Source organism: Agromyces agglutinans (genome assembly GCF_009647605.1).
GTDB classification, from domain to species: domain Bacteria; phylum Actinomycetota; class Actinomycetes; order Actinomycetales; family Microbacteriaceae; genus Agromyces; species Agromyces agglutinans.
On record NZ_WJIF01000001.1, the window covers coordinates 107,655 to 163,137 of the forward strand.

Annotated in this window: 58 protein-coding genes and 1 pseudogene (1 of these 59 running past the window's edge); 32 read left to right on the plus strand and 27 right to left on the minus strand. The window is 69.9% G+C overall.

The window, feature by feature from the left end; genetic code table 11:
* From GE115_RS18665 to GE115_RS00520, 3 genes are all read right to left on the minus strand, one after another.
* Window positions 1-484 (minus strand): biotin/lipoyl-containing protein (locus tag GE115_RS18665; protein WP_312854730.1); only part of this gene is annotated, 484 nt, incomplete at its 3' end.
* A gap of 66 nt (window positions 485-550) precedes the next feature.
* Window positions 551-1,924 (minus strand): dihydrolipoyl dehydrogenase, encoded by a 1,374-nt coding sequence (lpdA, locus tag GE115_RS00515; protein ID WP_153682887.1) that lies wholly within the window; start codon window positions 1,922-1,924, stop codon window positions 551-553.
* 99 nt (window positions 1,925-2,023) lie between these two features.
* Window positions 2,024-3,496: a leucyl aminopeptidase gene (locus GE115_RS00520; protein WP_153682888.1), complete on the minus strand. Its 1,473-nt coding sequence runs from the start codon at window positions 3,494-3,496 to the stop codon at window positions 2,024-2,026.
* Between the two features lie 87 nt (window positions 3,497-3,583).
* Between GE115_RS00520 and GE115_RS00525 the strand changes: the two genes are divergently transcribed.
* From GE115_RS00525 to GE115_RS00540, 4 genes are all read left to right on the plus strand, one after another.
* Entirely contained in the window at window positions 3,584-4,510 is a 927-nt protein-coding gene (locus GE115_RS00525; protein WP_153682889.1) for a proteasome assembly chaperone family protein, read from the plus strand.
* Between the two features lie 272 nt (window positions 4,511-4,782).
* Window positions 4,783-6,129 carry an RNA polymerase sigma factor gene (locus tag GE115_RS00530; protein WP_153682890.1) on the plus strand — a complete coding sequence of 449 codons (1,347 nt, stop codon included), beginning with the start codon at window positions 4,783-4,785 and terminating at the stop codon, window positions 6,127-6,129.
* Window positions 6,130-6,136: 7 nt separating this feature from the next.
* Entirely contained in the window at window positions 6,137-7,393 is a 1,257-nt protein-coding gene (locus GE115_RS00535) for a Mur ligase family protein (protein WP_153682891.1), read from the plus strand.
* Entirely contained in the window at window positions 7,390-8,124 is a 735-nt protein-coding gene (locus GE115_RS00540; protein ID WP_153682892.1) for a type 1 glutamine amidotransferase, read from the plus strand. Before GE115_RS00535 ends, GE115_RS00540 begins: the two co-directional genes overlap by 4 nt.
* A 156-nt stretch (window positions 8,125-8,280) precedes the next feature.
* Here GE115_RS00540 and GE115_RS00545 read toward each other — a convergent pair whose 3' ends face one another.
* A complete protein-coding gene (locus GE115_RS00545; protein WP_153682893.1) occupies window positions 8,281-8,514 on the minus strand; it encodes a DUF7455 domain-containing protein in 234 nt (77 codons plus the stop codon).
* Between the two features lie 144 nt (window positions 8,515-8,658).
* Here GE115_RS00545 and GE115_RS00550 point away from each other — a divergent pair, with 144 nt between their 5' ends.
* Entirely contained in the window at window positions 8,659-10,743 is a 2,085-nt protein-coding gene (locus GE115_RS00550) for a DNA gyrase/topoisomerase IV subunit B (RefSeq protein ID WP_312854731.1), read from the plus strand.
* Window positions 10,744-10,796: 53 nt separating this feature from the next.
* Here the strand turns inward: GE115_RS00550 and GE115_RS00555 are convergent, their stop codons facing one another.
* Window positions 10,797-13,271, minus strand: coding sequence for a DNA gyrase/topoisomerase IV subunit A (locus GE115_RS00555; RefSeq protein WP_153682895.1), 2,475 nt, complete (start codon window positions 13,269-13,271; stop codon window positions 10,797-10,799).
* 81 nt (window positions 13,272-13,352) lie between these two features.
* Here GE115_RS00555 and GE115_RS00560 point away from each other — a divergent pair, with 81 nt between their 5' ends.
* Complete coding sequence (locus tag GE115_RS00560) at window positions 13,353-14,501, plus strand: alkaline phosphatase family protein (protein ID WP_153682896.1); 1,149 nt, start codon at window positions 13,353-13,355, stop codon at window positions 14,499-14,501.
* 51 nt (window positions 14,502-14,552) lie between these two features.
* Here GE115_RS00560 and GE115_RS00565 read toward each other — a convergent pair whose 3' ends face one another.
* Window positions 14,553-15,155: a DUF3043 domain-containing protein gene (locus GE115_RS00565; protein ID WP_312854732.1), complete on the minus strand. Its 603-nt coding sequence runs from the start codon at window positions 15,153-15,155 to the stop codon at window positions 14,553-14,555.
* A gap of 37 nt (window positions 15,156-15,192) precedes the next feature.
* On the opposite strand from GE115_RS00565, the gene GE115_RS00570 reads away from it, so the two are divergent.
* The 5 genes from GE115_RS00570 (at window position 15,193) to ctaF (ending at window position 20,339) form a co-directional block, all read left to right on the plus strand.
* On the plus strand, window positions 15,193-16,647 hold the full coding sequence (locus tag GE115_RS00570; RefSeq protein WP_153682898.1) for a dipeptidase: 1,455 nt from the start codon (window positions 15,193-15,195) through the stop codon (window positions 16,645-16,647).
* A gap of 90 nt (window positions 16,648-16,737) precedes the next feature.
* A complete protein-coding gene (erpA, locus tag GE115_RS00575; protein WP_153682899.1) occupies window positions 16,738-17,088 on the plus strand; it encodes an iron-sulfur cluster insertion protein ErpA in 351 nt (116 codons plus the stop codon).
* Between the two features lie 198 nt (window positions 17,089-17,286).
* On the plus strand, window positions 17,287-18,189 hold the full coding sequence (gene ctaC / locus GE115_RS00580) for an aa3-type cytochrome oxidase subunit II (RefSeq protein ID WP_312854733.1): 903 nt from the start codon (window positions 17,287-17,289) through the stop codon (window positions 18,187-18,189).
* Entirely contained in the window at window positions 18,186-19,922 is a 1,737-nt protein-coding gene (ctaD, locus tag GE115_RS00585; protein WP_153682900.1) for an aa3-type cytochrome oxidase subunit I, read from the plus strand. The genes ctaC and ctaD overlap by 4 nt, the downstream gene beginning before the upstream one ends.
* Window positions 19,923-20,339, plus strand: coding sequence for an aa3-type cytochrome oxidase subunit IV (gene ctaF / locus GE115_RS00590; protein WP_153682901.1), 417 nt, complete (start codon window positions 19,923-19,925; stop codon window positions 20,337-20,339). It abuts the gene before it with no gap.
* Between the two features lie 128 nt (window positions 20,340-20,467).
* Here ctaF and GE115_RS00595 read toward each other — a convergent pair whose 3' ends face one another.
* The 6 genes and pseudogenes from GE115_RS00595 to ctaE form a co-directional block, all read right to left on the minus strand.
* On the minus strand, window positions 20,468-21,217 hold the full coding sequence (locus tag GE115_RS00595) for a methyltransferase domain-containing protein (protein ID WP_312854734.1): 750 nt from the start codon (window positions 21,215-21,217) through the stop codon (window positions 20,468-20,470).
* Between the two features lie 30 nt (window positions 21,218-21,247).
* Window positions 21,248-21,376, minus strand: a pseudogene (locus GE115_RS19335) (putative RNA methyltransferase); the annotation flags it as partial.
* Between the two features lie 32 nt (window positions 21,377-21,408).
* On the minus strand, window positions 21,409-23,016 hold the full coding sequence (gene qcrB / locus GE115_RS00600) for a cytochrome bc1 complex cytochrome b subunit (protein WP_172979625.1): 1,608 nt from the start codon (window positions 23,014-23,016) through the stop codon (window positions 21,409-21,411).
* On the minus strand, window positions 23,013-24,083 hold the full coding sequence (gene qcrA, locus GE115_RS00605; RefSeq protein ID WP_153682903.1) for a cytochrome bc1 complex Rieske iron-sulfur subunit: 1,071 nt from the start codon (window positions 24,081-24,083) through the stop codon (window positions 23,013-23,015). Before qcrA ends, qcrB begins: the two co-directional genes overlap by 4 nt.
* Before the next feature lie 33 nt (window positions 24,084-24,116).
* On the minus strand, window positions 24,117-24,908 hold the full coding sequence (gene qcrC, locus GE115_RS00610) for a cytochrome bc1 complex diheme cytochrome c subunit (protein WP_153682904.1): 792 nt from the start codon (window positions 24,906-24,908) through the stop codon (window positions 24,117-24,119).
* Window positions 24,909-24,957: 49 nt separating this feature from the next.
* A complete protein-coding gene (gene ctaE / locus GE115_RS00615) occupies window positions 24,958-25,593 on the minus strand; it encodes an aa3-type cytochrome oxidase subunit III (RefSeq protein WP_312854735.1) in 636 nt (211 codons plus the stop codon).
* Between the two features lie 141 nt (window positions 25,594-25,734).
* Here ctaE and trpD point away from each other — a divergent pair, with 141 nt between their 5' ends.
* Window positions 25,735-26,787, plus strand: coding sequence for an anthranilate phosphoribosyltransferase (gene trpD / locus GE115_RS00620; protein ID WP_153682905.1), 1,053 nt, complete (start codon window positions 25,735-25,737; stop codon window positions 26,785-26,787).
* 65 nt (window positions 26,788-26,852) lie between these two features.
* Here trpD and glpK read toward each other — a convergent pair whose 3' ends face one another.
* Both glpK and GE115_RS00630 read right to left on the minus strand, forming a co-directional pair.
* A complete protein-coding gene (glpK, locus tag GE115_RS00625) occupies window positions 26,853-28,367 on the minus strand; it encodes a glycerol kinase GlpK (RefSeq protein WP_153682906.1) in 1,515 nt (504 codons plus the stop codon).
* Window positions 28,368-28,441: 74 nt separating this feature from the next.
* A complete protein-coding gene (locus GE115_RS00630) occupies window positions 28,442-29,200 on the minus strand; it encodes an MIP/aquaporin family protein (protein WP_312854736.1) in 759 nt (252 codons plus the stop codon).
* Between the two features lie 204 nt (window positions 29,201-29,404).
* Between GE115_RS00630 and dhaK the strand changes: the two genes are divergently transcribed.
* Genes dhaK through dhaM form a run of 3 tightly spaced genes read left to right on the plus strand, consistent with a single transcriptional unit; the run spans window position 29,405 to window position 31,774 of the window.
* Window positions 29,405-30,406 (plus strand): dihydroxyacetone kinase subunit DhaK, encoded by a 1,002-nt coding sequence (dhaK, locus tag GE115_RS00635; RefSeq protein WP_312854850.1) that lies wholly within the window; start codon window positions 29,405-29,407, stop codon window positions 30,404-30,406.
* Entirely contained in the window at window positions 30,406-31,053 is a 648-nt protein-coding gene (gene dhaL, locus GE115_RS18440; RefSeq protein ID WP_153682909.1) for a dihydroxyacetone kinase subunit DhaL, read from the plus strand. Before dhaK ends, dhaL begins: the two co-directional genes overlap by 1 nt.
* A 1-nt stretch (window position 31,054) precedes the next feature.
* Entirely contained in the window at window positions 31,055-31,774 is a 720-nt protein-coding gene (gene dhaM / locus GE115_RS00645; RefSeq protein ID WP_312854737.1) for a dihydroxyacetone kinase phosphoryl donor subunit DhaM, read from the plus strand.
* 48 nt (window positions 31,775-31,822) lie between these two features.
* On the opposite strand, the gene GE115_RS00650 is transcribed toward dhaM, so the two are convergent.
* Entirely contained in the window at window positions 31,823-32,596 is a 774-nt protein-coding gene (locus GE115_RS00650; protein WP_153682910.1) for an SDR family NAD(P)-dependent oxidoreductase, read from the minus strand.
* An 82-nt stretch (window positions 32,597-32,678) separates the two neighbouring features.
* Here GE115_RS00650 and GE115_RS00655 point away from each other — a divergent pair, with 82 nt between their 5' ends.
* Window positions 32,679-33,059 (plus strand): hypothetical protein, encoded by a 381-nt coding sequence (locus tag GE115_RS00655; RefSeq protein WP_153682911.1) that lies wholly within the window; start codon window positions 32,679-32,681, stop codon window positions 33,057-33,059.
* A 133-nt stretch (window positions 33,060-33,192) separates the two neighbouring features.
* Entirely contained in the window at window positions 33,193-35,367 is a 2,175-nt protein-coding gene (helR, locus tag GE115_RS00660; protein ID WP_312854738.1) for an RNA polymerase recycling motor ATPase HelR, read from the plus strand.
* A gap of 36 nt (window positions 35,368-35,403) precedes the next feature.
* Here helR and GE115_RS00665 read toward each other — a convergent pair whose 3' ends face one another.
* A complete protein-coding gene (locus GE115_RS00665) occupies window positions 35,404-35,886 on the minus strand; it encodes a winged helix-turn-helix transcriptional regulator (RefSeq protein WP_153682913.1) in 483 nt (160 codons plus the stop codon).
* Between the two features lie 62 nt (window positions 35,887-35,948).
* On the opposite strand from GE115_RS00665, the gene GE115_RS00670 reads away from it, so the two are divergent.
* Entirely contained in the window at window positions 35,949-37,397 is a 1,449-nt protein-coding gene (locus GE115_RS00670; protein ID WP_216648728.1) for an MFS transporter, read from the plus strand.
* A 66-nt stretch (window positions 37,398-37,463) separates the two neighbouring features.
* Here the strand turns inward: GE115_RS00670 and GE115_RS00675 are convergent, their stop codons facing one another.
* Both GE115_RS00675 and GE115_RS00680 read right to left on the minus strand, forming a co-directional pair.
* Window positions 37,464-38,336, minus strand: a complete 873-nt coding sequence (locus GE115_RS00675) for an AraC family transcriptional regulator (protein WP_153682914.1) — start codon at window positions 38,334-38,336, stop codon at window positions 37,464-37,466.
* Window positions 38,333-39,034, minus strand: a complete 702-nt coding sequence (locus GE115_RS00680) for a TetR/AcrR family transcriptional regulator (RefSeq protein WP_153682915.1) — start codon at window positions 39,032-39,034, stop codon at window positions 38,333-38,335. Before GE115_RS00680 ends, GE115_RS00675 begins: the two co-directional genes overlap by 4 nt.
* A gap of 103 nt (window positions 39,035-39,137) precedes the next feature.
* Here GE115_RS00680 and GE115_RS00685 point away from each other — a divergent pair, with 103 nt between their 5' ends.
* The gene (locus tag GE115_RS00685; RefSeq protein ID WP_153682916.1) at window positions 39,138-39,680 is read left to right on the plus strand and encodes a dihydrofolate reductase family protein; all 543 of its coding nucleotides are present in this window, start codon (window positions 39,138-39,140) and stop codon (window positions 39,678-39,680) included.
* A gap of 21 nt (window positions 39,681-39,701) precedes the next feature.
* Here the strand turns inward: GE115_RS00685 and GE115_RS00690 are convergent, their stop codons facing one another.
* Window positions 39,702-40,655, minus strand: a complete 954-nt coding sequence (locus GE115_RS00690) for an SDR family NAD(P)-dependent oxidoreductase (RefSeq protein ID WP_153682917.1) — start codon at window positions 40,653-40,655, stop codon at window positions 39,702-39,704.
* Window positions 40,656-40,706: 51 nt separating this feature from the next.
* Here GE115_RS00690 and GE115_RS00695 point away from each other — a divergent pair, with 51 nt between their 5' ends.
* Complete coding sequence (locus GE115_RS00695) at window positions 40,707-41,054, plus strand: MerR family transcriptional regulator (RefSeq protein ID WP_153682918.1); 348 nt, start codon at window positions 40,707-40,709, stop codon at window positions 41,052-41,054.
* 48 nt (window positions 41,055-41,102) lie between these two features.
* Here the strand turns inward: GE115_RS00695 and GE115_RS00700 are convergent, their stop codons facing one another.
* Complete coding sequence (locus GE115_RS00700) at window positions 41,103-41,282, minus strand: hypothetical protein (RefSeq protein WP_153682919.1); 180 nt, start codon at window positions 41,280-41,282, stop codon at window positions 41,103-41,105.
* Between the two features lie 230 nt (window positions 41,283-41,512).
* Between GE115_RS00700 and GE115_RS00705 the strand changes: the two genes are divergently transcribed.
* The 6 genes from GE115_RS00705 to GE115_RS00730 all read left to right on the plus strand — a co-directional run bounded on the left by GE115_RS00705 (window position 41,513) and on the right by GE115_RS00730 (window position 45,415).
* Window positions 41,513-42,124, plus strand: coding sequence for a dihydrofolate reductase family protein (locus tag GE115_RS00705; protein ID WP_153682920.1), 612 nt, complete (start codon window positions 41,513-41,515; stop codon window positions 42,122-42,124).
* A gap of 59 nt (window positions 42,125-42,183) precedes the next feature.
* The gene (locus tag GE115_RS00710; RefSeq protein ID WP_153682921.1) at window positions 42,184-42,546 is read left to right on the plus strand and encodes a nuclear transport factor 2 family protein; all 363 of its coding nucleotides are present in this window, start codon (window positions 42,184-42,186) and stop codon (window positions 42,544-42,546) included.
* Between the two features lie 439 nt (window positions 42,547-42,985).
* Window positions 42,986-43,546, plus strand: a complete 561-nt coding sequence (locus GE115_RS00715; protein ID WP_153682922.1) for an ArsR/SmtB family transcription factor — start codon at window positions 42,986-42,988, stop codon at window positions 43,544-43,546.
* A complete protein-coding gene (locus tag GE115_RS00720; RefSeq protein WP_153682923.1) occupies window positions 43,543-44,358 on the plus strand; it encodes an SRPBCC family protein in 816 nt (271 codons plus the stop codon). Before GE115_RS00715 ends, GE115_RS00720 begins: the two co-directional genes overlap by 4 nt.
* On the plus strand, window positions 44,355-45,056 hold the full coding sequence (locus GE115_RS00725; protein ID WP_153682924.1) for a DUF998 domain-containing protein: 702 nt from the start codon (window positions 44,355-44,357) through the stop codon (window positions 45,054-45,056). The genes GE115_RS00720 and GE115_RS00725 overlap by 4 nt, the downstream gene beginning before the upstream one ends.
* Window positions 45,053-45,415 (plus strand): iron chaperone, encoded by a 363-nt coding sequence (locus tag GE115_RS00730; RefSeq protein ID WP_153682925.1) that lies wholly within the window; start codon window positions 45,053-45,055, stop codon window positions 45,413-45,415. The genes GE115_RS00725 and GE115_RS00730 overlap by 4 nt, the downstream gene beginning before the upstream one ends.
* A gap of 15 nt (window positions 45,416-45,430) precedes the next feature.
* On the opposite strand, the gene GE115_RS00735 is transcribed toward GE115_RS00730, so the two are convergent.
* The 4 genes from GE115_RS00735 to GE115_RS00750 all read right to left on the minus strand — a co-directional run bounded on the left by GE115_RS00735 (window position 45,431) and on the right by GE115_RS00750 (window position 49,533).
* Window positions 45,431-46,195: a DUF1990 family protein gene (locus GE115_RS00735; RefSeq protein WP_312854739.1), complete on the minus strand. Its 765-nt coding sequence runs from the start codon at window positions 46,193-46,195 to the stop codon at window positions 45,431-45,433.
* An 86-nt stretch (window positions 46,196-46,281) separates the two neighbouring features.
* Window positions 46,282-48,630 (minus strand): ATP-binding cassette domain-containing protein, encoded by a 2,349-nt coding sequence (locus GE115_RS00740; protein WP_153682927.1) that lies wholly within the window; start codon window positions 48,628-48,630, stop codon window positions 46,282-46,284.
* Window positions 48,631-48,671: 41 nt separating this feature from the next.
* Window positions 48,672-49,079, minus strand: a complete 408-nt coding sequence (locus GE115_RS00745; protein ID WP_153682928.1) for a VOC family protein — start codon at window positions 49,077-49,079, stop codon at window positions 48,672-48,674.
* A 10-nt stretch (window positions 49,080-49,089) separates the two neighbouring features.
* Window positions 49,090-49,533: a helix-turn-helix transcriptional regulator gene (locus tag GE115_RS00750; protein WP_312854740.1), complete on the minus strand. Its 444-nt coding sequence runs from the start codon at window positions 49,531-49,533 to the stop codon at window positions 49,090-49,092.
* A gap of 108 nt (window positions 49,534-49,641) precedes the next feature.
* On the opposite strand from GE115_RS00750, the gene GE115_RS00755 reads away from it, so the two are divergent.
* On the plus strand, window positions 49,642-50,070 hold the full coding sequence (locus tag GE115_RS00755) for a pyridoxamine 5'-phosphate oxidase family protein (protein ID WP_153682930.1): 429 nt from the start codon (window positions 49,642-49,644) through the stop codon (window positions 50,068-50,070).
* A gap of 4 nt (window positions 50,071-50,074) precedes the next feature.
* Here GE115_RS00755 and GE115_RS00760 read toward each other — a convergent pair whose 3' ends face one another.
* Window positions 50,075-50,635, minus strand: coding sequence for a hypothetical protein (locus GE115_RS00760; protein ID WP_153682931.1), 561 nt, complete (start codon window positions 50,633-50,635; stop codon window positions 50,075-50,077).
* A 38-nt stretch (window positions 50,636-50,673) separates the two neighbouring features.
* A complete protein-coding gene (locus GE115_RS00765) occupies window positions 50,674-51,171 on the minus strand; it encodes an FBP domain-containing protein (protein WP_153682932.1) in 498 nt (165 codons plus the stop codon).
* Window positions 51,172-51,381: 210 nt separating this feature from the next.
* Between GE115_RS00765 and GE115_RS00770 the strand changes: the two genes are divergently transcribed.
* Complete coding sequence (locus GE115_RS00770) at window positions 51,382-51,987, plus strand: HdeD family acid-resistance protein (protein WP_153682933.1); 606 nt, start codon at window positions 51,382-51,384, stop codon at window positions 51,985-51,987.
* A 127-nt stretch (window positions 51,988-52,114) separates the two neighbouring features.
* On the opposite strand, the gene GE115_RS00775 is transcribed toward GE115_RS00770, so the two are convergent.
* Complete coding sequence (locus GE115_RS00775; protein ID WP_312854741.1) at window positions 52,115-52,888, minus strand: SDR family oxidoreductase; 774 nt, start codon at window positions 52,886-52,888, stop codon at window positions 52,115-52,117.
* A 127-nt stretch (window positions 52,889-53,015) separates the two neighbouring features.
* Here GE115_RS00775 and GE115_RS00780 point away from each other — a divergent pair, with 127 nt between their 5' ends.
* The 4 genes from GE115_RS00780 to GE115_RS00795 form a co-directional block, all read left to right on the plus strand.
* Window positions 53,016-53,489, plus strand: a complete 474-nt coding sequence (locus GE115_RS00780) for an NfeD family protein (protein WP_172979609.1) — start codon at window positions 53,016-53,018, stop codon at window positions 53,487-53,489.
* Window positions 53,489-54,448, plus strand: a complete 960-nt coding sequence (locus GE115_RS00785; protein WP_153682936.1) for an SPFH domain-containing protein — start codon at window positions 53,489-53,491, stop codon at window positions 54,446-54,448. Before GE115_RS00780 ends, GE115_RS00785 begins: the two co-directional genes overlap by 1 nt.
* 43 nt (window positions 54,449-54,491) lie before the next feature.
* Window positions 54,492-55,211, plus strand: a complete 720-nt coding sequence (locus GE115_RS00790; protein ID WP_312854742.1) for a glycerophosphodiester phosphodiesterase family protein — start codon at window positions 54,492-54,494, stop codon at window positions 55,209-55,211.
* 84 nt (window positions 55,212-55,295) lie between these two features.
* Window positions 55,296-55,483, plus strand: the 5' portion of a protein-coding gene (locus GE115_RS00795) for an RNA polymerase-binding protein RbpA (RefSeq protein ID WP_153682937.1). The gene runs 181 nt beyond the window's last position; only the first 188 of its 369 coding nucleotides appear in the window; the start codon lies at window positions 55,296-55,298; the stop codon falls past the right edge of the window.

A 55,483-nucleotide genomic window follows, 5' to 3' on the forward strand; every position in this document is an offset into this window, starting at 1 on the left:
CCGGGGCCGCCTGCGGAGCGGCAGGCGCGGGTGCCTCGGCGGCCGGAGCCGGCGCGGCCGGCGCAGCCGCCGGAACCTCGGGCGCGGCGGGAGCAGGCGCCGCGGGGGCAGCCTCAGCCGCCGGAGCCTCGGGCGCGGGAGCCTCAGCCGCGGGAGCGGCTTCCGCGGGGGCCTCAGCCGCGGGAGCGGCTTCCGCGGGGGCCGCCTCGGCCGCCGGAGCGGGCTCGGCGGGAGCCGCGGCGCCCGAGCCGTCGCCGATCGTGACGAGGGCCGTGCCGACCTCGACGGTCTCGTCCTCCTGGACGAGGATCGCCTCGATGACCCCCGCGACGGGCGACGGGATCTCGGTGTCGACCTTGTCGGTCGAGACCTCGAGCAGCGGCTCGTCGACCTCGACACGGTCGCCGACGTTCTTCAACCATCGGGTGACCGTGCCCTCAGTGACACTCTCACCGAGTGCCGGGAGGCTGACGGATTCGCTCATGCGCTTTGCTCCTTCACAGCGTGGGACGCCTTCTAGCTTATTGCAGTCGTATTCGGGGGGACCGGCTCAGAGCGCGTGCAGCGGCTTGCCGGCGAGCTTGAGGAATGCCTCGCCGAGCGCTTCGTTCTGGGTCGGGTGCGCGTGGATGAACGGCGCGACGTCTTCGGGGTAGGCCTCCCAGTTCACGGCGAGCTGCGCTTCGCCGACCAGCTCGCCCACGCGGGCGCCGATCATGTGCACGCCGACGATGGGGCCGTCGTTCACGCGGACGACCTTGATGGAGCCGCTCGTCTCGAGGATGTGGCTCTTGCCGTTGCCGGCGAGGTTGTAGTCGTACGACGAGACCTGGTCGGCTCCGAACTTCTCGGCTGCCCGGGCCTCGGTGTAACCGACCGAGGCGATCTCGGGGTCGCAGTAGGTGACCTTGGGGATGTTGACGTCCTCGACGAGGATCGGGTTCAGCCCGGCGATCTCCTCGGCGACGAAGATGCCCTGCTGGAAGCCGCGGTGGGCGAGCTGGAGGCCGGGGACGATGTCGCCGACCGCGTAGAGGCCGGGAACGCCGGTGCGCAGGCGCTCGTCGGTGATGACGAATCCGCGGTCGATCGTGACGCCCGCCTCCTCGTAGCCGAGGTTCGCGGTGACGGGGCCGCGGCCGACGGCCACGAGCAGGAGCTCCGCCTCGACGGTCTCGCCGTTCTCGAGGGTCACGACGACGCCGTCGTCGTGCTGGGTCACGCCCTGGAAGCGGACGCCGAGCTTGAACTCGATGCCGCGCTTGCGGAACGCCCGCTCGAGCTGCTTCGAGATCGACTCCTCCTCGTTGGGCACGAGGTGGGGCAGGGCTTCGATGATGGTGACGTCGGCGCCGAAGGACTTCCACACGCTCGCGAACTCGACGCCGATCACACCGCCGCCGAGCACGGCGACCTTCTTCGGCACGAAGTCGAGCTGGAGCGCCTGCTCGCTGCTGATGACGCGCCCGGTGATCTCGAGGCCGGGCAGCGAGCGGGTGTACGAACCCGTCGCGAGCACGACGTTCTTGCCCGTGTAGCGGTCGTCGCCGACCTGCACGGTCGTCGGCCCGGCCAGGCGGCCCTCGCCCTCGACGACGGTGATGCCGCGAGCCTTGATCAGGCCCTGCAGGCCCTTCCACTTGCTCGCGACGATGCCCTCGCGGTACGCGGTGACCCGGCTCATGTCGATGCCCTCGAACGTCGCACGCACGCCGAAGGTCTCGGAGTCGCGGGCGTTGTCGGCGATCTCGGCCGCGTGGAGCAGCGCCTTGGTCGGGATGCAGCCGCGGTGCAGGCACGTGCCGCCGAGCTTGTCCTTCTCGATGAGGGCGACGGTCAGGCCCAGTTCGACGGCCCGGATCGCGGCTGCGTAGCCGCCGCTGCCGCCTCCGAGGACGACGAGGTCAAAGTTCTGCTCGGACAACCGGAAATCTCCCTTGCGCATCGGTTCTGCGGCATGGACCGCGTCGAACTCGTCGTTCGGCGCAGGCTGCTCGGCGAGGATCTCGCCTCAACGACCTTACTACCCGGCGGCCAGTCGCTCGGCCAGCCGGATGAGCGTCCGCACGGTCGCGCCGGTGGCGCCGGAGCCGGTGAAACCCCACCCCGGGCCGGTGTTGTTCGACGGGCCGGCGAAGTCGAGGTGCGCCCACGGGATCTGGGTGTCGGACCCGTCGCGCCGGCCCACGAACTCGCGCAGGAAGACGCCGGCCAGCGCCATACCAGGGATCACCGTCCCGAGCTTCGCGTTCGCGAGGTCCGCGACATCCGACTTGAGCGTCGACCGCAGGTAGTCGGGCAGCGGCATCGGCCACATCGCCTCGTCCACGTCGTCGGCCGCGAGGCGCACGCGCTCGACGAGGTCGGGGTCGCCCATGAGGCCGGTGACGCGGTGACCGAGGGCGACCACCTGCGCTCCGGTGAGCGTCGCCACGTCGACGATGGCGTCGGGCTGCTCCTCGCCCGCCGCGACGAGGCCGTCGGCGAGCACGAGGCGGCCCTCGGCGTCGGTGTTGATGACCTCGACGGTCGTGCCGCCCTTGATGCGGATCACGTCGGTGGGGCGCAGAGCCGTCGACGACGGCATGTTCTCGGCGAGGCAGAGCCAGCCGACGATCCGGATCGGCAGGCCGAGTTCGGCGGCCGCGATCGTTGCCCGCAGCACGGCCGCCGCGCCTGCCATGTCGGTCTTCATGCCGATCATCGACGCGGCGGGCTTCAGGGAGAGGCCACCCGAGTCGAACGTGATGCCCTTGCCCACGAGCGCGAGCGTGAAGGCAGCGTCGGCCGGGGCATGCTCGATCCGCACCAGTCGCGGCGCATGCTGGGAGCCGCGCCCGACGTCGAGGATGCCGCCGAACCCGCCCTCCTCGAGCGCCTCGACGTCCCAGACGCGGACGCCGAGGCCGGCCGATTCGCCCGTCGTCCGGGCGAGGTCGGCGAACGCCTCGGGCGTGAGGTCGCCCGGCGTGGTGTTCACGAGATCCTTCGTCGCCGCGACGGCGGCGACGACGACGCGCACGCGCTCGAGGCCGACCGCATCGGCGTCGAGCCGCGAGTGCGCCTCGACCCGGGCGGGCGGAGCCTTCGGCTCCGAGCGGTACGCCGTGAAGCGGTAGGCGCCGAGGCCGGCGCCCTCGAGCGCGGCGGCGACGACGTCGGCGGATGCCCCGTCCAGGGCGAGCCCGACGCGATCGACCTCGCCCGCCTGCCGAAGGGCGGCACCGGCGGCCAGCCTCGCGGCCGGGGCATCCACTCGCTCGCCGACGCCGACCACGAGGATGACGCGAGGCCCGCCGTCGCGACCGGGCAGTCGCGTGAGCTCCTCGGCGGCGCCGCTCGCACCGAGCGCGCCGAGGGCGTCGCCGACCCAGTCGATCCCGGCGTCGTCGAGGAGCGTCGGGCCTTCGCCGCCCTGCATGGCGAACAGCACGAGGGCGTCGGCATCGGACTCGGCGGCGGGGGAGGGCAGGAGGGCCAGGATCGGGGCGGACATGCCCTCGATCGTACGTGTTCGCTCTCGGCACAGCCGGTGGGCGGGCGCTGCGGCCGGGCGCCTGCGCCGCGTCAGTACGCTGGAGACATGCGCGATCCCCGCTCCCTCTACGAGCTCAACCCCGACGTGACGGTGCCCCGAGGGCTGCCGCTCGTCGCGGGCCTCACGGGGTTCGCCGACGCCGGAGCGGCGGTCGCGCAGGTGACCGAGTACCTCCGGTCGACGCTCGAGCGCACCGAGGTCGCACACTTCGACGCCGACGAACTCCTCGACTACCGCGCCCGCCGGCCGATCATCCTCTTCGACGGCGATCACCTCGCCGACTACCGGCCGGCGCGGCTCTCGCTCGACCTCGCGAAAGACGAACTGGGCCGCTCCTTCCTCCTGCTCACCGGGTACGAGCCCGACTTCCAATGGGAGCGCTTCGGAGCGGCCGTGCTCGGCCTGATCGAGGATCTCGGCGTCGCGTCGACGACATGGGTCAACGCCATCCCGATGCCCGTGCCGCACACGCGGCCGATCTCGCTCACGGTCAGCGGCAACCGCTCCGAGCTGATCGAGGCCATGTCAGTCTGGCGGCCCACGACGGAGGCGCCCGCGAACGCCCTGCACTTGGTCGAGTACCGGTTGCACGAGGCGGGCGACCCGATCGCGGGGTTCGTGCTGCTGATCCCGCACTATCTCTCCGACACCGAGTACCCCGCCGCCGCGGTCGCCGCGCTCGAGGCGATCTCCGCGGCGACCGGCCTCATCTTCCCGACCGACGTCCTGCGCGAACAGGGCCGCGACTTCGCGGCGCGCATCGACGAGCAGGTCGCCGAGAACGGCGACCTTGCCAAGCTCGTGCACACCCTCGAGGAGCGCCACGACTCCTACATGGAGGGCACCGTCCTGCGGTCGCCGCTGACCGACGAAGACGGCGAGGTGCCGTCCGCCGACGAGATCGCCGCGGAGCTCGAGAAGTTCCTCGCGTTCCGACGCGGCCGCGACGACGAGCCGCCGCTGGGCGGCTGAGCACGGGAATGTCCCGGTCAGGCGCGACGTTCCGGTAGGAGAAGCGTCGAGCGCGGGGTGGTCGGCCGCGCCGAAGCGGCGCGATGGCGCAGGGGGGCCCTGCGCGCGGTATAATTGTAGGCAGGACCCGTTCTCGTCCGAACCGCGCGACCCGATCGCGATGCACGGCGGACTTGACATGGGTCCTCATAGTGTCCGAAACACCGGACCCGGAGCACCAGCCGGTGCCGACCCGTACCGGGGTCGTGCGCCGGCGAGAGAGGTCGAATCCCATGGCATCCAAGCCCACCACGGCAGCCGAACCCGCAGAGGCGAAGGCGGCCGCGACGAAGGCCGCCGCCAAGCCTGCGAGCAAGCCCGCCGCCAAGGCGCCCGCCAAGCCAGCGGCGAAGACGGGAGCGAAGTCGACGACGGCGTCGAAGACCCCGCGCACGACGACGGCGAAGGCGTCCACCAAAGCGAAGGGCAAGGCCGCCGGCGCCGACGAGGCCGACGACGACGAGATCGAGCCGGTCGAGATCGACGAGGCCGAGGTCGCGGCCGATGTCGAGACGCCCGAAGCCGAGGCGGCCGAGGCATCCGACGACGCCGAAGAAGAGGAGGCGGCGCCGATCCCGGTCGAACCGCACCCGACCGGCGCGCTGGTGCTGCGCGCGGTCGACGACGAAGACGAGGTTCCCGTCTACTCGTCCGCGATCACGGGCGCCACCGCCGACCCGGTCAAGGACTACCTCAAGCAGATCGGCAAGGTCGCGCTGCTGAACGCGGCCGAAGAGGTCGAGCTCGCGATGCGCATCGAGGCGGGCCTCTTCGCCGAGGAGAAGCTCTCGCACATGTCCGACGCCGAGAAGCGCACCCAGCTCGGCCGCGAGCTGCAGTGGGTCGCGAAGGACGGCCAGCGCGCCAAGAGCCACCTCCTCGGCGCGAACCTGCGACTCGTGGTCTCGCTCGCCAAGCGCTACACCGGTCGTGGCATGCAGTTCCTCGACCTCATCCAGGAGGGCAACCTGGGCCTGATCCGTGCGGTCGAGAAGTTCGACTACACGAAGGGCTTCAAGTTCTCGACGTACGCGACGTGGTGGATCCGCCAGGCGATCACACGCGCCATGGCCGACCAGGCGCGCACGATCCGCATCCCCGTGCACATGGTCGAGGTCATCAACAAGCTAGCGCGCGTGCAGCGCCAGATGCTGCAGGACCTGGGTCGCGAGCCCACGCCCGAGGAGCTGTCGAAGGAACTCGACATGACCCCCGAGAAGGTCATCGAGGTGCAGAAGTACGGCCGCGAGCCGATCTCGCTGCACACCCCGCTCGGTGAAGACGGCGACAGCGAATTCGGCGACCTGATCGAAGACACCGAGGCGGTCGTCCCGGCCGACGCGGTGGGCTTCACGATGCTGCAGAAGCAGCTCGAGTCGCTGCTCGACTCGCTGAGCGAGCGCGAGGCGGGCGTCATCCGCATGCGCTTCGGCCTGGGCGACGGCATGCCGAAGACCCTCGACCAGATCGGCGACACGTTCGGCGTCACGCGCGAGCGGATCCGCCAGATCGAGTCCAAGACGATGGCGAAGCTGCGCCACCCGTCGCGCTCGCAGTCGCTCCGCGACTACCTCGAGTAGGCCGCCGGTGCGCTACGCGCCGGCGATCCTCGTCGGCAGGCTCACCCGATTCGCCGCCCGGCTGCGCAAGCCCGGCGGCGGATCGGCCGTTCCCGGCCTCGTGGTCAACCGCGTCGCGCCCCGGTACCTGAAGCGCACACTGTCGGGCTTCCCGCAGGGCCTGATCGTGGTCTCGGGGTCGAGCGGCAAGTCGACGACGACGAAGATGCTCGTCGCGATCCTGCGCGCGCACGGCGTCGACGTGTTCACGAACCCGTCGACCGCGAACATCAGCCAGGGGCTGACGTCTGCGCTGCTCGAGCAGGCCGACTGGCGCGGCCGCGTGCCGGGCGACGTCGCCGTGCTCGAGATGGACGAGGGTCACGGCGCAGTCGTCATGCAGGGCGTCGACGCCCGCATCGTCGCGCTGACGAACGTGATGGTCGACCAGATCGACCGCTTCCACGACTCCGCGATGGTCGTCGGCATGCTCGCCCGCATCGCCACACGCGCGAACGAGTCGCTCGTCGTGAACGCCGACGACGCGGCACTCGAGCGCCTCGCGGCGACCGTCGGCACCGGCCTGGCCGTGCACCGGTACGGCGTCTCCGCCGGAGTGCTCGCGGGCTCGCCGCGCGGCTTGGGGTACGCGGAGACGAGTCCGTCGCGACTGTCGCCGGCCGACGGCGTGGTCGTCGAGGAGGTCGACGGCTCGCGGGCCGCGCTGGCCGACGGCGAGGCATCCGTCGCGATCCGGCTTCCCGCACGCGGGACCCACTACGCGGTGGACGCCGCCGCGGCGTACGCGACGGCCAAGGCGACGCTCGGCGAGCGGTTCGATCGCGACACCGCGCGTGACGCGCTGAGCGCGATCCCGGCGGTGTTCGGTCGCGGCGAGCGCACGACGGTGCGCGGACAGGAGGTCGAGTTCGTCCTCGTGCAGAATCCGGCCAGCTACCAGCTCAACGTCGACGGCATCGAACGCGGGACCGAGCAGATCCTGTTCGCGATCGGCTCCGACGTGCGAGACCCCTCCTATTTCTGGCCGACGGATGCCTCGGCGCTGCGGCGCGTGGCGATCGTGAGCGGTTCGAAGGCGGCCGAGGCGGCGCTGATGCTCGCCTACGACGGCGTGGAGATCGGCCGGGTGGAACCCGACCTCGCGCGTGCCGTCGACGACTTCCTCGCCGCGCCGGCGCCGATCGCCGGCGTGAAGACGATCGTCTTCTCCGCCGACGCCATGCGGCGCACCCGCGCCCACCTCGGACTCACGGGAACCGAATGAGCTTCACGATCGCGAGCCTCGTGCCGTCGCTGCTGAACACGAACGGCGATGCCGAGAACGCCGCGGTGCTCGCGCGCCGCCTCGGCTGGGCCGGACACGACGCCAGGGTGGTCGCCGTCGAGGACGCGCGCGACCTGCCCGAGCGGGTCGACGCCGTCGTCATCGGATCGGGGAACGACTCGACGCTCCGCGCGGCGCGCGAGCGACTGCTGACCGTGCACGACGAACTGCGCCGCTGGGGCACCGAGGGCGTCCCGATCCTTGCGATCGGCACCGGGTGGGAGCTGCTCAGTTGGGGCGTCGAGCTCGCCGACGGCACGGCCGTCGAGGGACTCGGGGTTCTGCCCGGCCGTGCCGTCGCCCGCGACGGCCGCGTCACCGGCGACCTCGTCGTGCGCACCCCGCGGTTCGGGCACCTCGTCGGCTTCGAGAACCACGCGCGCGACTACGTCCAGGCCGAGGCCTCACCGCTCGGTCGTCTCGTCTCCGGCAGCGGCAACGGGCGCGGCGCCGGCCAGGAGGGCGTGGTGATGGGCTGGGTGCTCGGCACGCACCTGCACGGCCCCGTGCTCGCGAAGAACCCGTCGTTCGCCGACGCGATCATCGCCGAGATGGCCGCACGCACCGGCGTCGAGTACGAGCCGGGGGAGCAGGCCCTCGTCGTCGACGGCTACGCCGCCGCTGCACGCGAGGCGCAGTTGAAGGCGGCGGGCATCACGCTCGGGCGCTGAGCTCGGCGGCGACCCGCTCTCCGGACTCCCGCCGACCGTGCGAAGCCGCCCACGCGAAGCCGACCGTGCGAAGCCGCCCGGGTGGCCCCGCCCCGGTGACGCCGCAAACGACGAACGCCCCGCCGGTGTGGCGGGGCGTTCGGTGGTTCGGGGACCTCAGTCGCGCGTGTCGACGAGCAGTCGCGACGACTCGTCGTGCCAGCTCTGCGCGATCTCGGCCAGCTTCTCCTGGTGCTTGCGTCCGTGGTGGGCGCAGAACAGGAGCTCGCCGCTCGCGACGGTCACCCGGATGTAGGCCTGGGCGCCGCAGGCGTCGCAGCGGTCGAGCGCCGTGAGCTCGTACGGGGCCTCGGCTTCGGCCGCACCGGTGGTGTCGGTGTACTGCGTCATGGCTCCTCCTCCATCGCTCACGATCCGTTCGGTTCATCCATGTAAACACGCGCGAGGCCGCGACCCTGCCCGCTGGCCGGGCATTTCGCTCAGCGCGTAGCGCCTGCGCCGGGGTGTCGCCGGTGGTCAGTAGGCTTGGGCGACGTGAGCTCCGACTATTCCGCCCGCCATCTCTCCGTGCTCGAGGGCCTCGAGGCCGTGCGCAAGCGTCCCGGCATGTACATCGGCTCGACCGACGCCCGCGGCCTCATGCACTGCCTCTGGGAGATCATCGACAACTCCGTCGACGAGGCGCTCGCGGGCCACGGGTCCGAGATCGAGGTGATCCTGCACGACGACGGCAGCGTCGAGGTGCGCGACCGCGGTCGCGGCGTCCCGGTCGACGTCGAGCCGAAGACCGGCCTGTCCGGGGTCGAGGTCGTGTACACGAAGCTCCACGCCGGCGGCAAGTTCGGCTCGGGCTCGTACGCGGCGTCCGGCGGTCTCCACGGCGTCGGCGCATCCGTCGTCAACGCGCTGTCGGAGCGGCTCGACGTCGAGGTCGACCGAGGCGGCAAGACCTGGGCGATGTCGTTCCACCGCGGCGAGCCGGGGCGGTTCGCCGACCCGGCCGGCACGGAGCCGAGCCCCTCCGCCCCGTTCGCGCCCTTCGAGGAGGCCAGCGAGCTGCGCGTCGTCGGCAAGGTCGCGAAGGGCGTCACCGGCACGCGCGTGCGGTATTGGGCGGACTCGCAGATCTTCACCAAGGGCGCCGCGTTCCAGCTCGATGAGCTCATCGGCCGCGCCCGGCAGACGGCGTTCCTGGTGCCGGGCCTCGGCATCACGGTGCTCGACCGGCGCGGTGAGGAGCCCGAGGAGCACCGGTTCCGCTACGACGGAGGCATCTCGGAGTTCGTGGAGCACCTCGCCACCGACGGTCCGGTCACCGACGTCTGGCGACTCACCGGCGACGGCCGGTTCACCGAGACCGTGCCCGTGCTGAGCGAGGGGGGCGCGATGGTGCCCACCGAGGTCGAACGGCACTGCCACGTCGACATCGCGCTGCGCTGGGGCACCGGGTACGACACCGTGTTCCGCAGCTTCGTGAACATCATCGCGACGCCGAAGGGCGGAACGCACCAGGCGGGCTTCGAACAGGGCCTGCTCAAGTTCATCCGAGCGCAGGTCGAGCAGAACGCCCGGCGGCTCAAGGTCGGCACCGACAAGGTGGAGAAGGACGACGCGCTCGCGGGCCTCACGGCCGTGCTGACCGTGCGCCTGGCCGAGCCGCAGTTCGAGGGCCAGACGAAGGAGGTGCTCGGCACGCCGGCCGTGCGCTCGATCGTCGCGTCGGTGGTGACCAAGTCGCTCGGCGAGCGGTTCGCCTCCACGAAGCGAGACGACAAGGCGCAGACCGCGCTCGTGCTCGACAAGGTCGTCGCCGAGATGAAGGCGCGCATCTCCGCGCGCACGCACAAGGAGACGCAGCGCCGCAAGAACGCGCTCGAGACCTCGTCGCTGCCCGCGAAGCTCGCCGACTGCCGTTCGACCGATGTCGCGCAGAGCGAGCTGTTCATCGTCGAGGGCGACTCCGCGCTCGGCACCGCGAAGCTCGCGCGCGACAGCGAGCACCAGGCGCTCCTGCCGATCCGCGGCAAGATCCTGAACGTGCAGAAGGCGTCGGTGGCCGACATGCTCGGCAACGCCGAGTGCGCCGCGATCATCCAGACGATCGGCGCGGGGTCGGGCCGAACGTTCGACATCACCCAGGCGCGATACGGCAAGGTCATCATCATGAGCGACGCCGACGTCGACGGCGCGCACATCCGCACGCTGCTGCTCACCCTCTTCTTCCGCTACATGCGGCCGATGATCGAGGAGGGTCGCGTGTTCGCCGCGGTCCCGCCGTTGCATCGCGTGATCGTGCAGAACCCGGGTTCCAAGCCCAACGACGTCATCTACACCTACTCGGAGGCCGAACTGGCGGGCGTGCTCGCCGATGTGAAGCGTCGCGGCCGCAAGTACCAGGACCCGATCCAGCGCTACAAGGGACTGGGCGAGATGGACGCCGACCAGCTGGCGACGACGACGATGGACCGCTCGCACCGCACCCTGCGGCGCGTCAACGTCGCCGACGCCGAACAGGCCGGCCGCGTGTTCGAGCTCCTGATGGGCAACGAGGTGGCACCGCGCAAGGAGTTCATCGTCGAGAGCGCCAACGGGCTGAGCCGCGACCGCATCGACGCGTGAGGCGCGCCGTCGTCGGTGCGTGACGCTCGCCGCCGCCCGCGGGATGTCGCCGCCTAGCCGATGCGGCGACCGACGACGGCGACCGGTGCGTCGATCGGCGTGCCCGAGGCGTCTCGCTTGTCCAGGGCATCGGGAAGCCCGCGGACCGCTCCGTCGGCGCCGAGGGCGTGCGCCGGCGCGGGCCCGACCCAGGCCACCGCCAGCGAATCCTGGCCCTTGAGGAACCGCTGCGCGCGGACGCCGCCTGTGGCGCGGCCTTTGCCCGGGAACTCCTCGAACGCCGACACCTTGGCTGCACCGGGGTCGGCTCCGAGCAGGGTGTCGCTCGTCGCGGCGACGGTGACGACCACGACGCGGTCGAGGTCGGCCGGCTTGATCGCGTCGAACGAGATCACGCGGGCGCCGTCGGCCAGCTTGATGCCCGCCATGCCGCCCGCAGGGCAGCCCTGCGGGCGCACATTGGACGCCGGGAAGTGCAGCAGCTGCGCGTCGGTCGTGACGAACACGAGCTCGTCGTCGTCGCCGCCCTGCGCCGCGCCGACGACCTCGTCGCCGGCCTTCAGCGAGATCACCTCGAAGTCGGGTCGGTTGGGGTAGCCGCCCGCGGTGACGCGCTTGACCACGCCCTGCGCCGTTCCCAGCACGATCGGCCGGTCGCTCGTGAGCGACACGATCGCGAGCACGCGCTCCGAGCGGTCGGCGAGGCCCAGGTAGTCGGCGACTCGCACGCCGGCGGCGAGCTGCGGCGCATTCGCGGGGAGCGCGGGAAGGTCGAGCGGCGAGAAGCGGATCAGCCGTCCGCGGCTCGTGACCGCGCCGATCTCGCTCCGGCTCGTCGTGTCGAGGCTCGAGCGGAGGGCATCGTGTTTGCTGCGCCGGGTCGGCACGGTGATGACCAGCTCGTCGGTGCCCTCGGGCCGGTCGACGCGCGCGATGCGGCCGGTCGCGCCGAGCAGCACCCGACACGGGACATCCGCGTGCTCGAGCGGCGTCGCCGTGGCGCTGCGCGCCGCCTGTCGTGCAGGCAGCACGCGCCCCTCGGTGAGCATCGTGCGACGTGGGGTGCCGAAGCGGTCGGCCACCTCCTCGAGCTCGTCGGCCACGAGGCGCCGGATGCGGGCCTCGCTGCCGAGCAGCTCTTCGAGTCGAGCGATCTCGGCGAGCAGGTCGTCGCGCTCCGTCTCGAGCTCGATGCGCGAGAACCGCGTGAGGCGGCGCAGGCGCAGCTCGAGGATGTACTCCGACTGGATCTGGCTGAGGTCGAACACCTGCATGAGGCGCGAGCGCGCCTGCTCGGAATCGTCGCTCGTGCGGATCACCTGGATGACCTCGTCGATGTCGAGGATCGCGATCAGCAGGCCCTCGACGAGGTGCAGGCGTTCGCGGCGGCGCGCGAGGCGGAATTCGGAACGGCGCGTGACGACCCGCATGCGGTGGTCGACGTAGACCTGCAGCAGTTCGCGCAGTCCGAGTGTCTGCGGCTGCCCGTCGACGAGCGCGACGTTGTTGATCGAGAACCCGTCTTCGAGCGGGGTCAGCCGGTAGAGCTGCTCGAGCACGGCCTGCGGATTGAAGCCGGTCTTGATGCCGATGACCAGGCGCATGCCGCGCTTGCGGTCGGTGTGGTCGGCGACGTCGGAGATCCCCGTGATCTTCTTCGCGTTGACGCCGTCCTTGATCTTCTCGATGACCTTCTCGGGGCCGACGAGGTACGGCAGCTCGGTGACGACGAGGCCGGTCTTGCGCGCCGAGAGCTGCTCGACGGCGACCTTGGCGCGGGTCTTGAACGAGCCGCGACCCGTCGCGTAGGCGTCGCGCACGCCGTCGAGTCCGACGATCGTGCCGCCCGAGGGGAAGTCGGGACCGGGCACGAACTCCATGAGCTCGTCGAGCGTCGCCTCGGGGTTCTCGATGAGGTGGCGGGCCGCGTGCGCCACCTCGACGAGGTTGTGCGGCGCCATGTTCGTGGCCATGCCGACCGCGATGCCGCTCGCGCCGTTGACGAGCAGGTTCGGGAACGCCGAGGGCATCACCTCGGGCTGCATGAACGAGTTGTCGTAGTTCGGGACGAAGTCGACCACGTCTTCGTCGAGCCCGTCGGCCATCGCGGTGGCGGGCGCCGCGAGGCGGGCCTCGGTGTACCGCGAGGCGGCGGGGCCGTCGTCGAGCGAGCCGAAGTTGCCGTGGCCGTCGACGAGCGGCACGCGCAGCGTGAACGGCTGCGCGAGCCGTACGAGGGCGTCGTAGATCGCCGAGTCGCCGTGCGGGTGGTACTTGCCCATGACCTCGCCCACCACGCGCGAGCTCTTCACGTGGCCGCGGTCGGGCCGCAGGCCCATCTCGGTCATGCCGAAGAGGATGCGCCGCTGCACGGGCTTGAGGCCGTCGCGCGCGTCGGGCAGCGCGCGCGAGTAGATGACGGAGTAGGCGTATTCGAGGAACGAGCCCTGCATCTCCGTCGACACGTCGACGTCTTCGATGCGTTCTGCGATCTGGGGGTCGGTGGGCTCGGTGCTCGCTGCGGTCATCCGTCTTCTCGGGTTCGTCGTGTCGCCACGGGGGAGAGGGCGCGCCGCCTGTGCGGGACTGCCTGTGCCAGACTGAGCGCGATGCCTGCCATGCTACCGGCGCCCGCCGACTCAGCCCGGCGGCTGGCCGCGGTGCTGCCGTCCGTGATCGCGAGCCTCACGGGCTCGCCCGGCCCGGTCGCCCTGCCGCGGGCGCGTTCGGCGGTCGTCGCCCTGATCGACGGGCTCGGTGCCGCCAATCTGTCGGCCCGGCGCGGTCACGCGCGCACGCTGGCCGCGGCCTTCGGCCGCAAGGACGTGATCCGCACCACCTTCCCGTCGACCACCGCGGCCGCGATCGCCTCCTTCGCCACGGGCGCCGACGCCGGCTCGCACGGGCTCGTCGGCTACCGCACGCTCGTGCCGGGGCGCGATGCGCTCGCCAACCAGCTGAACGGCTGGGAGCAGGGACTGCTGCCCGCCGACTGGCAGCGTCGCCCGACCCTGTTCGACGCGGCCCGCGAAGCGGGGCTGCATCCGTTCACCCTCGGGGCGCCGCGGTACGCGACGTCCGGATACACGACGGCCGTGCTGCGCGGCGCCGAGTACCGGCCGGCGGCGTCGATCGAGGAGCGCTTCGACCTCGCCCGCGAGGTCGCCGACTCGGTCGACGGCGCGCTCGTCTACGTGTACGTTCCCGAGCTCGACCAGATCGGCCACGCGCACGGCTGGGAATCCGATCGCTGGATCGGCGCGCTCGAACGGCTCGACGCCGCCGTCGGCTCGTTCACGGCACGGATGCCCCGTGCGACCGGCCTGCTCGTCACCGCCGACCACGGCGTGGTCGACGTGCCCGAGCACCGGCACGTCTTCATCGACGCCGACCCGGCGCTGCTCGACGGCGTCCGTCACGTCGGCGGGGAGCCGAGGTGCCTGGGCCTCTACTTCGAACCCGGGCTCGAGGCATCCGATCGCGAGGCGCTCATCGGTCGCTGGCGCGAATCCGAAGGACAGCGCGCGTGGGTGCTCACGCGCGACGAAGCCATCGAGGCCGGGCTCTTCGGCAGCGTCGACGAGGCGGTGCGCCCGCGCATCGCCGACCTGCTCGTGGCACCGCGCGCCGGCATCGCCTACTACGACCGACGCGAGCCCGATCGCGGCGCCGAGCGCATGATCGGCCAGCACGGTTCGCTCACCGACGAGGAGTCGCGGGTCCCGCTCATCCGGTTCGGCGCGTACGAGACGCGATGAGCGGATGCCCCGTCGGGGACATCCGCTCATCGAACCCAGGGCCGCCGAGGGTCAGGAGGGGAACTTGCCGTACTTGACCTGCGGCTTCGGGAGGCGCAGCGGGCGCAGCTGCAGCGCGCGCATCGCGGCGTACCAGCGCACCTTCTCGGCCTTGTCGGCCCCGAACTTCGCGCGCAGCTTCTTCGTGAGGATCGCGCCGAGGATGATGACGTCGACCACGGCGATGATGAAGAATCCCCACAGCAGCAGGATGCTGATCGACTGCACCTCGTAGCTCGGCACGAGCGTGAGCAGGATGACCAGGAACATCACCGGGATGAGGACCTCGCCGATGGAGAACCGGGCGTCGACGTAGTCGCGGACGAACCGCTTCTGCGGGCCGCGGTCGCGCATCGGCAGGTACTTGTCGTCGCCCATCGCCATGCCGATGCGGGCCTTCTCGCGTTGCTCGGCCGCCTTGGCCTTCGCCTGGCGGGCCGCCTCCTTGCGGTCGTTCGGCACCAGCGGGCGCTTGCGCGCGGCCTCGCGCTCGGCGCGCGTGGGCGTCGGCGCGCCCTTGCCGCCCTGCTTCAGCCGCTCCTGCGTCTGCTCGAGCGACTCGGGCTGCGCATCGACGGGGGAGGGGGACTGGGTGTTCTCAGGTTGCTTGGCCACGGGGTTCCTCGGATCGGTAGAACTTAAGATTACCGGCATGACGAACCCTCAACCGGCCGTGCCGGACGATCGAACCGCCGACGAGACGACCGAGGCGCTCCGCGCAGCGGTGCAGGCGGGATTCCCGGCCACCGTCGCCGACCTCGCGCGCCTCGTGCGCATCCCGTCGGTCTCCTGGCCGGCCTTCGACCCGGCCCACGTCGCCGAGAGTGCGCAGGCGGTCGCCGACCTGCTGCGCGGAACGGGCGTGTTCGAGCTCGTGGAGATCCACCGGGCGCCGGTCGAGGGCGGCGACGAGCTCGGCCAGCCGGCGGTGCTCGCGCACCGGCCCGCGCGTGCCGGGCGGCCGACCGTGCTGCTCTACGCCCACCACGACGTGCAGCCCCCCGGCAAGGACGAGGACTGGGAGACCCCGCCGTTCGAGCCGACGCAGCGCGGTGACCGCCTGCACGGGCGCGGTGCCGCCGACGACAAGGCCGGCGTCATGGCGCACGTGGGCGCCATCCGCGCGCTGGCCGAGGTGGCGGGCGACTTCGACCTCGGCCTCTCGGTGTTCATCGAGGGCGAGGAGGAGTGGGCGTCCCGCTCCTTCGGCAACTTCCTCCGCGAGCACCGCGAGGTGCTCGCCGCCGATGCGATCATCGTCGCCGACTCCGGCAACTGGAATGTCTCGACGCCCGCCATCACGGTCGCGCTGCGCGGCGCCGTGGCCTTCAACCTCCGCATCGACACGCTCGCCCACGCCTCGCACTCGGGCATGTACGGCGGCGCAGTGCCCGACGCGATGCTCGCGGCCATCCGGATGCTCGACTCGCTGTGGGATGCCGACGGCGCCGTCGCCGTCGAGGGCCTGCGGGGGGCGGGGCTCGAGGTGCCCGAGTACGACGACGCGCAGCTGCGCGCTGAGACGGGCCTGCTCGACGGGGTCGCGCCGATCGGACGGGGACCCATCCTGAGCCGTATCTGGTCGGAACCGGCGATCACCGTCACGGGCATCGACGCACCGGATGTCGCGAACGCGTCGAACACGCTGGTGCCCGGGGTCAGGGTGCGGGTGAGCGCGCGCATCGCGCCCGGACAGCCTGCCGACGAGGCGTTCGCGGCGATCCGCGCGCACCTCGAGGCCAACGCGCCGTTCGGGGCGAAGCTGCGCTTCGAAGACGTCGACACGGGCGAGGCCTTCCTCGTCGACACGAGCGGCTGGGCGGTCGAGGCGACCCGGCGGGCGATGGCCGACGCCTGGGGCGTGGAGCCCGTCGAGGTCGGCGTGGGAGGTTCCATCCCCTTCATCGCGGAGCTGGTCGAGGAGTTCCCGGGTGCCCAGATCCTCGTGACCGGGGTCGAGGACCCCGACTCGCGCGCGCACAGCCCCAACGAGTCGCTGCACCTCGGCGTCTTCCAGCGGGCACTGCTGGCCGAGGCGCTGTTCCTCGCGCGGCTCGACGCGGCGCCGCGACCCGAGACGGGGGAGCCGTGCGGGTCCGGGTCCTGACGCACCGCGACGCCGCACAGCCGCCTCCCGGCGTTCCCGGCGTAGACTGAGCGCAGACCACCGGAGACGACCGGATCTGCGAGGAGTGAGATGAGCCAGACCATCACCGAGAACGCCCACGGCGTCCTGCTGTCCGACACCGCCGCGAACAAGGTCCGCAGCCTGCTCTCGCAGGAGGGCCGTGACGACCTGCGCCTGCGCGTCGCCGTGCAGCCGGGCGGATGCTCCGGGCTGATCTACCAGCTCTACTTCGACGAGCGCCAGCTCGACGGCGACGCCGTCGTCGACTTCGACGGCGTCGAGGTCATCGTCGACAAGATGAGCGTCCCGTACCTCGACGGCGCCTCGATCGACTTCGAGGACACCATCCAGAAGCAGGGATTCACGATCGACAACCCGAACGCGCAGGGCAGCTGCGCCTGTGGGGACTCGTTCCACTGAGTCGTCGACGACCCGTCGAAGGGGAGGCCGCGAAAGCGGCCTCCCCTTCGTGTTTTCGCCGATCGACGCCGATTTCCGCAGATTTCCGAGCCCGACACCACCCTCGGGTGCACACCCGAGGGGTCGAGTCGGAGTAGGCTAGGCACCGATCAATGCGCTTCGCTGTGAAGCGCCTTCGAGTCTCCCGAAAGGTCACCGGTGCGCCACAATCGCCGTCTCCGATGGGCTGCTATCCCGATCGCAGCGACACTCAGTCTCGTGCTCGCGGGGTGCACGCAGGCTCAGTTGCACGGCTTCCTGCCGGGCTTCGAGGCGGACCAGCCGGCCGTCACGAACCACACCGACCGGGTCGCCGGCCTGTGGGTGACCTCCTGGATCGTGCTGCTCGTCGTCGGCGTCATCACATGGGGCCTGACGATCTGGGCGGTCATCGCCTACCGTCGCCGTCGCGGCCAGACGGGCCTGCCGGTGCAGCTGCGCTACAACATGCCGATCGAGGTGTTCTACACCATCGTGCCGCTGATCCTCGTGCTCGGCTTCTTCGCGTTCACCGCGCGTGACCAGCAGGCCATCGAGCAGCGCTTCGCCGAAGAGGACGTCGACGTCAAGGTCGAGGTCATCGCCAAGCAGTGGGCGTGGGACTTCAACTACGTCAACGAAGACGTCTACTCGCCCGGCATCCAGGGCCAGCCCGATGTCGACGGACCCGACGGCTCGCTCGTGCAGTCCGAGCTGCCGACCCTCTACCTGCCCGTCGACGCGAACGTCGAGATCGAACTCGAATCGCGCGACGTCATCCACTCCTTCTGGGTCGTCGACTTCCTGTACAAGAAGGACATGTTCCCGGGCAAGACCAACTACATGTCGCTCACCACGCAGCGCGAGGGCACGTACGAGGGCAAGTGCGCCGAGCTCTGCGGCGAGTACCACTCGCTCATGCTCTTCAACGTGAAGGTCGTCTCGCAGGGCGAGTACGACGAGTACATCGAGTCGCTGCGCGACCTCGGCCAAGAGGGCCAGCTGTCGAACGAGTACGACCGCAACCAGAACCTGCCCGGTCCGGGCGCGCCCGAGCTGAAAGAGGAGCACGAAGCCGAATGAGCACCACGACCGCAACGGCTCGGCCACAGGCCGCCAGCGCACCGTTCGGCGCTTCCAAGGTCGAGCGCAAGGGCAACATCCTCGTTCGCTGGATCACGTCGACCGACCACAAGGTCATCGGGTACCTCTACCTGATCACCTCGTTCATCTACTTCTGCATCGGCGGCGTGATGGCCCTCATCATCCGCGCCCAGCTGTTCGAGCCCGGCCTCGAGATCGTGCAGACGCGCGAGCAGTACAACCAGCTGTTCACGATGCACGGCACGATCATGCTGCTGATGTTCGCGACGCCGCTGTTCGCTGGCTTCGCCAACGTGCTCATGCCACTGCAGATCGGCGCGCCCGACGTCGCCTTCCCGCGACTGAACGCGTTCGCCTACTGGCTGTTCAACTTCGGATCCCTGATCGCCGTGGCCGGCTTCTTCACGCCGCAGGGCGCCGCCTCGTTCGGCTGGTTCGCGTATCAACCATTGGCATCGACGACCTTCTCACCAGGAGTCGGCGGCAATCTCTGGATGGTCGGCCTCGGCCTCTCGGGCTTCGGAACGATCCTCGGTGCGGTGAACTTCATCACCACGATCATCACGATGCGCGCGCCCGGCATGACCATGTTCCGCATGCCGATCTTCACCTGGAACACGCTCGTCACCTCGATCCTCGTGCTGATGGCGTTCCCGGTGCTGGCCGCCGCCATGCTCGCCGCTGCTGCGGACCGCATCTTCGGCGCCCACATCTACGATCCGGCCAACGGCGGCGTCATCCTGTGGCAGCACCTGTTCTGGTTCTTCGGGCACCCCGAGGTGTACATCATCGCGCTGCCGTTCTTCGGCATCGTCTCCGAGATCTTCCCGGTGTTCAGCCGCAAGCCGATCTTCGGGTACAAGACGCTGGTCTACGCGACGATCGCGATCGCGGCTCTCTCGGTCACGGTCTGGGCGCACCACATGTACGTCACCGGCTCCGTGCTGCTGCCGTTCTTCGCCCTGATGACGATGCTCATCGCGGTGCCGACGGGTGTGAAGATCTTCAACTGGATCGGCACGATGTGGCGCGGCTCGATCACGTTCGAGACGCCACTGGTCTGGTCGCTGGGCTTCCTGATCACCTTCGTCTTCGGTGGTCTCACGGGTGTCATCCTCGCCTCGCCGCCGCTGGACTTCGCGGTCTCCGACACGTACTTCGTGGTCGCGCACTTCCACTACGTCGTCTTCGGCACGGTCGTCTTCGCGATGTTCGCGGGCTTCTACTTCTGGTGGCCCAAGTGGACCGGCAAGATGCTGAACGAGAAGCTGGGCATGTGGCACTTCTGGCTGCTGTTCATCGGCTTCCACACGACGTTCCTCATCCAGCACTGGCTCGGCGTCGTCGCGATGCCTCGTCGGTACTACTCGTACCTGCCCGAAGACAACATCACCTGGATGAACCAGGTGTCGACGATCGGTGCCGCGATCCTCGCGGTCTCGCTCATCCCGTTCTTCCTGAACGTCTACATCACGGCGCGGCGTGCACCGAAGGTCACGGTCAACGACCCCTGGGGCTACGGCCGCTCGCTCGAGTGGGCGACCAGCTGCCCGCCGCCCCGGCACAACTTCACCTCGATCCCGCGCATTCGCTCGGAGTCCCCGGCCTTCGACCTCAATCACCCCGAGGCCGGCATCCCGGTGGGCATCGGCCCGGCGAAGGACGCGCCCGAGGCACCGGTGTACGACGCAGCGACGAAGGAAGTCAAGTAGATGCGCGCCAACGTAGTCCTCTTCTGGATCCTCGCCGCGTTCTTCGCGCTGGCGGCAGCGATCTACATCGCGTGGACGATCATCGACGCGGGCGAGCCCGAGTGGGTGGGCCTCGTCGCGATCTCGCTCAGCGCGGTCCTGGCGGCGTTCATCGCGTTCTACCTGGGTCGCGTGCACAGCGCCCAGGGCGGCGCGCTCCCCGAGGACCGGCTCGACGCGAACATCGACGACGGCGACCCCGAGCTCGGATTCTTCAGCCCGTGGAGCTGGTGGCCCATCATGCTCGCGGCCGGCGCGGCACTCCTGTTCCTCGGACTCGCGGTGGGCTTCTGGATCTCGTTCATCGCGGTGCCGATCGGCATCATCAGCCTCGTCGGCTGGGTGTACGAGTACTACCGCGGCAACTTCGCGCGCTGAGCATCGATCCGAAGGGCCCGTCGGCATGACGGGCCCTTCGTCGTACACGGGGCCCGGCGGCCGCCTCCCAGGCTCGGAGCGCGGCCGCCACGCCAGAAATGTCCGCGCAACGGCCTCAGGCCGGGGCCTCAGCGCCGCGTGAAGGCGAGTACGTCCACTGACACCGTCGTCGAGTCGGTTGCGCCTGCGCCCGATTCAGGGCGTGTGCGGCGCACGTCAGGCTTCGCGTCGTCGCCGGCGGCATCGAACCGATGGTGTGCGGATGGGCCCATGTCGGCCAGGAGCGCCCGGGTGGTCTCGTCGGCGTGGAGACGGTACTCGACTCTCTGACGGGCGGTGAGCTCGAGACCGTGCGGTGCCATTCGATCGACGACGTCCGCATCCTTGCCTTCCGGTACCTCGAGGAGCGCGGCATCGGCACGGAGTTCGGCCAGGTGCGCGGTGGTGGGCACGACCACGACGAGCACGCCGCCGACACGCAGCGCCCGGGCGTACTCCGGGGGGTTCCTCGGCGCGAACACCACGAGAGCTGCGTCCGCCACGGCGTCGCGGATCGGCAGCGGTCGCCAGATGTCGAGGACGACGCCGGTTGCCGGCACGAGACCACGGAACGCGGTAAGGCTCGCACGGACGGCCTCGGGGGAGCGGTCGGTCAAGAGCACGCGTGTCACTGGCAGGGTCTCGGCGACGTGCTGCGAGTAGTACCCGGTACCGCAGCCGAAGTCGACCAGCGAGAGACCAGACTCCGCAGCGGGCGCCGCCGTCGACGATACGCCCACCGCCGCGACGTTGGCCGCTACCGCAGCGGCGATGGGCGCGTAGGCCCCGCTGCCGAGGAGGCCCGCACGCGCCTCCAGCATCTCGCGGTCGTCGCCCACGGTGCGCGGCGCGCGAGGTGGAAGCAGGGTCAGGTATCCGTGCTTCGCACGGTCGAACCGGTGCCCCGACGCGCAGCCGAAGGTTCGGCCGACCTCATCGGCCGGCTCGAGCGGCAGGAAGCAGTTCGGGCACCGGAGCCACGTCGAATCGATCGACATGGCGCCCGGTGCCCGAACCGTGTGGTGCTGGATCAGTGGTGCTCGTCGTGGTGCGACGCCTCGAGCTCGCCACGCGAGACGGGGGCGATGCGGTCCTCGAAGAACCACCGTGAGAGCGCTGCGCGAACGTGCTGCGCGGGCGTGATCCTGCCGCGCGCGTTCGGGCGGATCATCAACGGCGCGTAGCTCTCGAAGCTCACGAGACGCCAGCGGTCGTACTCGTCGAGCGGCTGGTGCACCTCGATGAACTCGCCGCCGGGCAGCTTGACGATGCGACCCGACTCGTAGCCGTGCAGCACGATCTCGCGGTCCTTCTTCTGGAGCGCGAGGCACACGCGCTTGGTGACGAAATACGCGATGAACGGACCGACGATGACCACGAACTGCAGCGCGTGGATCACACCCTCCATCGTGAGCGAGAAGTGCGTCGCCAGGATGTCGGAGCTCGCAGCCGCCCAGAGGCCGGCGTAGAACGTGACACCGGCGGCGCCGATCGCCGTACGGGTCGGGGCGTTGCGGGGGCGGTCGGCGATGTGGTGCTCGCGCTTGTCGCCCTTGATCCAGGCCTCGATGAACGGGTAGGCGGCGACGAGAACGAGGAAGATGCCGATCGCGATGAGCGGGACGAGGATGTTGAACGACCACGTGCGGTCGAGCCAGACGAACTCCCAGCCCGGCGGGATGAGACGCAGGGCACCGTCGGCGAAGCCGATGTACCAGTCGGGCTGCGTGCCGGCCGAGACGGGGGAGGGGTCGTACGGGCCGTAGTTCCAGATCGGGTTGATCGTGAACAGCGAGGCGATGAGCGCCAGCACGCCGAAGATGATGAAGAAGAAGCCGCCGGCCTTCGCCGCGTAGATCGGGAGGATGGGCGGACCGACCGCGTTCTGCTGGGTCTTGCCGGGGCCGGCGTACTGGGTGTGCTTGTGCACGACCACGAACACCAGGTGGATCGCGATGAGCGCGACCACGAGCGCGGGCAGCAGCAGGATGTGCAGCGTGTACAGGCGGCCGACGATCGCGGTGCCGGGGAACTCGCCGCCGAAGAGCAGGAACGAGGTCCAGGTGCCGATGAGCGGGAGGCCCTTGACCATGCCGTTGATGATCGCGAGGCCGTTGCCCGAGAGCAGGTCGTCGGGGAGCGAGTAGCCCGTGAAGCCCTCGGCCATCGCCAGGACGAAGAGCACGAAGCCGATCAGCCAGTTGAACTCGCGGGGCTTGCGGAACGCACCGGTGAAGAAGATGCGGAGCATGTGGAGGCCGATGGCGGCCACGAACAGCAGGGCCGCCCAGTGGTGCATCTGGCGCACGAACAGGCCGCCGCGGATGTCGAAGGAGATATCGAGCGTCGAGGCCATGGCCACCGACATCTCGACGCCCTTGAGCGGGACGTACGAGCCGTCGTAGTGCACCTCGACCATCGAGGCCTGGAAGAAGAACGTCAGGAACGTGCCCGAGATGAGCACCACGACGAAGCTGAAGAGCGCGACCTCACCGAGCAGGAACGACCAGTGGTCGGGGAAGGCCTTGCGGCCGAGCTCCTTGACGAAGCCGGCGAGGCTCGTCCGTTCGTTGACGTAGACGGACGCGGCCGCCGTGAACGACCGCTTCTGCGGCGCGTTGGTGGTTGCGGTGCTCAATGACGCTCCCAGAAGCTCGGGCCGACGGGTTCGGTGAAGTCGCTCTGAGCGACGAGGTAGCCCTCGTCGTCGATGGCGATGGGCAGCTGGGGCAGGGCACGCGCCGCCGGCCCAAAAATGACCTCGCAGTGGTTCGCGACGTCGAACTGCGACTGGTGGCAGGGGCACAGCAGGTGGTGGGTGTGCTGCTCGTAGAGCGCGACCGGGCAGCCGACGTGCGTGCAGATCTTCGAGTACGCGACGATGCCGTCGTACGACCAGTCCTTGCGGTCCTCGCGCTCGTTGAGCTCGTCGGGGTTGAGGCGCATGAGCAGGACGGCCGCCTTGGCCTTCTCCTCGAGCTTGCCGTGCTCGAGGTCCTGGAGTCCCTCGGGGATGACGTGGAACGCGCTGCCGATCGTGACGTCGGCGGCCCGGATGGGAACGCCCGAGGGGTCGAGCGCGAGGCGCGTGCCCTTCTTCCACATGGTGTGGCTGAGCAGCGGCACCGGCAGCTGGTCTTGGGGAGCGAAGCCTCGGAAGAGCACGAGCGCGGGGATCGGGAAGACCAGGAGCGCGCCGATCAGGCTGTTGCGGATCGCCGTGCGGCGCGTGAAGCCGGATTCGCGATCGGAGTCTTGGAAGACCTGCACCGCGGCAGCCTGCGTCTCGGGCGACCCGCCGATCGGGTGACGCTCGTCGACGAGCTCGACGTCGGTCATCACGGCCTTGCCCCAGTGGACGACGCCGAAGCCGATGGCCAGGAGCGCGAGCGCCGCGCCGAGGCCGAAGAACATGTTGTTCAGGCGCACCATGCCGACGTCGTTCGACTCGATCGGGAACAGCATGTAGGCCGCGATCGACCAGATGCTGCCGAGGATCGACAGGTAGAAGAGCGTGTAGACGGTGCGCTGGGCGCGCTTCTGCCGCTCGGGGTTCTCGTCGGTGACGCGGGGGCGGTGCGGCGGGAACCCGGGGTTCTCGAACGCGTCAGCGGCGATGACCGCGGTACCGGGCGAAGCGGCGGGCGCGGCGTGTGACGAGTCGGCGGCGACGAGGTCCGCGCCGCTGGTGTCGTCCTGGGCCATGGTTCTCCTTCTCGAGCTTCTTCGGTGCCTGCGCTAGTTGGACTTCGCCGTGATCCACACGGTGATCGCGACGATCGCGCCGAGACCGAAGATCCAGATGAACAGACCCTCCGCAACGGGGCCGATCGAGCCGAGCTCGAATCCACCCGGCGAGCGGTTGTCCTGGACGTACTTGAGGTACGTGATGATGTCGCGCTTGTCTTCGGGCGTGATGTTCATGTCATTGAACACCGGCATGTTCTGCGGGCCCGTGACCATGGCCTCGTAGATGTGCACGCCCGAGACATCCGTCAGCGCGGGAGCGAACTTGCCCTCGGTGAGCGCGCCGCCCGCGCCGGCCACGTTGTGGCACATCGCGCAGTTGATGCGGAAGAGCTCGGCGCCGTTGGCGGCGTCGCCGCCGCCGTTGGTGAGGTGGTCGGCGGGGATGTCGGGGCCCGGGCCCAGCGACGCGACGTAGTAGGCGAGCTGCTTGACCTGCTCGTCGGTGAACTGCACCGGCTTCTGCTGGGCCTGCGGGCCCTGCATCTGCATGGGCATGCGGCCGGTTCCGACCTGGAAGTCGACCGCCGCGGCGCCGACCCCGACGAGGCTCGGGCCGTCGTCGGTGCCCTCCGCGGAGAGTCCGTGGCACGTGGCGCAGTTGGCCTGGAAGAGCTTCTTGCCCTCTTCGATCGTCTGCTGCGACGTCGAGTCGGCTTCGGCCTGCGCGGTGCCGGTGCTGAATGCGGCGTAGGCGCCGCCGGTGAAGACGAGGCCGAGTGCGAGGAGCGCGACGGTCGCGAGCGGGTGCCGGCGGCCGGTACGTCGCTTCTGGCGGTTCATGGGCTTCTTCCTGTTCACGGGCATGCTGTGGGGTCGCTCCTGATCCGGCTTACTTGAGGACGTAGATGACGAGGAACAGGCCGATCCAGACGACATCGACGAAGTGCCAGTAGTAGGAGACGACGATCGCGCTCGTCGCCTCGCGGTGACCGAAGTGCTTGACGGCGAAGATGCGCCCGATCACCAGCAGGAAGGCGATGAGACCGCCCGTGACGTGCAGGCCGTGGAAGCCGGTCGTGAGGTAGAAGGCCGAGCCGTACGAGTTCGAGTCGATGGCGATGCCCTCGGAGACGAGCGTCGCGTACTCCCAGACCTGGCCGGCGACGAAGATGGCGCCCATCGCGAAGGTGAGGAAGAACCACTCGACGGTGCCCCACTGGCGCACGTTCCACCACGGCCCGGAGGCGTACGGCTTCATCTTCTCGGCCGCGAACACGCCGAACTGGCACGTGAAGCTCGAGGCCACGAGGATGATCGTGTTCGTCAGCGAGAACGGGAAGTTCAGCCGATCGGCCTCGAACTCCCAGAGCTCGGGCGACATCGCACGGAGCGTGAAGTAGATCGCGAAGAGGCCCGCGAAGAACATGACCTCGCTGCCCAGCCAGACGATCGTGCCAACCGCGACGGTGTTGGGACGCTTGATCAGGGGCGCGCTCGCCTGAGAAGTCAATGAGGTGCTCGTCACAATCACCCATTATGGCTGAAACCGCGGCTGAGTTTTCGTCATGGCCGCATCCCGTGTCGGGGGCGAGTCGTGCCCGATGCCGGAAATCGGCTGGGGCGACCCCGCGAATCCGCCGTGAATCGCGCGGATAGGATCGTGCGCATGACCGCTGAGCAGACCTGGCCCGTGATCCTGTCCTCGCTTCTCGACGGCGAGGACCTCAGCGTTTCGGACGCGGCGTGGAGCATGGAGCAGGTCATGACCGGCTCGGTGACCGACGCGCAGCTGGCCGCGTTCCTCGTCGCGCTGCGGCTCAAGGGCGAGACCGTCGACGAGATCGTGGGCTTCCGCGACGCCATCCTCGAGCACGCGAAGCCGTTGCCGGTCGACGCGATGGCCCTCGACATCGTCGGCACGGGCGGCGATCGCTTCGGCACGGTGAACGTCTCCACGATGGCGTCGATCGTGTGCGCGGCGGTCGGTGTGCCCGTGCTCAAGCACGGCAACAAGGCCGCGAGTTCGGCCTCGGGCTCGTCCGACGTGCTCGCAGCCCTCGGCATCGACCTCGCGCTGCCGCCCGAGCGCGTCGCCGAGACCTTCGAGCGCATCGGCATCGGCTTCGCGTACGCGTCCGCCTTCCACCCCGGCTTCGGACATGCGGGCGGCGTCCGCGCCGAGCTCGGCGTGCCCACGGTGTTCAACTTCCTGGGCCCGCTGTGCAACCCGGCGCGGCCCGAGGCATCCGCGGTCGGCGTCGCGCACCTCGATCGCGTGCCGCTGATCGTCGGCGTGTTCCAGACCCGCGGCGCCACCGCGCTGGTCTTCCGCGGCGACGACGGACTCGACGAGCTGACCACGACCGGGCACAGCCACATCTGGGAGGTCTCGGGCGGCACCGTCAAGGAGCACGACCTGGATCCGCGGGACCTCGGCATCCGTCGCGCCGACATCGACGAGCTGCGCGGGGGTGCGCCGGCCCGCAACGCCGAGATCGTGCGCGAGGTGCTCGGCGGCGCCGAGGGCGCCGTGCGCGACATCGTGGCGCTCAACGCCGCCGCCGGCCTCGTCTCGTTCGGCCTGGCCGAGGATCCGGGCCAGTTCCAGCGCCCCATCCTCGACCGGTTCCGCGACAAGCTCGCGGTCGCCCGCGAGGCGATCGACAGCGGCGCCGCCCTCCGCAAGCTCGACGAGTGGGTCGCCGCGACGCGCGCCTGATCACCGCCACGACGAACGGATGCCCCGGGCCGCGGCCCGAGGCATCCGTTCGTCCGTCTGCGACGTCAGCTGACGTCCTCGTCGACCCAGTCGAAGGTCTTCGAGACGGCCTTCTTCCAGAGCCGGAGCTGGCGCTCGCGCTCATCGGCGTCCATCTTGGGCTCCCAGCGGGAGTCCTCCTGCCAGTTGGCGCGGAGCTCGTCGAGGTCCGACCAGAAGCCGACCGCGAGCCCGGCCGCGTACGCGGCGCCGAGCGCGGTCGTCTCGGCCACCACGGGCCGCACCACGGGCACGCCCAGGATGTCGGCCTGGAACTGCATGAGCGTGTTGTTCGCGATCATGCCGCCGTCGACCTTCAGCTCGGTGAGATCGACGCCCGAGTCGGCGTTCACGGCGTCGAGCACCTCGCGCGTCTGGAACGCGGTCGCCTCAAGGGCGGCCCGGGCGATGTGACCCTTGTTCACGTACCGCGTCAGGCCGACGAGCGCGCCACGCGCGTCGGATCGCCAGTACGGCGCGAACAGGCCCGAGAACGCCGGCACGAAGTACGCGCCGCCGTTGTCGTCGACCGTCTTGGCGAGTTCCTCGACCTCGGGGGCGCTCGAGATGATGCCGAGGTTGTCGCGCAGCCACTGGATGAGCGACCCCGTGACGGCGATCGATCCCTCGAGGGCGTAGTGCGCGGGTTGGTCGCCGAGCTTGTAGCCGAGCGTGGTGAGCAGCCCGTTCTTCGAGTGCACGATCTCGGTGTCGGTGTTGAAGATGAGGAAGTTGCCCGTGCCGTAGGTGTTCTTCGACTCTCCCTGGTCGAACGCGGCCTGGCCGAAGGTCGCGGCCTGCTGGTCGCCGAGGATGCCGGCGACCGGCACCTCGCGCAGCAGGCTCGACGGCTCGACCGTGCCGTAGACCTCGGAGGAGCTGCGGATCTCGGGCAGCATCGAGCGCGGCACGCCGAACGCCTCGAGGATGTCGTCGCGCCAGCTGAGCGTCTCGAGGTCCATGAAGAGCGTGCGGCTCGCGTTCGTGACATCCGTCGCGTGGACCCCGCCGTCGGCGCCGCCGGTCAGGTTCCAGAGCACCCAGCAGTCGGTCGTGCCGAACAGCAGGTCGCCGGCCTCGGCGCGCTCGCGCGCGCCCTCGACGTTCTCGAGGATCCACACGATCTTCGTGCCCGAGAAGTAGGTCGCGAGCGGAAGCCCGACGTCCTGCTTGAATCGCTCGACACCGCCGTCGGCCGCGAGGCGGTCGACGATGGGCTGCGTGCGCGTGTCCTGCCAGACGATCGCGTTGTACACGGGCTCGCCCGTGTTCCTGTCCCACACGACGGCGGTCTCGCGCTGGTTGGTGATGCCGACCGCCGCGATGTCGTGCCGCGTCAGGTCGGCCTTTCCGAGGGCCTGCCCGATCACCTCGCGGGTGTTGCGCCAGATCTCCATCGGGTCGTGCTCGACCCACCCCGCCTTGGGGAAGATCTGCTCGTGCTCCAGTTGCCCGGTCGCGACGATCGATCCGCGCTTGTCGAAGATGATCGCGCGCGTGCTGGTGGTTCCCTGGTCGATGGCCAGGATGTAGTCGGCCATGCCGTCCTCTCAATTCTGATTCGCGTGGCGTGGCGTCGGGTCGCGACGCCGATTCGTATGGCGCGGCGGCGGGGTCAGCTGATCACGGGCAGCAGTCCGACCGCGGCGATACCGGCGATCACGCCGCCGACGATCGGGCCGAAGACCGGGACCCACGAGTAGCTCCAGTCGCTGCCGCCCTTGCCGCGGATGGGCAGGAAGGCGTGTGCGATGCGCGGACCGAGATCGCGCGCCGGGTTGATGGCGTAGCCGGTCGGACCACCGAGCGAGGTGCCGATCACGATCACCGTGAAGGCGACGGGGATGGCGCCGAGTTCGGCCGGCGTGCCGCCGTAGCTGAAGCCGAGGATCACGAAGACGAGCACGAACGTGCCGATGACCTCGGTGACGAAGTTCCAGCCGTAGGAGCGGATCGCCGGGCCGGTGGAGAACACGCCGAGCTTGTTCGCGGGCTCGGGCTCCTCGTCGAAGTGCTGCTTGTACGCCAGCCAGACGAAGACCGCACCGATGATCGCGCCGATCATCTGCGCGCCGATGTACGTGAGCACGGATGCCCCGTCGATCGGGATCCCCTCGACGAAGTCGGTCTTGCCTTCGGCCAGGTAGTTGGTCATGAGCCCGAGCGTCACGGCCGGGTTCAGGTGCGCACCCGAGGCGTACGAGACGATCACGCCGGCGAAGACCGCGAGGCCCCAGCCGATGTTCACCATCAGGAAGCCGCCGCCGTTGCCCTTGGTCCGGATGAGCGCGACGTTCGCCACGACGCCGCAGCCGAGCAGGACCAGCATGGCTGTCCCCACCATCTCCGAGATGAAAATCACACCGAGATTCACTGAAAACCCCCTTCATGGAAGCTGGGCGCCCTCGCCCGCCTGACCACACCATAGCCCTGCCGTCGGCGCGCGGGAACGGGCCGCGCCGGATTTCCGGGGCGCGTCCTACCGCCCCCGCGCCGCGGGGCGTAGGTTGTTCGCAGGTGCTGTCCGGCCGTTGCGACGGCGCGCGGTTCCGTGGACAGCCGAGGGGAAGGGATGTCCGTGAAGAAGATCATCAACGACCCGAAGCGGGTGGTCGACGAGTCGGTCGCAGGATTCGCACTCGCCCACGCGGATCTCGTGCGCATCGAGACCGACCCGATCTTCGTCGTGCGCGCCGATGCGCCGGTCGCCGGGAAGGTCGGCCTCGTCTCGGGCGGCGGCAGCGGGCACGAGCCCCTGCACGCGGGCTACGTCGGTCACGGCATGCTCGACGCCGCGGTGCCCGGCGCGGTGTTCACCTCGCCGACGCCCGACCCCATCCTCGCGGCGACCAAGGCGGTCGACGGCGGCGCGGGCGTCCTGCACATCGTGAAGAACTACACCGGCGACGTGCTCAACTTCGAGACGGCGGCCGACCTGGCCGCGGCCGACGGCATCGAAGTACGCGCGGTCGTCACGAACGACGACGTCGCGGTGAAGGACTCGCTCTACACGGCGGGCCGCCGCGGCGTGGCCGGCACCGTGCTCGTGGAGAAGATCGCCGGGGCCTCGGCCCAGCGCGGCGACACGCTCGACGAGGTCGCCGGCATCGCCGAGCGCGTGAACGCGAACGCCAGGTCCATGGGCATGGCGCTGACGCCGTGCACGGTACCGCACGCGGGGGAGCCCAGCTTCACGCTGGCCGACGACGAGTACGAGCTCGGCATCGGCATCCACGGCGAGCCGGGCCGCGAACGGCTGCCGCTCGAGCCGGCCGACGCGATCGTCGACCGCATGCTGGCCCCGATCCTCGAGGACCTGCCGTTCTCGTCGGGCGACCGCGTGCTGCTCTTCGTGAACGGCATGGGCGGCACGCCGCAGGTCGAGCTCTACATCGCCTATCGCCGAGCCGCCGAAGCGCTCGCGGAGCACGGCATCGAGGTGGCCCGATCGCTGGTCGGCAACTACATCACGTCGCTCGAGATGCAGGGCTTCTCGCTCACGCTGCTGAAGCTCGACGACGAGATGGTCGAGTTGTGGGACGCCCCGGTGCAGACGCCGGCGCTCCGGTGGGGTCGTTGATGGCCGGCGGGCCGCTGGGCGCCGACTGGGCCGTGGACTGGGTTCGCCGCAGCGCGGCGACGGTGGCCGAGCACCGGGTCGAACTGATCACGCTCGATCGCGAGATCGGCGACGGCGACCACGGCGAGAATCTCGATCGCGGGTTCGGCGCGGTGCTCGGCAAGCTCGATTCGGTCGCACCGGATGCCACGCCCGGCGACGTGCTCAAGCTGGTCGCGACGACGCTGATCTCGACGGTCGGCGGTGCCGCGGGCCCGCTGTACGGCACCGCGTACCTGCGCGCGGCGACGTCGGTCGGCTCGGAGGCCGAACTCGACTCGGCCGCGGTCGCGAAGCTGCTCGAGGCGGCGCGCGACGGCATCGTCGCCCGCGGCAAGGCCGAATCCGGCGACAAGACGATGATCGACGCGTGGACGCCGGCCGTCGAGGCGGCTGCCGCCGAGGCCGGGCGCGGGGCCTCACCCGCCGAGGTGCTCGCGGCCGCTGCCGACGCTGCGGCGGCCGGCGCCGAGGCCACCGAACCGCTCGTCGCCCGGAAGGGTCGTGCGAGCTACCTCGGCGAGCGCTCGCGGGGCCACCGGGATCCGGGCGCGCAGTCATCGGCCTACCTGTTGCGGGCTGCGGCCGACGCGGCGGCGGAGGCCTGAGGTGGGTGATCGGATCGGACTCGTCTTCGTCTCGCACTCCGAACTCATCGCCAGGGGTCTCGTCGACCTCGCCGGCCAGATGGCGCCCAACACGTCGCTCGTCGCCGCCGGCGGCACCGACGACGGCCGCATCGGCACGAGCTTCGAGCGCGTCAGCGCGGCCATCGCCGAGGCCGATGCCGGGGCGGGCGCCGTCGTGCTCTGCGACCTCGGTTCGGCGATCCTCACCGCAGAGACCGCACTCGACTTCCTCGACGACGACCAGCGCGGGCGCGTGCGCATCGTGGACGCGCCCCTCGTCGAGGGCGGCGTGGCCGCCGCGGTGGCCGCGGAGGCGGGTGACGACCTCGAGACGGTCGTCGCCGCGGCCCGAACCGCGGGCGGCGATTCCGCGGGTGTCGACGACGCGACGGCGGCGGTCGAAGGGCCGGGTGCCGAGGCATCCGATTCGGGGGCAGCCGGCGCCGCGCTGAGCCGCACCGTGACGCTCGTGAACGCCGACGGGCTGCACGCGCGCCCCGCCGCGGAGCTGGTCAAGCTGGCGGCGACCTTCCCGCAGAAGGTCACCGTGAACGGGGTCGACGCGAAGAGCCTGCTGGCGATCATGTCGCTCGGGCTCACGAAGGGGTCGCAGCTCGAGATCGCGAGCACCGATCCCGCGGCCGGCGACGCGGTGGACGCGATCGCCGGGCTCGCGGCATCCGGCTTCGGCGAGGCGTAGCCCGGGCTCGCACCTGCGCGGAGGCGTCCGCGTCCCGGTCGGCTGAGGTCAGTTGCCCCCGGCGATGCGGATGTCGGCGCCGGTCGTGTACGACGCGTCGGGGGAGAGCAGGTAGGCGACCGCACCCGCGATCTCGTGCGGCTGGCCCGCCCGCTGCATGGGGATGCGCGGAGCGCGCTCCTCTGGCGCGTTCGGGCGGCCCGCCGCGGCGTGGATCTCGGTGTACGTCGTGCCCGGCGAGACGGTGTTCACGCGCACGCCCGCCGCCGCGAACTCCCGCGCCGTTCCGAGGGTGAGGATGTTGAGGGCGGCCTTGCTCATCGCGTACGGCACGTAGGTGTTCGGCGACCCGTTCGTCGCGGCGCCCGAGGAGATGTTCACGATGGCGCCGCCGGTGCCGCCGCGATCGGTCGACATGTGAGCGATCGCGGCCCGGGTCACGACGATCGGCGCGAACACGTTGATGCGGAAGACGAGCTCGGACTCCTCGATCGGCGCATCGAGGAATCCACCGATGCGCCCGGTGATGCCGGCGTTGTTGACGAGGCCGGTCAGCCGGCCGAGCCCCGCGATCGCGTCTGGCACGACCCGTGCCGCGGCATCGAGGTCGGCGAAGTCGACTCGCAGGAGCACCACGTCGGCGCCGAGTGCTCGGCATGCTGCGGCGACCTGCTCGGCCTCGTCGGCGCGCTCGCGATACGTGAGGGCGAGGTCGTGTCCGTCGGCGGCGAGGCGTTCGGCGATCGCACGGCCGATGCCTCGACTCGCCCCCGTGACGAGCGTGGCAGGGCGGTCGGCGCGATCGATCGTGGCATCCGTCATGGTGTTCAGCGTACTGAGGCGTGCGCGGGCAGCGGCGCCGGGGGATGGCGCGACCGAGCCGTGCGGGCGTAGCATCGGGCCCATGGCACGCGACGCAGCGGGCCGCCGAGATGACGGCAACGCGTTCACGCACTTCTTCGACCGGGTCGACCGGGCACTGACCCCGGTCTTCGAGTCACCGCCGGGTCCGGGCGACGAGGGGCCGCCCGGCGAAGCGCGCGACGACGCGCCCTGCCCGGTGTGCGGCCGGGCGATGTTCCAGCACCGGTTCACCGAGGAGTACGGCGGCAACATCATCATGATCTGCCCGACCGATGAACGGCTGCCCGAGCACGAGGTCGAGGGCCCGTACAACGAGTTGGGCATGCCGGCGACCGGCCGGCGACTGGAGCGCTACCGGCAGCAGGCCGAGGCGGAGGCGGAGGCCGAGGCGGAGGCCGAACGCGCGGACGCACGCGAGTAGGGGTCGTCGAATCGACGTTCCGAGGCGGTCGCACGGCCGGGATCGCGTGCGCCGATCCTCCCTGCCGTGACCAGTTTAACGCCGGGTGGGGGCCTTGCGGCAAGGCCCCCCGCCTGTACCAGAATCGTCCACCGTGACTTCGACGACCAGCGTGTTCGACCTGCCCGAACGACTCGCCGCCAAGCGCGACGCCGCGCTCATCGAGACCGACGAACGGCAGTTCGCCGCCATCGCCACGAGCCTCGACGCCTCCATCGCCGAGGTCTCGGAGCGGCTCGCCGCCGCGCGCCGGGCCCCCGGCGGATCCGGCCAGGCCGCCCTCGACCGCGACCTCGAGGTGCACCGGCTCACGGCTGAACTGCGCACCCTGCGACGGTACGGGCTCGACCTCTGCCTCGGCCGCATGGTGCCTGCGGATGGGGGCGAACCGACGTACATCGGGCGGATCGGGCTCTCCGACGGCTCGGGCCGGAGACTGCTCGTGGACTGGCGTTCGCCGGCCGCCGAGCCGTTCTTCGCGGCGACGCTCGCCGACCCGATGGGCCTCGCGAGCCGCCGCCGGTACCGGTGGACGCGCGGGCGGATCACCGACTACTGGGACGAGGTGCTCCGCCCGGAGACGTTCGGCGACGACGCGGGCGCCCGCGACGGCGGCCGCGCGGGCATAGCGCTCGACGACGAGTCGGCGTTCATCGCGAGCCTCGCGGGCACCCGCACGTCGAGGATGCGCGACGTGCTCGGCACCATCCAGGCCGACCAGGACGCGATCACCCGCGCCGGCTCGCGCGGAGCGCTCGTCGTCGACGGCGGGCCCGGCACCGGGAAGACCGTCGTCGCGCTGCACCGCACGGCCTACCTGCTCTACGCCGATCCGCGGCTCTCGCGCGGGCGCGGCGGCATGCTGCTCGTCGGTCCGAGTCAGGGCTACCTCGCATACATCGAGGACGTGCTGCCGAGCCTGGGGGAGGAGGGCGTGCAGTCGTGCACCCTGCGCGACCTCGTGGTCGAGGGGGCCGCCGCCCGGCCCGAAGCCGACCCGAGCGTCGCCGCGCTGAAGGCATCGGGCGACCTCGTGCGCGCCGTCGAGAACGCCGTGAAGTACCACGAACAACCGCCCGCGCGCGGGATGGCCGTCGAGACCGAGTGGGCCGACGCCTGGCTGGATCCCGCCGACTGGGCCGACGCGTTCGGCGCCGCGGACGACGCCCCGACGCACAACGAGGCTCGCGACCGGATCTGGGAGGAGCTGGTGACGATCCTGCTCGACCAGCACGACGAGGATGCGCCGGCCGAGCTCGTGCGCCGGTCGCTGGCCGCGAACGCCGAGCTGCGGGCAGCGTTCAACCGGGCGTGGCCGCTGCTGGATCCCGTCGGCGTCGTCGGCGACCTCTGGTCGGTACCTGCGTACCTCCAGGCTTGTGCGCCGTGGCTCGACGAAGCCGCGATCGCATCGCTCCAGCGCGCGGATGCCACGGCCTGGACGCTCGCCGACCTGCCGCTGCTCGACACCGCGAGACAGCTCATCGGCGATCCGGAGGCATCCCGTCGCCGGTATCGGCGCGCGGCCACACTCGCGGTGCAGCGCGAACGCATGGCCCGCGTGGTCGACGACCTGATCGCGGCCGACGACGACGGCGAGGGACTCGTCACGATGCTGCGCGGATCCGACGCGCAGCACAGCCTCGACGACGAGGGCGTGCTGCCGGTCGCGGATCCCGACGTGCTCGCCGGACCGTTCGGCCACGTGGTCGTGGACGAGGCCCAGGAGCTCACCGATGCCGAGTGGCTGATGCTGCTGCGCCGATGCCCGTCGCGGAGCTTCACGATCGTGGGCGACCGCGCGCAGGCCAGGCACGGCTTCGTGGAGAGCTGGCAGGAGCGCCTCGGACGGATCGGCGTCGGCCAGGTCGAACTCGCGTCGCTCAGCATCAACTACCGGACGCCCCGGGAGGTCATGGCGGTCGCCGAGTCGGCCATCCGAGCGGAGCTGCCCGACGCCAACGTGCCGACCTCGGTGCGAAGCAGCGGCATCCCGGTGCGGTACGGATCGGCTGGAGAACTGAACGACGTGCTCGACGCATGGATCGCCGAGCACGAGGATGGCGTCGCGTGCGTCATCGGGGCGCCGTCGTTCGCCGGGCGGCCGCGGGTGCGATCGCTGACTCCCGAGCTCGCGAAGGGGCTCGAGTTCGACCTGGTGGTCGTCGTCGACCCGGAGCGATTCGGCCACGGCGTCGAGGGCGCCGTCGATCGCTACGTCGCCATGACGCGGGCGACGCGGGAGCTGGTGGTGCTGCGGTCGGCGTGATGCAGCGGATGGGCCGAGACTCGCACGTCTCCGCGATCACCCGGCCGCGATGGCGGTCGCGGCGGTCGCACCGGTTGCGGCGGTCTCCGCGTCGGCCAGCCGGCCGGCGTCGCGGTCGTACCGGCTGCGAGCTTCCGCGATGTCCTCCTGGTGCTGCTCGGTCCAGAGCACGAACGACTGCACGGTCGCGTGCAGCGATCGGCCGAGCTCGGTGAGCGCGTAGTCGACGCGAGGCGGCACGATCGGGTGGACGGTTCGTTCGACCATGCCGTCGCGTTCGAGCTGGCGCAGCGTCACGGTCAGCATGCGCTGGCTGACCCCGTCGATCATGCGCTTCAACTCGGTGAAACGCATGGTGCGGTCGTCGAGGAGCGCGATCACCAGCAGCGACCACTTGTCGGCGATGCGGTCGAGGATCTGCCGCACCTCGCAGTCTTCACGGACGTCCCACTGGAACGCGTCGTTCCAGTCGGTTCCCTCGTGGTGACCGAGTGACTTCGAAGTGCCGTCTTCCGCCATGCCTCCATGGTGACGCAAGATGTGGTCGGTATCAAGAAGTAACCATCAGGAGGAGGCCTCGCGTGACGACGGATACGAGTTCGCTGCCCACCCGCGCTGACGGCGGCGGCGCTGGCGGCGCCGACGACGACCGGATCAGGGGACGTGCGCTGGGCCTGCTCGTCGTGCTCTGCGGGGCGGCGTTCCTCGAGGGAGTGGACGTCGCGATGTTCGGGATCGCGCTGCCCGCGATCCGTGCCGATCTCGGGCTCGCCACGGGCGAATTGCAGTGGGTCGTCAGCGCCTACATCCTCGGCTACGGCGGCTTCATGCTCCTCGGTGGTCGGGCGGCCGACCTGCTCGGCCGGCGACGGGTCTTCCTCGTGTCTCTCGGCGTCTTCGTCGTCTTCTCGGGCCTAGGGGGGCTCGCGAGCGAGTCGTGGATGCTCCTGGTGGCGCGCGCCGCGACCGGGGTGGCCGCCGCGTTCATGATGCCGGCGGGGCTGTCGATCATCACGACGGGATTCCGTGAAGGCCCGTTGCGCACGCGCGCCCTGCTCATCTACGCCGGCATCGGCGCCGCCGGGTTCTCGGTCGGCCTGGTCGTCGGGGGACTGCTGACCATGTTCGGCTGGCGGTGGGTCTTCTTCGCGCCGGTGATCGTGTCGGTCGTGCTCCTGGCGCTCGCGATCCCGCTCGTGCCGAGGCCTGAAGCCGCGTCGCGCGGCGGTCGACGAGTCCGCGGACGGGCCGACGTCGCTGGAGCCGTGGTGGTGACGTCCGCCTTCCTCGCACTGATCACGGCCATCGAGCAGTCCTCGCATGCGGAACCGGTCGTGACCTGGTCGCTCGCGGCGGCCAGCGCACTGCTGCTGGCGGCGTTCGTCGCGATCGAACGCCGCGCTGCCGAACCGCTGGTACGGCTCGCATTCCTGCGACGGATGCCTCAGCTGCGTGCCTACCTCGGTGCGGCGTCCCTCGCAGCCGGCTTCATGGGCTTCCAGTTCCTCGTCGTGCTGCACCTGCAGGAGGAGCGCGGCTGGAACAGCCTCGCGACCTCGCTGGCACTGCTCGTGCTCGGCATCGACGCGGTCCTCGCCCCGCTGCTCACCCCGCGTCTCGTCGCTCGCTTCGGCCTGTGGCCGGTCACACTCGTCGGACTCGCCGCATCCGGGGCATCCTTCCTGCTCTTCCTGCCGGTCGCCGCCGATTGGACGTACGCGGCGATGTCCCCCAGCTTCCTCGCCCTCGGCCTGGCGTTCACCTTCGCCTACGGGCCGCTGACGGTCGCGGCGACCGACGGCGTGCCCGACGAGGATCAGGGTCTCAGCGGAGGGCTGCTCTACACCGCGTTCCAGATCGGCGCCGCGACGGGCCTCGCCGCGACGAGCGCCCTGATCACCGCGGCCGAGGGATCCGGCGTCGAACCGGTCGAGGTCACTCGTCTCGCACTCGTCGTGCCGCTCGTCGCGGCCGCGTTCGGCGTGGTCACGGCGGTCTCGGGCGTCGTCGCGTCGCGTCGCCGTCGCTGACCGGCACGGGATCCATCGCATCCGGTCGACGTGCCAGTGGGCATGCCGACCGGATGGACCTCGTCGTCAGGACGCGCTGCGTTCCACGGGCAGCCACAGCTCGCAGGTCGCCCTGCTGAAGTCGGCGGATCGCTCGAGCACGGCGACGATCGACGGGCCGGACCGCAGGCGCCAGGGGTTCGACGGGAACCAGTCGGTCGCCGTCGCGGCCCAGGCGGACTGCAGGGCTCCCGGGTACGGGCCCTCCGTGCGGAACACCGCCCACGTGCCGGCCGGGACCTCGATCACGTCGAGGTCCGCCGGGACGGCGGTGGCGCCGCCCACCGCCACCCCGTGCAGGTAGGTCAGCTCGCTGCCCTCCGTGTAGTCGGGGTCGACGTCTGCGCTCACCTGGAGCAGTCCGGTGGGCTCGGTGTCGCCCAGCTCCTTCAGGCGAGCGTGCTCCTCCGGGGGCAGCGAGGCGATGTGCGCCTGGATGTGCGGATTGGCGCCCTCGTGGATGAGCGGCACGCGGGCGGCGTGGCCGATCAATCGGAAGGCCGGTCGATCGATGATCCGGGTGTCCATCGGAGTGTTCCCTTCTACGGTCAGGCGGAACCTGAGTTGCGGTTGCGTACGAAGGGGACCGCCGCTCCGGCGCACCTCGGCCGGGCTCACACCGTGCACCGAGCGGAAGGCTCGGTTGAACGCCTCCGTCGAGCCGTAGCCGTATCGGATCGCGATGTCCAGGAGTTGGCCGGTGCCGAGCACCTCGGCTGCCGCCACGGCCATCCGCCGGCGCCGGATGTACTCCGACAGCGGCATCCCAGCCAGCGACGAGAACATCCGTCGGACGTGGTACTCGGTCGTGCCGAGGCGGCTCGCCACGTCGGCGACGTCGATCTCCTCGACGAGGTGCTGCTCGAGGTATTCGACCAGTCGGTTCAGTACGGCGATCATGGGTTCCCTTCTGCATCCAGCTTCGGGGCCGCCCGCCGATCGGACCCGACTTTCGCGGTTCGATGCGATCGGGTCGATTGGGTGGCGAAGCGAGCCGCGATCGTGGTCGCCGCCTCCTCGACCGCAGTGCGGGTTCCTTCGTCATCGAGTGACCAGGTGCCGTGGACGAGGCGGGGCCAGAAGACCGAGCTCGCGATCATGCCGAGGAACTGCGTCGCCACCAGCATCGGATCGTCGACGGCAGCGGCTCCGGCCACGGTCTGCGCTCGGAGGTAGCGGTCGAGTGCCGCGAGCACGGGCAGGGTGCCGAAGTCGAACGTGCGCTCCCGCAGTTCGGGGAAGCGCGGCGACTCCGCGATGATCGTGCGGATGAACTCGGCGATGCCCGGGCGCGCCAGGAGTTCGGTGTACGCGAGCCCCAACTCCACCAGTCCCGCTCGGAAGTCGCTCGTCACCGGCTCGACCAACGCGGCGTCCGGTGCGTCGCCGACGGCGAGCACGGCCGCCTCGAACAGTGCGGCCTTCGTGGGGAACTGCTTGAACAGGGTCGCCTTGGAAACGCCGGCGCGCTCGGCGACGCGCGCCAGCGAGGTGCGGTCGTAGCCGAACTCGAGGAATAACGGAGTGGCCGCATCGAGGATCGACGCGCGATTGGTCGAGGCGACCTGGCGATGGTATTCGGAGAGTTCCCGTGGCATGGGGCCAGTATGCCACGGAGGTGAGTCGCTTGACTCGCCTCTCGGAGCGCGATACGTTCCTGAGGTGAGCCGATCGACTCACCTCAAGCGAAGGAGCCGACCGATGGCGAAGGTGTTCATACATGCGACGGTGACCCTTGATGGGTACCTGGCTGACGTGAACGGGGGAGTCGACTGGATGTTCGACGTCGAGACGGTGCCGGAGGACGAATCGGTCGTGACGAACGTCATGGCGGAGATCGGCGCCGTCGTCGGGGGAGCGAACCGCACGCAGACCATCGAAGACGGTGAGATTCCGTACGGCGGGATGCTGAAGGTGCCGGTGTACCTGATGACCCACAGCCCGCACGAGCCGGTCGAACACGATGGCATCACCTACACGTTCGTCGTCGACGATCTCGCGCAGGCGATCGAGGCGGCTGAACATGCGGCGGGGGAGAAGTGGGTCAGCCTCCTCGGCGGCAGCATCTCGAGGCAGTGCCTGCAGCTCGGTCTCGTCGACGAGATCCACCTCGACGTCGTGCCGATCCTGCTCGGCGAAGGCATCTCGCTGTTCGGCGGCCTCGGCATGCGCGTCGATCTCGAACGCCTCGAGACGTCGGCATTCGCGAGCGAGACGCACCTGCGCTATCGCGTGCGTTCGTAGCCGGCGCGCCGGACGGAGTGGCTACCGGATCGCCGGTTCGGATCCGGACAGGAAGCTCACTCCCGTCAGCGTTTCGGAGGCGCTCCAGAGCGCGGCGCCGAGCGCGCGATCCTTCGCCGGCCGGGCGTACGGGACGCCGATCGCATGCGGGTTCCTGCGGGAGCCGATCGGCCCCCAGAAGAGGTCCGGCGTGACCTCGGTGCTGAGCGCCGCAGCGAGGATACCGATGTCCGCGGGTTCCGGATCCCGGCCGATCGTCCTCGCGAGCATGCCCGTGACCACTCGCGTCACCGCCGACGGGTAGGTGGTGTGCAGCGGTGTCCGCGCCATGCCGGGGTGAGCGCCGAAGCTGCGCACCGCGCCGCCTGCTGTGACGAGACGACGATCGAGCTCGACGGCGAACACTGCGTTCGCCAGCTTCGACCGGATGTAGGCGCGCCCCGGCGAATAGCCCGACGGGTCATCCAAGCGGCCGAGATCCAGCTTGCCGTTCGGGTAGAGCGCCGATGACACGGTGACGACTCGAGCGCCGGCCGAGGACTCGAGCGCGGGGAGGAGTCCGCCGGTCAGCGCGAAGTGTCCGAGGTGGTTGGTCGCGAATTGGAGCTCCGTGCCGTTCGCGTCTCGGCCGAAGGGCACGCTGCTCATCGCGGCGTTCAGCACCAGGGTCTGGATGGGCGCTTGGCCCACCTCGTCGGCGAATCGGCGGATGGAATCCGCATCGGTGAGATCGAGGGCGACGACTTGGATGCGGGTGCGGGGGAGTCGGTGCGCGGCGAGCACCGAGTGTCGGACGACCTCGGCACGCTCGGTGTGGCGAGCGCCGATGTAGACGGTGGCGCCGCGTTCGGCGAGGGCGCGCGTGGTCACGGTACCGATACCGCCGGCACCGCCGGTCACGACGGCGCGGTGCCCACTCAGGTCCCGCGTCGTCGCAAGCGGACCGGTCAGTCTGGTCTGCACGTTCGTGGTCATGCCTGCACGGTAAACTCTGACGCCAGTGTCAAGGTCAAGCGCGGGGGTGTCATGAGGATCGGCGAACTCAGCGAGCGGACCGGTGCGAGCCCCAGGTCATTGCGCTACTACGAACAGCAGGGGCTGTTGTCGTCGGAACGCAGCCTGAACGGCTACCGCGAGTACGCGTCCAACGCGGTCGCGACCGTGGAGACGATCCGAGCGCTCCTCGACATCGGTCTGCCGAGCACGCTCGTGCGCGAGGTGCTGCCCTGCACCGTGGGGGAGCGCGATGAATCGGCGTGCCCCGATCTCCTCGCGAAGATCGCCGAGCTGCGCGACGACGTGCAATCGAAGGCGGCTCGCCTGAACGCCGTGGAGGACTCGTTGTCGACGTACCTGGCGGCGAACGCGTCCTGACCGAATCCGCGCGACCCGCCGCCTTCGTGGCGACTCGCGCCTACTCAGTCAATCTCCGTCGGCGCCGCCGGCGATATCCCCGGCTTCAACCGCGGACGGCTCCCATTCCTGGGCAACCGAGGCCGTCGAACCGCCGAGCGAGTCACCGGCACGCAGCGAAGCCGCCTCGAGCGCCCGCTCGATCGCGAGGTCAGGCGTCGATTCGATCTCACGTTCGTTCAGGGACATGGATGCTCCTCCTCGAGGGTCGTCGGGCCCACAGTATGCCTGCGCATGGCCGATCGTCCAGCTCTCGGTGCTGCCTCAGCCCAGTTGGACGTGAACTCGTCACCGACGACTGACCGCCTCAGGCGTTCCGAATGCAACCTTCGGCTGATGTCGGATTCGGGCGACGCCGTTCGTTGCGTCGGTGAAGAGCACCCAACGCGTGGGTGCCGCAGTCATGGAGGACCGATCCGATGAAGCTCACGACGATCACGCAGATCACGCTCGACGGGGTGACGCAGGGGAATGGCGGCCCAACGGTCGAGGACCGCAACGCGGGTTTCGAACGCGGCGGATGGGCGAGGGGAGCGGGTGACGACGCGACCCGCGATCACATCGCCGAGACGTTCGAGCGCGCTGATGCGTTCCTCTTCGGCCGTCGTACGTACGACATCCTGCACGACTTCTGGGGCACGATCGAGGACCTGAAGCGGCATCCGATCGGGGTGGCCTTGAACGCACGGCCCAAGTACGTGGCATCCAGCACGTTGACGGAACCGGAATGGTCGAACACGGAGGTCCTGGGAGATGACCTCTTCGCGGCGGTTACGGAGTTGAAGGCGAGCGCGGACGGTGAACTGCAGGTGCACGGAAGCAGCCGGCTCATCCAGTGGCTCCTGGAGAAGGACCTCGTCGACGAGATGGAGCTCATCATCGTCCCCGTGGTCCTCGGGCAGGGAGCCCGACTCTTCGCGGACTCAGGTCGCGATATCGCGATGAACCTGATCGAGTCGCGCTCCGATTCGAAGGGAGTGATGATCCAGACCTATCGGCCCGCTGGACGCCCGCACTACGCGCAGTTCTGATGGGCAGATGTTGTCGTATGCCGCCGATCCATTCACCCGCAGACGAGGACGAGTCCCCAATGACTGATGCACCCCGCACCATCCATGAGGTCATGGACCGCTACAATCTGGCATTCCGATTGCACGACCCGACGATGCTCGAGGACCTGATCTCCGAGGAATGCGTCATCGAGGACACGTCCCCGGCTCCCGCCGGAGTCCGTCACGAGGGCCGTCGAGCGTGTCTCGCACGTTGGTCTGATCTCGCGGGTGACGCGGACCTGCAGTTCTCGCCTGAGCCCGCGGAGATGCTCGGCGACCTCGCGGTGGCGCCGTGGATCCTGCGTTGGGGGACCGGCCCACATGACTGGGTCTGCGGGGTCAACCTCATTCGCATCCGCGACGGCCGGATCGTCGAGGCGCGCGGATACCTGAAGTCCTGAGGCCACCAGCGGCCGCTGCCGGCCGGGCGAACTCAGTGGGCGAAAGCGTTCGACCCCTGAGCGGGATCGCTGGATCATGAACCTATGAGGGGTGTCGGCCTCGATTGAGGCGGCGCCCCTCGCGGGTTCTCACGCGTGTCAACTGCCGAGTAAACGCTGATCAGCGGCGAATGAGGGAAGCGGTGCTCGTTGCCGTTGCTGGCGAGGCCTTCCTCGGTTCGCCATTTGATCCGACATAATGTGCATTATCGGCGCGACGACTCAGGCAGGAGCGTGGTCTGCGTCGAGCGCCGCGCCAGGATCAACGAGTGCTCGCAGGCTCACTGCGAGCGCTCGGAACGGAATCGTGTCACACGTCGGTACATCGCGGCATGTTCGTGAAGTGAGGAATCCACACAACCTATTGACAAATCCGATTTGTACGTAAAAACTCAGTTGTATGAAAGACGTCGCCTATCTCGATCGACTCGACCAGGCCGAGACGCTGCTGAAGCCGCAGCGGCTGACGATCCTCCGGGAGTTGGCCGTCCCCCGAACCTGCACCGAGGTGGCTGCGCGGCTCGACCAGAGCTCGCAGCGCATCTATTACCACGTCAAGCGTCTCGAGGCTGCCGGCCTCGTGCGCCTCGTCGCCGAACGCAAGGTTCGCGGTCTCACTGAGGGCTTGTACCAAGCGACCGCGCGCAAGTACTGGGTCTCTCCGGCGATCGTGAGTGAGATCCAAGGTGCCGCCAGGAGCGGCGACGACCACAACCTCGCGCAGTTGCTCGATCTCTCCGAGCAGGTGCAGCGCGACATCGCGACGCTCGATCCCGACGCCGCCCGCCTGCCGTCGATCGGCATCTCGGGTGACGTTCGTGTTCGCCCCGAGCAACGGGAGGAGTTCATGCTTGCGTTGCGAGAGTCGCTCCAGGAACTGTTCACCCGGTTCGGCGGCGCGGAGGGCGACGCCTTCAAGCTGGCCGTCGCGTGCTACCCCGCGAGCGCCGGAGCATCATGAGCGAGACACTCACGCTCGTCGTGCGGGCGGATGCCACGATCGACAAGGCCTTCTCCGCCCTCACCGACAGGGCAGCCCTGACGCAATGGCTCTCGGAGTTCGCCGACGTCGAACTCCCGAACCGGTACCGGTTCTGGGGGCGATTCATCCCAGACGGCGATGAGCCGAGGCAGACCCTGTCCTCGGCGACCGACCGCTCGATCAGGTTCCGTTGGGACCTCGACAATACGGCGACCGACGTGTCCATCGCGCTAGAACCGCTGGACGCGCTCGCGACGAGCATCCAAGTGACGCAGTCCGGCTTCGACCCGGCGAGCGAAGGGCCGCTCGGCCAGTTGCAGACGTTCTGGGCCCTCGCCCTCGCCAACCTCGTCGACCTGCTCGAGGAACGTGAGGTCACTCCCCGAGCCGATCTCACGAGTAACGAACTCAGCGCCGAGGTGATGATCGCCGCGCCGGTCGATGCCGTGTTCGAATCACTGGTCTCCTCGGAGAAGGTGAGCGCGTGGTTCGGTGCCCCACTCGAGATCGAGCCGCGCGAGGGCGGTCGATTCGGCTACGGACGGATCGTGGAATTCGCCCCCGAGCGGCGGATGTCCGTCGACTTCGCCGGCATGGGCACGGTGACCTGGGAGCTCGAAGGCTCGGGCGGACGAACCCGCCTGACCATCAGCCAGAGCGGGTTCGACCCCGACCGGCCTCCGTACGCCGCGTGGATGGGCGTGCTCAGCGGCATCGCCGAGCTGCGTCGGTTCCACGAACTACCCGACTGGCGGCCACTCTGGCCCTTCGAGGAAGCGAGTCCATCATGACCACCGCAGCCCGCCCCATCCGCTCATCGACGTCCACGCGCATCCTTCTCCTCTGCGCCGCCGTCGGCTCACCCCTGTTCGTCGTCACGGTCTTGGTCCAGGCGGCGACCCGGTCCGGGTTCGATGCTCGGATCCACGCCCTCAGCATGCTCGCGCTCGGCGATCTCGGCTGGATCCAGACGACCAATTTCGTCCTCAGCGGAGCACTCGTCATCGCCTCCGCATTCGGGTTCCGGCGCGCGCTCTCCCCAGGTCGAGGCCGCACTTGGGGCCCCATCCTGATCGCGCTGTTCGGGCTGGGCCTGGTGTGGGGCGGCGTCTTCCCGACCGACGCGGCTCTCGGCTTCCCCGCCGGCGCACCGAGCGGTGTGCCCGAACCGTCACTCACGGGAACCCTCCACAACCTCTCCCCCATGCTCATCGCGACCGCGCTCATCGCGGCGTGCCTCGTGCTGGCGCGACGCTACGGCGGTCTCAAGCGGCGTGGCTGGATGGCCTACTGCATCGCGACACCGGTCGCGTACTTGGTGCTGGGGTTCGTCGCGTTCCCGCTCGAGGACTTCCGCTGGGTCCTCGCCGGAGGAGCCGTGATCTGGTTGTGGCCGGCGGTGATCGCCCTCGACCTGCTTCGGGAGACGCCGAGCGCGGCATCGGAGGCGGTCACGTCATCCGAACCTGCTGCGGAGGCCCGCGCATGAACTCCACCAAGCCGTCGACGCCCGACCAGTTCTTCGCGGGGCTGCCATCCGGTGCGAAGGTCGCGCTCGAGCGGCTCCGAGCCGTCATCCGGACCGCGGTGCCCGAGGCCGAAGAGGTGCTCGGCTACGGCATTCCGACCTACCGACTCGCTGGGAAACCGCTCGTTTCCCTCGGCGCGGCTTCGAAGCACCTGAGCCTCTACGTGATGGACACGGCGTTCGCCGACACGCATGCCGAACGCCTCGCGGGATTCGACGCTTCAGGAGGGGCCATCCGGTTCACGCCGGCCGCTCCCCTCCCTGCTGACCTGGTGCAGTGGGTTGTCGAAGAGCGTGTCCGGGCAGTGACTGCGGCGTGATCGCGGCGCCGGCGCTCACCGAAGCGCGCGGAGGTATCGCCGCCGCGCCTCGAGCTGCGCCACGCGCAGCAGCGGGTACGCGAAGCGCCAAAGCCCGCTCCGCGCCGGACGCGTCAGCGAGCGGACCGTCAGCACGACGGCATCCCCCGCGCGGTGCAGGATGAACGCCTCTTCGCCGTCGACGGGATGCCCCGGCAGAGTGCGGTAGGCGAACCCGACGCGGCCGAGGGTTCGAGCCACCTCCGTCACCTCGACGGGTTCCCTGATGGAACACCCGAGTGCCCGCGCGACGATCACGGGTCGCGCCCCCGGCCGTGCGACAGCATCGGGCGTGACTCGGAATCCGCTTCTCGTCTTCACCCGCCAGCGCATCAGATCGGTCGTGGCCCGCTCCCAGAGCGCATCGCCCGAACCGATCGTCGCCGAGATCTCGGAGCGTCGGTAGCCTGCGCCGGTAGCCGGCCACCGCGGTTCCCCCGGGCGGGTGCCGACGGCGGGCCGATCGTCGCCGGCAGTTCGAGCGCCCATCCGCCGGCTACCCGCCGTACCAGCCGAGTGTCGCCCACTCGGGGTCGAGGTCGTCTCAGGCGCGACCTCGGCGACGGCCCCGCTGCCGACGGTGCATCCGGTGAGCTGTGCGGCCGAAGCGAGGGCCACGCACGCGACGATCACGCGGATACCGGATCGGTGGGCACGGCGACTTCGCATTCCGTGATGATGCCACGCGCGCGTGAGGCGTGCACGACACTCTCCACGCGAACGAGCGCGGCGGCGTGGCATCCACCCGGATGACCCGCCGAAGACCGATGCGGATGGCGCCTATGTGCGCGAACGCGTCGACGCCCTCGGTTCGTGAGGGCCGGGCCTCAGCCGGCGACGTACTCGGCCAGGTGCTCCCCCGTCAGGGTCGAACGACTCGCGACCAGGTCGGCCGGCGTGCCCTCGAACACGACGCGCCCGCCGTCGTGCCCGGCGCCCGGGCCGATGTCGATGATCCAGTCGGCGTGCGCCATCACCGCCTGGTGGTGCTCGATCACGATGACCGACTTGCCCGAGTCGACGAGGCGGTCGAGCAGCCGCAGCAGGTTCTCGACATCCGCGAGGTGCAAGCCCGTCGTCGGCTCATCGAGCACGTAGACGTCGCCCGACTCCCCCATCGCGATCGCGAGCTTGACCCGCTGACGTTCGCCGCCCGACAGCGTCGAGAGCGGTTGTCCGAGGCTCAGGTAGCCGAGCCCGACATCCTCGAGGCGGCCGAGGATCGCCGCGGCTGCGGGGATCTTCGCTTCACCCGACGAGAAGAACTCGCGTGCCTTCGCGACGGGAAGGTCGAGCACCTCGGTGATGTCGAGTCCGCCGAGCTTGTACTCGAGCACGGCCGCCTGGAATCGCTTGCCGCCGCAGTCCTCGCAGGGCGTCTCGATCGAGTCCATGAAGCCGAGCTCGGTGACGATGACACCGGCGCCCTTGCACGTCGGGCACGCGCCCTCGGAGTTCGCGCTGAAGAACGCCGGCTTCACCCCGTTCGCCTTGGCGAACGCCTTGCGAATCGGCTCGAGCAGCCCGGTGTAGGTGGCCGGGCTGCTGCGCCGAGAACCCTTGATCGCGCCCTGGTCGATCGACACGATGCCCGGGCGAGGCGACACCGAGCCGTGGATCAAGGAGCTCTTGCCCGAGCCGGCGACGCCCGTTACCACCGTCAGCACACCGAGCGGGATTTCGACGTCGACGTCGTGCAGGTTGTTCGCGGAGGCGCCCCGCACCTCGATCGCGCCCGTGCTCGAGCGAACCGACGGCTTGATCGACGCGCGATCGTCGAGGTGCCGGCCGGTGATGGTGCCGCTCGCCTTCAACCCGTCGACGGTGCCCTCGAACCCGATCTCGCCGCCGTTGCGGCCCGCGCCCGGCCCGAGGTCGACCACGTGATCGGCGATCGCGATGGTCTCGGGTTTGTGCTCCACGACGAGCACGGTGTTGCCCTTGTCGCGCAGTTGCAGGAGCAGCGTGTTCATGCGCTGGATGTCGTGCGGGTGCAGCCCCACGGTGGGTTCGTCGAACACGTACGTGACATCGGTCAGCGACGACCCGAGGTGGCGCAGCATCTTGATGCGCTGCGCCTCGCCACCCGAGAGCGTGCCCGAGGGCCGTTCGAGGCTGAGGTAGCCGAGGCCGAGCGTGACGAACGCGTCGAGGTTCGCGCTCAACGCCGTCAGCAGCGGGCCCGCCTCGGGGCGATCGAGGGAACGCACCCACTCGGCGAGGTCGGTGACCTGCATGCGGCAGGCGTCGGCGATGCTGACGCCGTCGATCTTCGACGATCGTGCTCCCTCGGTCAGCCGGGTGCCGTCGCACTCGGGGCAGGGCGCGAACGTCGCGACGCGCTCGACGAACGCCCGGATGTGCGGCTGCAGCGCATCGAGGTCCTTCGACAGCATCGCCTTCGTGATCTTCGGGATGAGCCCCTCGTAGGTCATGTTGATGCCGCTGATCTTGACCTTCGTGACCTCGCCATAGAGGAAGAGATGGCGCTGCTTCTCGGTGAACTCGGCGATCGGCTTGTCGGCCGGGTAGAACCCCGACGCCGAGAACCCCTTCACCATCCAGCCGTCGGCCGTGTAGCCGGGCACCATGATGGCGCCCTCGTCGAGCGACTTCGACTCGTCGACGATCTGGGCGAGGTCGAGATCCGACACCTGACCCCTCCCCTCGCAGCGCGGGCACATCCCGCCGAGGTAGATCGCGTCCTGCACGATCTTCTTCTCGCCCCCCGGTCCCGTCATCACGCCGCTGGCGCGCTGCGTCGGGATGTTGAACGAGAACGCCGTCGGGCCGCCGATGTGCGGCTCGCCGAGCCGGCTGAACAGGATCCGCAGCATCGCGTTCGCGTCGGTCACGGTGCCGACCGTGGAACGCGGGTTGGCGCCGAGTCGCTCCTGGTCGACGATGATCGCGGTCGTGAGACCGTCGAGCACGTCGACGTCGGGCCGCGGAACCGACGGCATGAAGCCCTGCACGAACGCGCTGTACGTCTCGTCGATCAACCGTCGCGACTCGGCCGCGATCGTGTCGAACACGAGCGAGCTCTTGCCGGATCCGGAGACGCCGGTGAACACGGTGAGCCGCCGCTTCGGCAGCTCGACGCTGACGTCCTTGAGGTTGTTCTCGCGGGCGCCCTGGACGCGGATCAGGTCATGGCTGTCGGCCGGATTCGTCATGTCACCATCATGGCCAATGCGACCGACCATCGGATGCAACGTCAGCTCGGCTGCTGGATGCGGACCATGTTGCCCGAGGGGTCGCGGAACGCGCAATCGCGCACGCCGTACGGCTGGTCGATCGGCTCCTGCGCGACCTCGGCGCCGCTGGCCTGCACCTGCTCGAACACGCCGTCGACGTCGGTCGTCGCGAGGACGATGCTGGCGTAGGTGCCCTTCGCCATCATCTCGGCGATCGTCCGGCCCTCCTCCTCGGTGATGCCCGGGTCCGCGGTCGGCGGTGTCAGCACCACCGCAGCGTCCTGCCCGGGCGCACCCAGCGTGAGCCAGCGCATGCCGTCGTACCCGACGTCCTTGCGCAGTTCGAAGCCGAGCACGTCGCGATAGAAGGCGAGGGATGCCTCGGCGTCGGTGTGCGGGAGGAACGTGTACTGAATCGTGATGTCCATGTCCGCCACGCTAGCGACGGCGGGCGGGCGTCGCTTCTCGATTCCTGACCGGTCTGGCGACGCGCTTCGCGAGCACCGAGGGCACCGCCTCGAACACGCCGTCGGGCTCGTTCCGGTACACGCTCGGCGGCACGCCGACGAGTTCCGTGAAGCGCGTGCTGAAGGTGCCGAGCGAGGAGCATCCGACCTCGAAGCACACCTCGGTCACGGTGAGGTCCCCGCGCCGCAGCAGCGCCATCGCACGCTCGATGCGCCGGGTCATCAGGTAGCTGTAGACCGATTCGCCGTACGCCCGCTTGAACTCGCGGCTCAGGTGGCCGGCCGACAGGTTGACGCCCCGGGCGAGCGCCTCGACGTCGAGGGGCTGGGCGTACTCGCGGTCGATGCGATCGCGCACGCGCCGCAGCAGCGCGAGATCCCGCAGGCGCTGCGCGTCGTCATTCGGTCCGGGCACCCTTCGATCGTGCCATCCCCGGGGGTCAATGCCCAGCCGGTCGCCGGACCCGCGCTCTGCCGCGACGCCGCTTCGCATGACCGCCTGCCGCGCCGCTACCCTGTCGCCATGGATCGGAAGTCGATGGTGTCGTATGTGCTCGCCCGCCCCGAGGCGGTCGTCGCCACGCTCGGACCGGGGGGCGAGCCGCAGGCCGCCTACCTGCCCGTCACGGCGACCGATCGGGGCGAGTTCGTGTTCGACGCCCGCCGCGACTCGCGCAAGGTCGCGAACCTGCTGCGCGACCCGCGCGTGGCGCTCGTGATCGGCGGCCGCGACGGCACGACCCTGCAGGTGCAGGGGGTCGCCGACCTGCCGACGGATGCCGCGCTCGAGCGCTGCGCTGCGGCGTACGTGGGCACGTTCCCCGAGTTCGCCGACTCGGTGCGATCGGAATCGATCGTGGTCGTGCGCGTGCGGCCCGACTGGGCCCGCTTCGGCGACTATCGCGGCGATACGGGCTCGATCGTCGAGGTCCGGCTGGACGCCGTGGCCTGAGCGCTCACATGCCGGGGTGCCCCGTGCAGTCGACCTCGAGACCCGGGTCGAGGTCGCCCTCCACGAAGTCGCTGTCGCTCACGACGCGCTTGCCGCCGTACGTCAGCGTGCACGAGAGCGAGCCGCCCGAGTCGGCCGTCGCCCGGAACTCCCAGGGGCTCGACACCACACCGTCGGTGCAGTCGGTCTGGAGGACCGCGATGACCGGGCCCGGCTGCGTCATCCGGCGCACGTGTCGCGAACCGTCGGCTCGGAACACGGGATAGGTCACCGCGACGGGAGTCGTGTCGTCGTCGGAGGTGACCACGAAGGCGACGAGGCCGTGCGCCGCGGGGTCGACCGGGCAATCGCCCATCTGGGCCGGCACCACGTTCACCGCGACGGTCGGGTCGGGGATCTGCGGCTCCCACGGGGTCGACGAGGGCGGGGACGCCGCGGGGGCCGTCGTCGACGGCGCATCCGGACCACCCTCGGGCACGGAGCATCCGGCCATCGCGATCGCGGCCACGATCGCGACGGCGCATTGCGACAGGACTCCCCCACTCCGGCGCGCAATCGATCGCATGGGGCACATCGTAGGGCCGGGTCAGCCGCCTGTCACGGTCAGTCCGCGGCGCCGGCGAGCACGGCTGCGGCGAACGCGCTCACGCGCTCTCGCAGTCCGGCGACGCGTTGGGCCTTCGCCGCGTCGAAGTCGAAACCGGGGTAGACCGCCGGCGGCCGCTTCCGCGCGTTGACGGAGCATCCGAAGTCGGCGCAGCAGAGGGTGCCGATCGTGTCGCCCTTGCGCCCGGCAGCGCCGGCGAGGCGGGCGGAGTAGAACACGACCTCGTCGGCGAGCTCGACGTCCTGGCACCACGTGCACTGCGCGCGGGCGCGGGGCGTGGCATCCGCTCGCTTCAGCAGGACGCCGACGAGGCGGTCGCCCACTTCGGTGACGACGTAGCCGCGTTGCGGGAACTTCCGGTCGCGCCAGCCGAGGAACTCGAGGCGCTCCCAGTCGAGCCGATCGAAGTCGGCGGGCAGTGACACGTCGCTCACCTCCTTGCGGGAGGCGTTCACGAACGAGGAGCGGATCTGGGATTCGGTGATGGGAGTCATCAGGTGCCGTCCTGGTCACTCTGGTCACGCCGCACGTCGGCGAGGATATCACCCGATGCTCGGCGAAGGCGTCGTGCCGGCACGACGCGCTAGCGCATCGGGCGTACGGCGCTGCCGCGACTCGCGCGTTCACATCCGACCTGCAGCGTTCGACCAGCCATAGCCTGAGTCTGCGCGACCATCGTCGCCGCACCAGAAGGGGGTACCACCATGTCCAGTCCGCAGTCGGATTCGTATTTCGCCGCGTTCTCGCTCGACGCGGCCGACCTGTCGAAGTCGGCGATCAACACGGTCCGCACGACGCTCGGCATCTCGGGCGCGGTCTCGCTCATCATCGGCCTGTTCATCACGTTCGCGCCCGAGAAGACCGCGGTCGCGCTCGCGTGGATCTTCGGCCTCTACTTCGTGATCGCGGGCGTGGCCTACCTCGGCCTCGGCATCTTCTCGAAGGGCATCACGGGTGGCGCGAGGGCGCTCGACATCATCCTCGGCGTGCTGTTCGTGATCGCCGGCATCGTGGTGCTCGCCAACCCGTCGGAGTCGGCCGTGTTCCTCGGCATCTTCCTCGGCGTGTTCGTGGGCATCCTGTGGATCGTCGAAGGCGTCGTCGCACTCGTGCAGTCGGGCGACGCGGCCTCGAAGGGATGGGCGATCTTCTTCGGCATCCTGAGCCTCGTCGCCGGTCTCGTGCTGCTGTTCTCCCCGCTCTGGGGTGCGGTGTTCCTGTTCTGGTTCGCCGGCATCGCGCTGATCGTGCTGGGCATCGTGCAGATCGTGCGCGCCTTCACGTTCGGCAAGGGCGCGAAGACCGCCTGAACCGACCCGCTTCGCGACGATCGAGGCCGGCGGGAGCATCGCTCCCGCCGGCCTCGTCGTGTCCGTCGGGCGACCCGTCGGCGCTCGTCGTCCGTCGTCGCGTCGACGCGACGAGCCCGCCGACGCGTCAGTCCAGCGACGCGGGACGGAAGCCCGAGATGTCGCCGACGTAGCGCGTGTGGTCGGCGGGGATCGGCTCGACGGCAGCCAGCGCCACCTCGGCGGCGAACTCGGCGACGTTGTAGAGGCGGCCCGCGTCCTGCTTGCGCGCCTCGATCGCGCCGGGGTTCGCACGCTCGAGCAGCGTCGCCGTGATCGTTCCCTCGATCATGTCGCCCGAGACGACGACGAACCCGATGCCGGATGCCTCGAGCTGCGGCAGCTTCTCGCGCAGGGCGTCTTCACCGGCCCGCTTGGAGAGCGCGACCGGCTCGTACTCGGGCATGGTCGGCGTCGTGCGGATGAAGTGGGCCTGGTGGCTCGTGACGAACACGATGCGTGCGCCCTCCGCGAGGTGCGGCAGCGCGCCCTCGACGACGTTGACCTGCGCATCGCGGTTCAGCCGCATGGCGTAGTCCTCGCCCATGCCGCTCTCCATGCCTCCGGAGGCATTGAGCACGAGCACGTCGACCTTGCCGAATTCGGCCTCGGCCTGCGCGAACATCGCGCCGACCGAGTCGGCGTCGGTGAGGTCGGCGCCCACGGCGATGGCCCGCCCGCCTCCGGCGACGATCTCGGCGACGACCTTCTCGGCGCGCGGGGCCTTGCTCCGGTAGTTGATGACGACCGCGGCGCCCGCCTGCGCGAGATAGCGCGCGGTGTCGGCGCCGATGCCGCGGGAGGACCCCGTCACGAGGGCGACGCGGCCCTCGAGGGAACCGGGGGCGAGTGGGTTGGTCACGATGGTGCTCCTCGATGGATCGGCGCGGGAGGCCGCGATCGGTATCGGCCAACCGACCCTATCAATCTCCCCCAGCGACCCCCGCACTGCTAGGTTCGATCGGGGGCGCGTTCGAAGGAGACGGATAGTGGATGTGCTGACCCAGTACGCGTGGATCGTCTGGCTCGTGCTGATCCTCGTGTTCGCGACGATCGAGATCTTCACGCTCGAGATGACCTTCCTGATGCTCGCCATCGGCAGTGTCGCGGGCCTGCTCTCGGGGCTGTTCGGCATCCCGTGGTACGCGCAGTTCATCATCGCGGCGGTCGTCGCGGTCGCGCTGATCCTCCTGCTCCGACCGCCTCTGCTGCGAACGCTCCGGCGCGGCGGCGACCCGGCGCGCAGCAACATCGACGCCCTCATCGGGGCGGGCGGCCAGGTCGTGCGCACGGTTTCGGGCGTCGGGGGCCAGGTCAAGCTGCAGAACGGCGACGTCTGGACCGCCAGGCTGTCGCCCATCACCGAACAGGCCGACGTCGCGGTCGGCGAGAAGGTGCTCGTCACGGGCATCGACGGGGCGACGGCCGTCGTCGTCCCGGTTGAGAGGAGCACGCCGCAGTAATGGACATCTCCACCGTCATCGTGACGATCGTCGTCGTCGCGATCGTCATCTTCGTGATCGTCGTGCTCGCGCGATCGATCCGCATCATCCCCCAGGCCTACGCCGGTGTCGTCGAACGCCTGGGCCGCTATCACAAGACCCTCACGCCCGGGCTGAACATCCTGATCCCGTTCATCGATCGGCTGCGGCCGCTCGTCGACATGCGCGAGAACGTCGTCTCCTTCCCGCCGCAGCCGGTGATCACCGAAGACAACCTCGTCGTCTCGATCGACACGGTCGTCTACTTCCAGGTGACCGATGCCCGGGCCGCGACCTATGAGATCGCGAACTACCTCGGTGCGGTCGAGCAGCTGACCACGACGACCCTCCGCAACGTGGTCGGCGGGCTGAACCTCGAGGAGGCGCTGACCTCGCGCGACAACATCAACGGGCAGCTGCGCGTGGTGCTCGACGAGGCGACCGGCAAGTGGGGCATCCGCGTCTCCCGGGTCGAGCTCAAGGCGATCGACCCGCCCCTCTCCATCCAGGACTCGATGGAGAAGCAGATGCGCGCCGAGCGCGACCGCCGTGCGCTCATCCTCACGGCCGAGGGCACGAAGCAGTCGCAGATCCTCACCGCCGAGGGTGCGCGACAGGCCGCGATCCTCCAGGCCGAGGGCGACGCGAAGGCCGCCGTGCTGCGCGCGCAGGGTGAGGCGGAGGCCATCCAGACGGTCTTCCGAGCCATCCACGAGGGAAATGCCGACCCCAAGCTGCTCGCCTACCAGTACCTCCAGACGCTGCCCGAGCTCGCCCAGGGCACGGCGAACAAGCTCTGGATCGTGCCGAGCGAGCTGACCGAGGCCCTCAAGGGCATCGGCAAGGCGTTCGCCCCCGGAACCGCCGAGTCGAACCAGCCGCCGCGCGCGACGGGTCGCCCGACGGATCGTCCGACCGAACGCCCGGGTGACCTGCTCTAGCCGAGCGGTGGCATCGGCGTACTTCGAACCGGCGAGGCCGCGTGTGCTCGCGCACCGCGGCCTCGCCCTCGACGTCCCCGAGAACACGCCGGCCGCGTTCGCTGCGGCCACCGCCGTGGGCGTGCAGTACGTCGAGACCGACGTGCATCTCTCGCGCGACGGCGTCGCGGTCGTCGCGCACGACCCCGCGCTCGACCGCGTCGCCGCGCGCACGGAATCGGTCGCCGACCTCACGATGGATGAGCTGCGGGCCGTCGACCTCGGCGCCGGCCACGGCTTCGCGCCGCTCGACGAGGTGCTCGACGCGTTTCCAACGCTGCGCTTCAACGTCGACGTGAAGGTCGAGGCCGCGGTCGAAGCGACCGTCGATGCGGTCCGCCGCACGGCCGCAGCCGACCGGGTACTCCTCACCAGTTTCTCGGATGCCCGCCGACGACGGCTCGCATCGCTCGTACCGGGCGTCGCCACCTCGGCCGGCCGCGGCGGCGTCATCCGGGCCTGGGCGGCGTCCCTCCTCGGCGGCCGCGCGATGATGCGATGGGCGCTCGCCGGCGCCGATGCGACGCAGGTGCCCGAACGGGTCGGCCCCCTCCCCCTCGTGTCGCGGCGATTCGTCGAGCGGGTGCATACGGCCGGCGCCGAGGTGCACGTCTGGACGGTGAACGACCCTGTCGACATGGGCCGCCTGCTCGACCTCGGCGTCGATGGCCTCGTCACCGATCGATGCGATCTCGCGCTCCCGCTCATCCGAGCACGAAGCTGAGAATTCCCCGACAAACGCGCAGGCGGCGGAAAGGGAATGCCCAGCTTGATCGTTTATACAGGTAGACGATCGAGAGGAGCCGCCATGGCAGACCGAAGCCTTCGCGGAATGCGAATCGGGGCGCAGAGCCTGCAGAGCGAGGACGGCGTGGTGTTCGCAGACCGTGCGGAGTACACGTACCGCTGCGAGGACTGCAGTCGCGACACGGTCATGGTCTTCTCCACCGAGGCCGAGATCCCCGACACGTGGGAGTGCCGCTTCTGCGGGCACAA

Excerpts from the sequence above, each read along its gene's own strand:
- GE115_RS00765 (WP_153682932.1), bottom strand. The coding sequence starts at position 51,171 with ATGACTCCCATCACCGAATCCCAGATCCGCTCCTCGTTCGTGAACGCC.
- GE115_RS00520 (WP_153682888.1), bottom strand. The coding sequence starts at position 3,496 with ATGTCCGCCCCGATCCTGGCCCTCCTGCCCTCCCCCGCCGCCGAGTCC.
- GE115_RS00755 (WP_153682930.1), top strand. The coding sequence starts at position 49,642 with ATGGATCGGAAGTCGATGGTGTCGTATGTGCTCGCCCGCCCCGAGGCG.
- erpA (WP_153682899.1), top strand. The coding sequence starts at position 16,738 with ATGAGCCAGACCATCACCGAGAACGCCCACGGCGTCCTGCTGTCCGAC.
- GE115_RS00560 (WP_153682896.1), top strand. The coding sequence starts at position 13,353 with ATGCCTGCCATGCTACCGGCGCCCGCCGACTCAGCCCGGCGGCTGGCC.
- GE115_RS00650 (WP_153682910.1), bottom strand. The coding sequence starts at position 32,596 with ATGACGGATGCCACGATCGATCGCGCCGACCGCCCTGCCACGCTCGTC.
- GE115_RS00555 (WP_153682895.1), bottom strand. The coding sequence starts at position 13,271 with ATGACCGCAGCGAGCACCGAGCCCACCGACCCCCAGATCGCAGAACGC.
- qcrC (WP_153682904.1), bottom strand. The coding sequence starts at position 24,908 with ATGAACCGCCAGAAGCGACGTACCGGCCGCCGGCACCCGCTCGCGACC.
- GE115_RS00770 (WP_153682933.1), top strand. The coding sequence starts at position 51,382 with ATGTCCAGTCCGCAGTCGGATTCGTATTTCGCCGCGTTCTCGCTCGAC.
- GE115_RS00680 (WP_153682915.1), bottom strand. The coding sequence starts at position 39,034 with ATGCCACGGGAACTCTCCGAATACCATCGCCAGGTCGCCTCGACCAAT.
- GE115_RS00715 (WP_153682922.1), top strand. The coding sequence starts at position 42,986 with ATGAAAGACGTCGCCTATCTCGATCGACTCGACCAGGCCGAGACGCTG.
- GE115_RS00530 (WP_153682890.1), top strand. The coding sequence starts at position 4,783 with ATGGCATCCAAGCCCACCACGGCAGCCGAACCCGCAGAGGCGAAGGCG.
- qcrA (WP_153682903.1), bottom strand. The coding sequence starts at position 24,083 with ATGGCCCAGGACGACACCAGCGGCGCGGACCTCGTCGCCGCCGACTCG.
- GE115_RS00700 (WP_153682919.1), bottom strand. The coding sequence starts at position 41,282 with ATGTCCCTGAACGAACGTGAGATCGAATCGACGCCTGACCTCGCGATC.
- GE115_RS00710 (WP_153682921.1), top strand. The coding sequence starts at position 42,184 with ATGACTGATGCACCCCGCACCATCCATGAGGTCATGGACCGCTACAAT.
- dhaL (WP_153682909.1), top strand. The coding sequence starts at position 30,406 with ATGGCCGGCGGGCCGCTGGGCGCCGACTGGGCCGTGGACTGGGTTCGC.
- GE115_RS00525 (WP_153682889.1), top strand. The coding sequence starts at position 3,584 with ATGCGCGATCCCCGCTCCCTCTACGAGCTCAACCCCGACGTGACGGTG.
- GE115_RS00740 (WP_153682927.1), bottom strand. The coding sequence starts at position 48,630 with ATGACGAATCCGGCCGACAGCCATGACCTGATCCGCGTCCAGGGCGCC.
- GE115_RS00730 (WP_153682925.1), top strand. The coding sequence starts at position 45,053 with ATGAACTCCACCAAGCCGTCGACGCCCGACCAGTTCTTCGCGGGGCTG.
- GE115_RS00705 (WP_153682920.1), top strand. The coding sequence starts at position 41,513 with ATGAAGCTCACGACGATCACGCAGATCACGCTCGACGGGGTGACGCAG.
- GE115_RS00570 (WP_153682898.1), top strand. The coding sequence starts at position 15,193 with ATGACGAACCCTCAACCGGCCGTGCCGGACGATCGAACCGCCGACGAG.
- GE115_RS00695 (WP_153682918.1), top strand. The coding sequence starts at position 40,707 with ATGAGGATCGGCGAACTCAGCGAGCGGACCGGTGCGAGCCCCAGGTCA.
- GE115_RS00685 (WP_153682916.1), top strand. The coding sequence starts at position 39,138 with ATGGCGAAGGTGTTCATACATGCGACGGTGACCCTTGATGGGTACCTG.
- trpD (WP_153682905.1), top strand. The coding sequence starts at position 25,735 with ATGACCGCTGAGCAGACCTGGCCCGTGATCCTGTCCTCGCTTCTCGAC.
- GE115_RS00760 (WP_153682931.1), bottom strand. The coding sequence starts at position 50,635 with ATGCGATCGATTGCGCGCCGGAGTGGGGGAGTCCTGTCGCAATGCGCC.
- GE115_RS00665 (WP_153682913.1), bottom strand. The coding sequence starts at position 35,886 with ATGGCGGAAGACGGCACTTCGAAGTCACTCGGTCACCACGAGGGAACC.
- GE115_RS00675 (WP_153682914.1), bottom strand. The coding sequence starts at position 38,336 with ATGATCGCCGTACTGAACCGACTGGTCGAATACCTCGAGCAGCACCTC.
- ctaD (WP_153682900.1), top strand. The coding sequence starts at position 18,186 with ATGAGCACCACGACCGCAACGGCTCGGCCACAGGCCGCCAGCGCACCG.
- GE115_RS00735 (WP_312854739.1), bottom strand. The coding sequence starts at position 46,195 with ATGCCACGCCGCCGCGCTCGTTCGCGTGGAGAGTGTCGTGCACGCCTC.
- GE115_RS00745 (WP_153682928.1), bottom strand. The coding sequence starts at position 49,079 with ATGGACATCACGATTCAGTACACGTTCCTCCCGCACACCGACGCCGAG.
- GE115_RS00540 (WP_153682892.1), top strand. The coding sequence starts at position 7,390 with ATGAGCTTCACGATCGCGAGCCTCGTGCCGTCGCTGCTGAACACGAAC.
- GE115_RS00690 (WP_153682917.1), bottom strand. The coding sequence starts at position 40,655 with ATGACCACGAACGTGCAGACCAGACTGACCGGTCCGCTTGCGACGACG.
- GE115_RS00725 (WP_153682924.1), top strand. The coding sequence starts at position 44,355 with ATGACCACCGCAGCCCGCCCCATCCGCTCATCGACGTCCACGCGCATC.
- GE115_RS00545 (WP_153682893.1), bottom strand. The coding sequence starts at position 8,514 with ATGACGCAGTACACCGACACCACCGGTGCGGCCGAAGCCGAGGCCCCG.
- ctaF (WP_153682901.1), top strand. The coding sequence starts at position 19,923 with ATGCGCGCCAACGTAGTCCTCTTCTGGATCCTCGCCGCGTTCTTCGCG.
- glpK (WP_153682906.1), bottom strand. The coding sequence starts at position 28,367 with ATGGCCGACTACATCCTGGCCATCGACCAGGGAACCACCAGCACGCGC.
- GE115_RS00720 (WP_153682923.1), top strand. The coding sequence starts at position 43,543 with ATGAGCGAGACACTCACGCTCGTCGTGCGGGCGGATGCCACGATCGAC.
- GE115_RS00785 (WP_153682936.1), top strand. The coding sequence starts at position 53,489 with ATGGACATCTCCACCGTCATCGTGACGATCGTCGTCGTCGCGATCGTC.
- GE115_RS00655 (WP_153682911.1), top strand. The coding sequence starts at position 32,679 with ATGGCACGCGACGCAGCGGGCCGCCGAGATGACGGCAACGCGTTCACG.